45 protein-coding genes, 1 tRNA gene, 2 pseudogenes and 1 riboswitch are annotated in these 50449 nt (G+C 69.5%); of the genes and pseudogenes, 20 read left to right on the top strand and 28 right to left on the bottom strand.

The genetic code is table 11. From position 1 onward, the window contains the following. The 3 genes from RGD00_RS18350 to RGD00_RS18340 all read right to left on the bottom strand — a co-directional run. A partial coding sequence (locus tag RGD00_RS18350) for an ATP-binding cassette domain-containing protein (protein WP_310458730.1) occupies nt 1-2590 on the bottom strand: 2590 nt, incomplete at its 3' end. Nucleotides 2591-2601: 11 nt separating this feature from the next. Next, the gene (locus RGD00_RS18345; protein WP_310458729.1) at nt 2602-3684 is read right to left on the bottom strand and encodes a substrate-binding domain-containing protein; all 1083 of its coding nucleotides are present in this window, start codon (nt 3682-3684) and stop codon (nt 2602-2604) included. Between the two features lie 126 nt (nt 3685-3810). Then, a complete protein-coding gene (locus RGD00_RS18340) occupies nt 3811-5289 on the bottom strand; it encodes an amidase (RefSeq protein ID WP_310458728.1) in 1479 nt (492 codons plus the stop codon). Nucleotides 5290-5583: 294 nt separating this feature from the next. Between RGD00_RS18340 and RGD00_RS18335 the strand changes: the two genes are divergently transcribed. Next, complete coding sequence (locus RGD00_RS18335) at nt 5584-6519, top strand: helix-turn-helix domain-containing protein (RefSeq protein ID WP_310458727.1); 936 nt, start codon at nt 5584-5586, stop codon at nt 6517-6519. A 48-nt stretch (nt 6520-6567) separates the two neighbouring features. Here RGD00_RS18335 and RGD00_RS18330 read toward each other — a convergent pair whose 3' ends face one another. The 10 genes from RGD00_RS18330 to RGD00_RS18285 all read right to left on the bottom strand — a co-directional run bounded on the left by RGD00_RS18330 (nt 6568) and on the right by RGD00_RS18285 (nt 16249). After that, a complete protein-coding gene (locus RGD00_RS18330) occupies nt 6568-7341 on the bottom strand; it encodes an enoyl-CoA hydratase-related protein (RefSeq protein WP_310458726.1) in 774 nt (257 codons plus the stop codon). A gap of 89 nt (nt 7342-7430) precedes the next feature. After that, entirely contained in the window at nt 7431-7823 is a 393-nt protein-coding gene (locus RGD00_RS18325) for a nitrile hydratase accessory protein (RefSeq protein WP_310458725.1), read from the bottom strand. Next, nucleotides 7807-8163, bottom strand: a complete 357-nt coding sequence (locus RGD00_RS18320) for an SH3-like domain-containing protein (RefSeq protein ID WP_310458724.1) — start codon at nt 8161-8163, stop codon at nt 7807-7809. The genes RGD00_RS18325 and RGD00_RS18320 overlap by 17 nt, the downstream gene beginning before the upstream one ends. Continuing rightward, entirely contained in the window at nt 8163-8477 is a 315-nt protein-coding gene (locus tag RGD00_RS18315; protein WP_310458723.1) for an SH3-like domain-containing protein, read from the bottom strand. The genes RGD00_RS18320 and RGD00_RS18315 overlap by 1 nt, the downstream gene beginning before the upstream one ends. 14 nt (nt 8478-8491) lie before the next feature. Beyond that, nucleotides 8492-9097: a nitrile hydratase subunit alpha gene (gene nthA / locus RGD00_RS18310; protein WP_310458722.1), complete on the bottom strand. Its 606-nt coding sequence runs from the start codon at nt 9095-9097 to the stop codon at nt 8492-8494. 65 nt (nt 9098-9162) lie between these two features. Next, nucleotides 9163-9948, bottom strand: a complete 786-nt coding sequence (locus tag RGD00_RS18305; protein ID WP_310458721.1) for a crotonase/enoyl-CoA hydratase family protein — start codon at nt 9946-9948, stop codon at nt 9163-9165. Beyond that, complete coding sequence (locus tag RGD00_RS18300; protein ID WP_310458720.1) at nt 9945-10802, bottom strand: hydroxymethylglutaryl-CoA lyase; 858 nt, start codon at nt 10800-10802, stop codon at nt 9945-9947. The genes RGD00_RS18305 and RGD00_RS18300 overlap by 4 nt, the downstream gene beginning before the upstream one ends. After that, a complete protein-coding gene (locus RGD00_RS18295) occupies nt 10795-12798 on the bottom strand; it encodes an ATP-binding protein (RefSeq protein WP_310458719.1) in 2004 nt (667 codons plus the stop codon). The genes RGD00_RS18300 and RGD00_RS18295 overlap by 8 nt, the downstream gene beginning before the upstream one ends. Nucleotides 12799-12808: 10 nt before the next feature. Then, a complete protein-coding gene (locus tag RGD00_RS18290; protein ID WP_310458718.1) occupies nt 12809-14416 on the bottom strand; it encodes a carboxyl transferase domain-containing protein in 1608 nt (535 codons plus the stop codon). Between the two features lie 153 nt (nt 14417-14569). Further along, the gene (locus RGD00_RS18285; protein WP_310458717.1) at nt 14570-16249 is read right to left on the bottom strand and encodes an AMP-binding protein; all 1680 of its coding nucleotides are present in this window, start codon (nt 16247-16249) and stop codon (nt 14570-14572) included. A 395-nt stretch (nt 16250-16644) separates the two neighbouring features. On the opposite strand from RGD00_RS18285, the gene RGD00_RS18280 reads away from it, so the two are divergent. From RGD00_RS18280 to RGD00_RS18260, 5 genes are read left to right on the top strand one after another with little or no spacing between them, the layout of a single operon-like run. Beyond that, nucleotides 16645-17655, top strand: coding sequence for an ABC transporter substrate-binding protein (locus RGD00_RS18280; protein WP_310458716.1), 1011 nt, complete (start codon nt 16645-16647; stop codon nt 17653-17655). Beyond that, entirely contained in the window at nt 17652-18689 is a 1038-nt protein-coding gene (locus RGD00_RS18275; RefSeq protein WP_425603437.1) for a FecCD family ABC transporter permease, read from the top strand. Before RGD00_RS18280 ends, RGD00_RS18275 begins: the two co-directional genes overlap by 4 nt. Beyond that, a complete protein-coding gene (locus RGD00_RS18270) occupies nt 18686-19456 on the top strand; it encodes an ABC transporter ATP-binding protein (RefSeq protein WP_310458714.1) in 771 nt (256 codons plus the stop codon). The genes RGD00_RS18275 and RGD00_RS18270 overlap by 4 nt, the downstream gene beginning before the upstream one ends. A gap of 11 nt (nt 19457-19467) precedes the next feature. After that, nucleotides 19468-19896, top strand: a complete 429-nt coding sequence (locus RGD00_RS18265) for a pseudoazurin (RefSeq protein WP_310458713.1) — start codon at nt 19468-19470, stop codon at nt 19894-19896. A gap of 3 nt (nt 19897-19899) precedes the next feature. After that, nucleotides 19900-20676 (top strand): class I SAM-dependent methyltransferase, encoded by a 777-nt coding sequence (locus tag RGD00_RS18260; protein ID WP_310458712.1) that lies wholly within the window; start codon nt 19900-19902, stop codon nt 20674-20676. A gap of 61 nt (nt 20677-20737) precedes the next feature. On the opposite strand, the gene RGD00_RS18255 is transcribed toward RGD00_RS18260, so the two are convergent. Together RGD00_RS18255 and RGD00_RS18250 are read right to left on the bottom strand one after the other, a co-directional pair. Next, nucleotides 20738-20812, bottom strand: a tRNA-Thr gene (locus RGD00_RS18255). 60 nt (nt 20813-20872) lie between these two features. Continuing rightward, on the bottom strand, nt 20873-22549 hold the full coding sequence (locus RGD00_RS18250; RefSeq protein WP_310458711.1) for an ABC transporter permease: 1677 nt from the start codon (nt 22547-22549) through the stop codon (nt 20873-20875). A 124-nt stretch (nt 22550-22673) separates the two neighbouring features. Here RGD00_RS18250 and RGD00_RS18245 point away from each other — a divergent pair, with 124 nt between their 5' ends. Next, on the top strand, nt 22674-23549 hold the full coding sequence (locus RGD00_RS18245; RefSeq protein ID WP_310458710.1) for a hypothetical protein: 876 nt from the start codon (nt 22674-22676) through the stop codon (nt 23547-23549). 172 nt (nt 23550-23721) lie between these two features. Here the strand turns inward: RGD00_RS18245 and RGD00_RS18240 are convergent, their stop codons facing one another. Further along, on the bottom strand, nt 23722-23976 hold the full coding sequence (locus RGD00_RS18240) for a DUF2312 domain-containing protein (RefSeq protein ID WP_310458709.1): 255 nt from the start codon (nt 23974-23976) through the stop codon (nt 23722-23724). A 121-nt stretch (nt 23977-24097) separates the two neighbouring features. Between RGD00_RS18240 and RGD00_RS18235 the strand changes: the two genes are divergently transcribed. From RGD00_RS18235 to rimO, 5 genes are all read left to right on the top strand, one after another. Beyond that, the gene (locus tag RGD00_RS18235) at nt 24098-24313 is read left to right on the top strand and encodes a hypothetical protein (protein ID WP_310458708.1); all 216 of its coding nucleotides are present in this window, start codon (nt 24098-24100) and stop codon (nt 24311-24313) included. A gap of 117 nt (nt 24314-24430) precedes the next feature. Beyond that, entirely contained in the window at nt 24431-25033 is a 603-nt protein-coding gene (locus tag RGD00_RS18230; RefSeq protein WP_310458707.1) for a GcrA family cell cycle regulator, read from the top strand. A gap of 201 nt (nt 25034-25234) precedes the next feature. Then, complete coding sequence (locus RGD00_RS18225; RefSeq protein ID WP_310458706.1) at nt 25235-26041, top strand: crotonase/enoyl-CoA hydratase family protein; 807 nt, start codon at nt 25235-25237, stop codon at nt 26039-26041. A gap of 317 nt (nt 26042-26358) precedes the next feature. Next, complete coding sequence (locus tag RGD00_RS18220) at nt 26359-26676, top strand: DnaJ family domain-containing protein (RefSeq protein WP_310458705.1); 318 nt, start codon at nt 26359-26361, stop codon at nt 26674-26676. A 287-nt stretch (nt 26677-26963) separates the two neighbouring features. Then, the gene (gene rimO / locus RGD00_RS18215) at nt 26964-28349 is read left to right on the top strand and encodes a 30S ribosomal protein S12 methylthiotransferase RimO (protein WP_310458704.1); all 1386 of its coding nucleotides are present in this window, start codon (nt 26964-26966) and stop codon (nt 28347-28349) included. Nucleotides 28350-28597: 248 nt separating this feature from the next. Here the strand turns inward: rimO and RGD00_RS18210 are convergent, their stop codons facing one another. Continuing rightward, nucleotides 28598-28930, bottom strand: a complete 333-nt coding sequence (locus RGD00_RS18210) for an arsenate reductase family protein (protein ID WP_310458703.1) — start codon at nt 28928-28930, stop codon at nt 28598-28600. Between the two features lie 110 nt (nt 28931-29040). Here RGD00_RS18210 and RGD00_RS23545 point away from each other — a divergent pair. Further along, a pseudogene (locus tag RGD00_RS23545) lies at nt 29041-29484 on the top strand (REP-associated tyrosine transposase); the annotation flags it as partial. 83 nt (nt 29485-29567) lie between these two features. On the opposite strand, the gene thyX reads toward RGD00_RS23545, so the two are convergent. Next, the gene (thyX, locus tag RGD00_RS18205) at nt 29568-30476 is read right to left on the bottom strand and encodes an FAD-dependent thymidylate synthase (protein ID WP_310458702.1); all 909 of its coding nucleotides are present in this window, start codon (nt 30474-30476) and stop codon (nt 29568-29570) included. Nucleotides 30477-30647: 171 nt separating this feature from the next. Here thyX and RGD00_RS18200 point away from each other — a divergent pair, with 171 nt between their 5' ends. The 3 genes from RGD00_RS18200 to RGD00_RS18190 all read left to right on the top strand — a co-directional run bounded on the left by RGD00_RS18200 (nt 30648) and on the right by RGD00_RS18190 (nt 33728). After that, nucleotides 30648-31640, top strand: coding sequence for a hypothetical protein (locus RGD00_RS18200; RefSeq protein WP_310458701.1), 993 nt, complete (start codon nt 30648-30650; stop codon nt 31638-31640). Nucleotides 31641-31648: 8 nt separating this feature from the next. Next, nucleotides 31649-33022: a hypothetical protein gene (locus RGD00_RS18195; RefSeq protein WP_310458700.1), complete on the top strand. Its 1374-nt coding sequence runs from the start codon at nt 31649-31651 to the stop codon at nt 33020-33022. A gap of 277 nt (nt 33023-33299) precedes the next feature. Continuing rightward, nucleotides 33300-33728: a VOC family protein gene (locus RGD00_RS18190; protein ID WP_310458699.1), complete on the top strand. Its 429-nt coding sequence runs from the start codon at nt 33300-33302 to the stop codon at nt 33726-33728. Here the strand turns inward: RGD00_RS18190 and RGD00_RS18185 are convergent, their stop codons facing one another. The 4 genes from RGD00_RS18185 to RGD00_RS18170 form a co-directional block, all read right to left on the bottom strand. Next, nucleotides 33729-34472: an ABC transporter ATP-binding protein gene (locus RGD00_RS18185; protein WP_310458698.1), complete on the bottom strand. Its 744-nt coding sequence runs from the start codon at nt 34470-34472 to the stop codon at nt 33729-33731. After that, nucleotides 34469-35452, bottom strand: a complete 984-nt coding sequence (locus RGD00_RS18180; RefSeq protein WP_310458697.1) for a FecCD family ABC transporter permease — start codon at nt 35450-35452, stop codon at nt 34469-34471. The genes RGD00_RS18185 and RGD00_RS18180 overlap by 4 nt, the downstream gene beginning before the upstream one ends. Continuing rightward, nucleotides 35449-36195: an ABC transporter substrate-binding protein gene (locus RGD00_RS18175; RefSeq protein ID WP_310458696.1), complete on the bottom strand. Its 747-nt coding sequence runs from the start codon at nt 36193-36195 to the stop codon at nt 35449-35451. The genes RGD00_RS18180 and RGD00_RS18175 overlap by 4 nt, the downstream gene beginning before the upstream one ends. Nucleotides 36196-36265: 70 nt before the next feature. Beyond that, nucleotides 36266-38140 (bottom strand): TonB-dependent receptor plug domain-containing protein, encoded by a 1875-nt coding sequence (locus RGD00_RS18170; RefSeq protein WP_310458695.1) that lies wholly within the window; start codon nt 38138-38140, stop codon nt 36266-36268. 151 nt (nt 38141-38291) lie between these two features. Next, nucleotides 38292-38505: riboswitch (cobalamin riboswitch) on the bottom strand. A gap of 115 nt (nt 38506-38620) precedes the next feature. Between RGD00_RS18170 and RGD00_RS18165 the strand changes: the two genes are divergently transcribed. Then, nucleotides 38621-39109, top strand: a complete 489-nt coding sequence (locus RGD00_RS18165; RefSeq protein WP_310458694.1) for a PaaI family thioesterase — start codon at nt 38621-38623, stop codon at nt 39107-39109. A gap of 180 nt (nt 39110-39289) precedes the next feature. Here RGD00_RS18165 and RGD00_RS18160 read toward each other — a convergent pair whose 3' ends face one another. The 3 genes from RGD00_RS18160 to RGD00_RS18150 all read right to left on the bottom strand — a co-directional run bounded on the left by RGD00_RS18160 (nt 39290) and on the right by RGD00_RS18150 (nt 44044). Continuing rightward, nucleotides 39290-40360: a DUF2235 domain-containing protein gene (locus tag RGD00_RS18160; RefSeq protein ID WP_310458731.1), complete on the bottom strand. Its 1071-nt coding sequence runs from the start codon at nt 40358-40360 to the stop codon at nt 39290-39292. Further along, on the bottom strand, nt 40347-42629 hold the full coding sequence (locus tag RGD00_RS18155) for a xanthine dehydrogenase family protein molybdopterin-binding subunit (protein WP_310458693.1): 2283 nt from the start codon (nt 42627-42629) through the stop codon (nt 40347-40349). Before RGD00_RS18155 ends, RGD00_RS18160 begins: the two co-directional genes overlap by 14 nt. 272 nt (nt 42630-42901) lie before the next feature. After that, nucleotides 42902-44044, bottom strand: coding sequence for a type III PLP-dependent enzyme (locus RGD00_RS18150; protein WP_310458692.1), 1143 nt, complete (start codon nt 44042-44044; stop codon nt 42902-42904). 230 nt (nt 44045-44274) lie between these two features. Here RGD00_RS18150 and RGD00_RS18145 point away from each other — a divergent pair, with 230 nt between their 5' ends. Then, entirely contained in the window at nt 44275-44706 is a 432-nt protein-coding gene (locus RGD00_RS18145) for an Lrp/AsnC family transcriptional regulator (RefSeq protein WP_310458691.1), read from the top strand. 128 nt (nt 44707-44834) lie between these two features. Here the strand turns inward: RGD00_RS18145 and RGD00_RS18140 are convergent, their stop codons facing one another. After that, nucleotides 44835-45230: a hypothetical protein gene (locus RGD00_RS18140; RefSeq protein WP_310458690.1), complete on the bottom strand. Its 396-nt coding sequence runs from the start codon at nt 45228-45230 to the stop codon at nt 44835-44837. Between the two features lie 157 nt (nt 45231-45387). Here RGD00_RS18140 and RGD00_RS18135 point away from each other — a divergent pair, with 157 nt between their 5' ends. After that, nucleotides 45388-48525 carry a valine--tRNA ligase gene (locus RGD00_RS18135; protein WP_310458689.1) on the top strand — a complete coding sequence of 1046 codons (3138 nt, stop codon included), beginning with the start codon at nt 45388-45390 and terminating at the stop codon, nt 48523-48525. Nucleotides 48526-48535: 10 nt separating this feature from the next. Continuing rightward, a complete protein-coding gene (locus tag RGD00_RS18130) occupies nt 48536-49774 on the top strand; it encodes a glycerate kinase type-2 family protein (RefSeq protein ID WP_310458688.1) in 1239 nt (412 codons plus the stop codon). A gap of 54 nt (nt 49775-49828) precedes the next feature. On the opposite strand, the gene RGD00_RS18125 is transcribed toward RGD00_RS18130, so the two are convergent. Together RGD00_RS18125 and RGD00_RS18120 are read right to left on the bottom strand one after the other, a co-directional pair. Beyond that, the gene (locus RGD00_RS18125; RefSeq protein WP_310458687.1) at nt 49829-50029 is read right to left on the bottom strand and encodes a CsbD family protein; all 201 of its coding nucleotides are present in this window, start codon (nt 50027-50029) and stop codon (nt 49829-49831) included. Between the two features lie 69 nt (nt 50030-50098). Then, nucleotides 50099-50449, bottom strand: a pseudogene (locus RGD00_RS18120) (hypothetical protein); the annotation flags it as partial.

The following is a 50449-nucleotide window of genomic DNA, read 5'->3' as shown; positions in this document are numbered from 1 at the left end:
CCGTGCTCAACGGCTTCACCGCGCTCGGCACGCCCATCACAGAGGTCGCAGGATAAATCTGTCCGGGGAAAGGGGAAGTCCGATCAGCAGCCGATTTGTGCAACAGAGCCGTCGCCACCGCCTTTTTCCGCGCGAGCGAGTAGGAAGCCACCGCCACGATGATCATCAGACCCAGCAGGATCGACCGATAGGCGTCGCTGAGGTCGAGGAAGGTCGTGACCGTGTTGATCTGGGTGATGAGAAGCGCCGCCACGAACACCCCGACAAAGGACCCCCGGGCGCCGAAAAGGCTGGCGCCGCCGACGACCACCGCCGCGATCGAGGCGAGCGTGTATTCGTTCCCGCTCAGCGCGTCGCCGATGCCCACCTGCCCGGCCATGACGAAACCGGCGACGGCGGCAAGCACCGAACAGCCGACATAGGCCGCAAGCCGCATCCGGCGTTCGGACACCCCGGCGACCCGCGCCGCTTCGACCCGCGATCCCATGCCGCGCAGCCGGATGCCGAAGATCGAGCGGAACAGCATGACTTCCAGCAGCACCGCGACCAGCACCGCAAGAATGGCGACCACCGGCAGGAAACCGATGCGGACGTTGATCGCGTCGAGGATGTCGAAGTCGATCATCCCGCCCGGGGTCGGCCGCAGCGTCAGCGAAATCGCCTGCAAGGCCATGAAGGTCGCCAGCGTCGCGATCATCGGATGCATGCCGACGGGATCGACCAGCGTCCAGTTGACCGCCCCGACAAGGATCGCCGCCAGAATGACGGCCGCAAGCCCCAACGCCAACTGCCCCCCGGTCGCGCCGGCGGGGTAGAAGAACGACAGGATCACCACCGTCATCCCCATCATCGGCCCCACCGAAAGGTCCAGCCCGCCGATCAGCATGAGAAGCTGTTGGCCATAACCGACCAGCGCCAACGCCGCGACCAGCAGCAGCATGCCGCCCAGATTGCGTTCGGTCAGGTAGAATTCGTTCGACGCGGCGGCGAACAGCCCCAGAAGGACCGACAGCCCGATGGCGACGGCCACCGGCGCCCAATGCCCCGACAGCCGGATGCCGAAGGCCTTCAGCGCGCCCGCCGCCGTATCCTGCCGCCGCCGCGATCCGGTGGAGGTCAGGACCTCGCGGAGGATTGCGGCCTCCGAGACATCCTCGCCCGCCAGTTCGCCGGCCACATTGCCCCGCGACATCACGAGGATGCGGTCGCAGAGCCCGGCCAGTTCGAACGCATCGGAGGATACGATGATGAAAGAGGTGCCCTTTGCCGCCGCATCCCGGATCAGTTGATAGATCGCCACGCGCGCGCCCACATCGACGCCCTGTGTCGGCTCGTCGATCAGGATCACGCCCGGCCCGGCCTCGAGCACGCCGGCGATCAGCACTTTCTGCTGGTTTCCGCCCGACAGCGCGCCGATGCGGGTTTCCTGGCTGGCGGTGCGGATGTCGAGCAGACCGATGGCCCGGTTCGCCGCCGCCTTTTCGGCGCCCGGGTCGATCACGCTCAGCGTCGCGAACCTGTCCAGCGCGCGAAAGCTGAAATTCTCGCGCACCGACAGGTCGGCGAACATGCCGTCCCTGTGGCGCGAGCCGGACAGATAGGCGATCCCCGCCGCGCTTGCGGTCGCGGGGCTGCGGCGGCGCAGGGCCGTGCCGTTCACCGTGAGCCCCCCTTGCGAAGGTTTCAGCCCGGCGATGGCCTGAAGCACCTCCAGCTTGCCATGCCCTTCCATCCCGGCAAGGCCGAGGATCTCGCCCCGCCGCAGCGAAAACGAGATCCCGTCGAAGCCGTCGCCGGAAAGCCCGTCGACCGACAGCGCGACGGCATCCCCCGCGCAGGCGGCTTTCCGGGGGAATTCATGTTCGACCGCGTTGCCGACGATCAGCTCCACGATCTGCTGTTCGCTCAGGCCCGCGGTCTGGCGGGTGCCCTGCGTCTCGCCGTCGCGCAGCACGGTGATCCGGTCCGAGATTTCCTGAACCTCGCGGATGCGGTGCGAGATGTAGACGACGCCCACCCCCTTTGCCGCCAGCGCCCGGATGCGTTCGAACAGGCGTTCCACATCGTCGCGCAGCAGATGTTCGGTCGGCTCGTCGAGGATCAGGATCTTCGGATCCGCGGCGAGGGCCTTGACGATCTCGATGATGAAGCGTTGCTGCGCGTTCATCTGGTCGACGCGGTGGGCCGCGTCGATGGTGTTCCCGGCATCCCAGGCGTCGATCTGCGCCTGTGCCCAGGCCAGCTTGTCGGAAATGCGGGGGCGCCGCGCCTGCGGCACCCCCATGTACATGTTGTCGGCCACCGACAGATCGGGCATCAGCGCCGGTTCCTGCCGGACGATGGCCATGCCCATGGCGCGGATGGCAGAGGTATCGCCCAATGGCGCCCCTGTTCCGGCGATGAAGACCTCGCCCTCTTCGGGGATCAGCGCCCCGCTCGCCACCGACATCAGCGTGGATTTCCCCGCGCCGTTTTCGCCGACGAGGCCGTGCACTTCCCCGGCCCGGACATCGAAGCCGACATTCCGCAGCGCCCAGACACCGGGAAACCGCTTCGATATGGATCTGACATCCAGAACTACGGCCGACATTCTGGCCCCCGTTACTTGAGAAGGTCGATCAGCGCCTGCGCGCTCAACTGGCCGGAAAGATCGGCGTCCGGCGGCAGTTCGGGCACGCATTCCGGCATGATCCCGGCCTCGCTGTCGGCATAGGTGTAGGACACCACACCACCGGGTTCGTTGTTTTCCGTCCCCTGGAAGATCGACATGGCCCGCCGCGCGGCGAACCGCACCAGCGTCGTCGTGCCGTCGAGCGAGAGGTATTTCCAGCCGTTGCCCGCCTCCTGATCCTTCAGGAAAAGGCAGTTCAGTTCGTTGCTGCTGGCAAGCGTGGCCTGCGCCGGGACGGGAAGGCCCGCCTGCTTGAACGCGTTGATCGCCGGTTGCGTGGTGACGCCGTAGTCGGAGGCGATGCCGTCGATCCTGGGATGTTTGGCGATCAGCGCGGCGATGGCCTGCTGGGTATCGACCGGGTTCCAGTTGGTCACGATATACTGGTTTTCCAGCAGCTTCATGCCCGGGTAATTGGCCAGCCGGGTGGAAAAGCCCTCCATGAACCGTTCCGATGAAGCCGCGCCCGGAGGGCCGCCGAGGAAGAACACATTGCCCTCTCCGCCGAGCGATTCCGCCAGCCAGTCGGCCCATTTGCCGCCGACGGCGATCGGATCCTGATAGACGATCGCGTCGTAGTCCTGCCCCACGGTCCCGCTCAATTGCGTGAAATAGGGAACGACGGTCACGCCGGCGCGCTTGGCCGACCGGAAGGCGGGGATCGAGGCGTCGCCGAAATGGGTGAAGGCGACGATGATGTCATAGCCTTGGGCGACGAGGCTGTTGATATGGCTGTTGTACGCCTGTGCGCTGCCGTTGGCGTCCAGATAGGTGATCCGTTCCACATTCGCGCATTTGGACATCTCGTCGCGGAATTCGGCCGCCGCGGTCTTGAACCAGGTGGCGCCGCCGAAACCGTCGACCAGCGCGACCGAGGCCGGCTTGTCGCCGCACATCGCCTTGATGTCGGCATGTTCGGCCATCGTCGCCTGCTGCGCGCTGGCCGCAGAGACCAGCCCGAGCGCCGCCAGCAGGGTCGCCGACAGGGCCGTGTTCCTAAGGATCGTTCGCATGGTCATTCCTCTCTGTTGATTGTTGGTATCTTTTCGCCGCGTATGACGGCCCGTTCGGCCGCAAGCGCATTCCGGCCGCCGGTTCTTTCGTGGTGTCGCGTCATGCCGCCCGGGGGCGGTGTCGTGTCAGCGGGGCGCCCCGGCACCGGCATCGGCATCGGCACGGGCACCGGCACGGGCCCTCTCTGCCCCGTTCGCCCTGACGAGGCCCTTCGGCATCTTGCGGTGCCAGTCGGTCATGGTCTGGTAGGCATGGCCCACACGGACGAGAACATCCTCGCGCAGATGCGGTGCGACGACCTGCATGCTCAGCGGCAGGCCGCGGCTGTCGATCCCGTTGGGCAGCGTTATGGTCGGGCTGCCCGAAAAGTTGAACGGCGCGGTGAAGCGCAGGATGCCGTTCAGCACCGAGGGATCCGCCCCGTATTCCCCCATCTTTTCCAGCGTCGGGATCGGCATCGGCATGGTCGGGATCAGCAGGCAGTCGACCCCGCCCATCATCGTGGCCAGCGATTCGGTGAAGGCGCGGCGCAAATGCGTCGCGCGCGCCACCGCCATCCCCGGGGTACGCCGCCCCTCGTCGATCAGTTGGGCCAGTTCCGGCCCGTATTCCGCCGCCCGGCCGGGATAGCTCGCCGCATGCGCAACCGCCGTCTCGATCGCGCACATCATGATCCATTCGGCCACCAGCGCCTCGTAATCGGGGAACCGCACATCGACGAAACGCGCGCCCAGATCCTCGAAAACGGCGATGGCGGCCTCGAGCGCGGCGGCAACCTCTGGGTCGACGCCGGACAGGGCATAGCTGCGGTCGATGCCGATCCGCAGGTCGCGGATGCTGCGACCGACTTCGGCCATGTAGTCCTGCACGGGCCTGTCGATCGAGGTCGGGTCGTTCGCATCCCATCCGGCGATGGCCTGAAGGATGGCGGCGCAGTCCTGCGCCGAACGCGCCATCGGCCCGACGTGATCCAGCGTATCGGCCAGCGCGAACACGCCGTGCCGGCTGACCCGGCCCCAGGTCGGTTTGATGCCGGTCAGCCCGCAGGTGGCCGACGGAAAACGGATCGACCCGCCGGTATCGGACCCGACGGTGCCGTAGCCCATGCCCGCGGCCGTCGCCACCGCGGATCCGGTCGAGGAGGAACCGACCCAGAGGTCCCGCCCCCAGGGGTTCGGCGGCGCGGGGATGCGGGGGTGGTGGCTGGTATAGGCGCCCTCGGTCATCGTCACCTTGCCGAGGATGACCGACCCCGCCGCCAGCAGCCGCGACACCACCGTGGCATTGTGGTCCGGGGTGTGGCCCGAATGGATCGTCGTGCCCCAGGTCGTCGGCGCGAAGGTCGTGTAGCACAGATCCTTCAGCGACAGCGGAACGCCATGCAGCGGCCCCTTGTGGATCCCCTTGGCGATCTCGACATCGGCCATCGCGGCACGCGCCAGCGCATGTTCGGAACAGACATGCAGATAGCTCATGTAGGTGCCGTCGATCTCGTCGATCCGCGCGAGCGTCGCCTCCGTCACCTCGGACGCCGACACCTCTCTCGACCGGATAAGACGAGCGACTTCCACCAGGCCCGCGTGCAGCAGATCGTTGCTCTTCATGATGTCGTTCCTCTGGTTTTCGATCCGTTGGAAAAGCCTAGCCGCGGTGCGCGAAGCAGGCTTGTCCAACGCAGACAACGCATTTGCATCAGAGCGCCATCGGCCGGGCACGCGCCCGGGGGATCGCCGGAAAAGGCCCCGCAAACGCTGCCCCCGCGGGCGCCGGGCCCGGCCGGGGCACGGCCCTGCCCGGCGGGGGCCGGGCCCTTCTTTCTCTTGACAGAAACGTGACGGCAACCGCTTGATCGTGCCGAGGTCTCCGCAACCGTAGCGCGGAGATGGGGGGAATGCGGGATGAAATCGCACTACACGACCGCCAATCTCGAGCGTGGCGACAAGTACGAATTCTGGCATGAAGTCGTTTGCAAGCAGTTCGTTACGGCGGACAGCGCCAGAAACTGCGAGGGCGGTTTCAACGCCGAACTGACCTGCAACCAGTTCGGGCGGATGCAGGTCAGCCGATTCGATGCGCCGCCCCACCGGTGGCGGCGCGAACGCAAGCACATCCGGGCCGACGATCAGGACATGTACCTGCTTGGCGTGCTGCGCAACGGCGAAGGCAGGCTGGAACAGAACGGCCGGACTGCGATCCAGAAAAACGGCAGCATCGCGCTTTACGACACGGCGCTGCCGTTCACCTATGATCTGTCGGCCTCCATCAACCTGCTGACCCTGCCGCGGACGGTGCTCGATTCCCGCGCCCCGCATGCCCGGCAGCTTCTGGCGCGGAACCTTGACTGCGATCCGGGGCTGGCGACGATGCTGTGCGAGATGATCGATTCGCTGCTCGACCTGAATGTCGAAACGCGGCAGTTCGCCATGGTCCGGGAACGGCTGGCGAATTCCTTGCTGGACATCGTTCTGGCCATCCTCGACCTGAACAGCGCGTCGCTGTCGGCGGACGACGTGGCGAACCCGAGCATGGAAAGAATGCTGACCTATGCCCGGGCCAACCTTGCCGATCCCGACCTGTCGCCGGCGGACATCGCAAGGTTCGGCGCTGTTTCGACGCGCACCATGAACCGCCTTTTCGGCAAGCTCGGGACAACCCCGATGCGGTGGGTCTTGCAGGAACGTGTCCGTCTGGGCGAACGCTATCTGCGCGAGGATTACGCCAAGACCGTGACCGAGGCCGCGTTCATGGTCGGCTTCAACGACATCAGCCATTTCAGCCGCAGCTTCAAGCAGTTGCTCGGCTATTCGCCCGAACAGATCCTGCGCCGGAACTGACGTGCGCCGGGCCGTCCCGGCGGCGGCCGGATCTCAGCGCGCAGGACCTCAGCACCCGGTCCAGCGCGCCCCGCGCCTTTCGGCGAAGGCGCGGGCGCCTTCCTTAGCATCCTCGCTGGCGATCAGCGCGCGCAGGTGCCGGTCGTTTTCCGCCCAACAGGTTTCCGAAACCGCGTCTTGCGCGCAGCGGGCAAGATCGAGGCTCGCGGAAATGGAAAGCGGCGCGTTTTCCGCGATGTCCCGGGCAAGCCGCAGCGCCTCGGGCAGCGGGTCGCCCTCGGTGATGCGGTTGATCAGGCCGAGGGACGCGGCACGTTCGGCATCGAAGGGCGCCCCGGTCAACAGGATCTCGTTCGCGATGGCCCGGGGCAGCAGCTGGCCAAGACGGAACGCACCGCCCGCCCCGGCGACGATCCCGCGCTTGCATTCGGGCAGGCCGAATATCGCACCGCGCACCGCCACCGCCATGTCGCAGGCCAGCATGATCTCGAACCCGCCTGCCAGCGCGGCGCCCTGCACCGCCGCGATCACCGGCTTGCGCCGCACCCGGCTTGCGAAACCGCCAAGGCGGCCGGGGCCGAACAGGATCTGTTCCGCCTCGCCATTCACGAAGGCCTTGAGGTCCATCCCCGCGCAGAAGACGGGGCCCTTCGCGGCAAGAACCGCGATGCGCAGGCTGTCGTCCGCCTCGATACCGTCGAAGGCCGCACGCAACTGCGCGCAGGTTTCCGCGTCGATCGCGTTGCGCTGTTCGGGGCGGTTCAGGGTGACGATGCCGATGCCGCCCGCGCGGTCCACCAGCACTTTGCGGGTTTCGACCATGGATGATGTCCTCGTGCCACGGGATCGGAAACCCGGGCAGCGGGCCTCCGGTTCGGCCCGGCGGCCAGAGCCGCCGGGACCTGCCGGCCTCAGCCGATGAAGATCGGGTCGCGCCGGGCCTCGTGATCATGCGGGACCGGGTTGTCGATCAGGTGCTGGTGACGCGCATCCAGCGCCGCCCCGTCGAAGATGCCCTTTCCCACGATCAGCTTTTCCAGCGTGGCCACCCAGATCTCGTAGTAGTGATGGCCGTCGTCGGTGGCGGGATCATAGATCCCTTTCGCCTCGAAATCCTTGATCTGTCTGGAAAAGGCATCGACCCACTCGCCCCAGGTGAAATGCCCCGCCTCGCTCAGCCTGACGGCGATCGCGAAGGCGCTTGCTTCCCAGGGGGCGTTGAAGACCGGCCCTTCGTCATCCTGCGGGATCCTGCCCAGGGCCCCGATGTCGGGCTGCCGCTCTTTGTCAATTGGCTGGCTCAATGTAATCCTCCCACAGCGAGATGATGATGACGAAGCCCGGGTCCGCATCCGGGCCCCAAAGCTCTTTCGCGGTGAAGCGCACGTTGTACATGTGCTGCGGGTTCTCGCCCTGCTGCAGCGCGTTCGTATCCGGGTAGACATAGCCGCCGCAGGCCTCGATGACCTCGCCGACCCTGCCCCGCACATACCGCGGCAACCGGGTATGCGTCGGGGAATGGATGTTCCTGGCGCGGATCATGTCGCCGGGCTTGAACCGGGGCGCGACATCGACCTCGCGGTCGGCCGGGCCGCCGGTGGCGACCAGTTCGTCCACACCCGAAGCGGGAAACATCGAAAGCATCACGCCGCCTCCCTTTCCTCGATTTCCTTCATCCGGGCGAGGATTTCTTCCTCGGTGACGGACCCGTTGGCGGCGATCCACATGGTCAGCGAATGCAGCCAATGTTCGTAATAATCGCTGCCGAGGTATTCCGCCGGCGGCATCTGTTCCATGCCATAGCGGAACATGTCGACATTGAAATGCCCCCCCGCGAAAGCGAGAATGAACATGCCGAACATCCGGCGTTCCCATTCCGCGTGGAAGACGGGCTCGTTTTCCTCGACCCGGATCGGGCCGAGACCGTGCATGCCACCCATATCTGCAATGGAATTCATGGCTCTCTCCTTCCTCAGGGGGTTTTCGCGAAGCCGACGCCGATCATGCTGTCCCGGGTGACAAGCTCGGCCAGGGCTTCCTCGCTCATGCCCTCGGTTCCTTCGGGGCGTTCGGGCAGGACGAGATAGCGCAGTTCGGCATTCGCATCCCAGACCCGGATTTCCTTGCCGTCGGGAAGCGTCACGCCGAATTCCGCCAGAACGCCGCGCGGGTCGATGACGGCGCGCGAACGGTAGGGGGCCGCCTTGTACCAGTTCGGCGGCAGGCCGAGCGTCGGCCACGGATAGCACGAACACAGGGTGCACACGACCATGTTGTGCACCGTGGGCGTGTTTTCCAGCACGACCATTTCCTCGCCCTGGACACCCGAATAGCCCAGTTCCCTGATGGCTGCGGTGCCGTCCTTCAGCAGGCGTTTCCTGTATTCGGGGTCGGCCCAGGCTTTCGCCACGACCCTTGCGCCATTGCGCGGGCCGATCTTGTTTTCATAGAGATCGACCAGCTTGTCGATGGCCGCGGGATCGACAAGGCCCTTTTCGACCAGCAGCGATTCCACCGCCTTGACGCGAAGCGCGACCCGCGAGCGGTGGTGATTGTGATCCTCGTGTACTGCGCCCATGGCAACCATTCCTCCTGTTGATGTTCCAGATTTTCCGGCCGGAACCGATCCCCGGCCGTATCCCGCTATTCGGCCCAACGGGGTTTGCCTTTCGCCAGAAAGGCGGCGATCCCGTGGGCGGCCTCTTCGCCTTCCCAGGTATCGGCAAGGCGCCGGATCGTGTCGTCGATCACCCCGGCGTCGATCCGCGGGCCGAGCGACCGCGCCAGCGCCTTCGCCGCGCCCACGGCCCCCGGCGCCACCGAAAGATAGGGGGCGACCTCGCGCTCGACCGCGGCGTCGAGGTCGTCGGCCGCGACCGCATGCGCGATGATGCCCAGCCTTTCGGCCTCTGCCGCATCGAAGATCCGGGACGACATGAAGATCCGGCGCGCGTTGCCCTCGCCCATGCGGGCGACCACATAGGGCCCGATGGTCGCCGGTATCAGGCCGAGCCGCGTTTCCGTCAGCCCGAATTTCGTCGCCCGGTCGGCCACGGCGACATCGCAGACGCAGGCGATGCCCACCCCGCCGCCGAAGGCCCCGCCATGGATCCTGCCGATCAGCGGCACCGGCATCTCGTTCAGCGCGTTCAGCATCTCGGCCAGCTTGCGGGCCTCGCGCATGCGGGCGGGCCGGTCGGCCCCGATCTGCGCCTGCATCCATTTCAGATCGCCGCCGGCACAGAACACCTTGCCGGCGCCCGCCAGCACGACAGCGCGGATGCCGGGCCGCGCGCCAAGATCCTGCGCCACCGCGGTCAGTTCGGCGATCATCTGCGCGGACAGCGCATTGCGGTTTTCCGGTGCGTTCAGGGTGACATGGGCGACGCCACGGCCATCCAGAACGATGTCGAGGGTTTCATAGCTCATCCCACACTCCTCAGCCCCCGTGCGAAAACCGCGGCCTTGCCCAGGCGGTCCGGGTCGATGCCGGTCTCGAACCCGCGCGCGTGCAGCAGGCCCACGACCGCCTCGGTCGCGACATTGCCCCTGGCCCCGGGCGCATAGGGGCAGCCGCCGAGCCCGCCGGCGGAACTGTCGAACACCCGCAGGCCGCGGCGCAGGCTGACCTCGATATTGTCCAGCGCGCGGGCATGGGTATCGTGGTAATGCCCCGCCAGCCGCCCCGCCGGAACGGCCGACAGCACGGCGTCGAGCATCCGGCCCACCGTCTCGGGCGTGCCGGCGCCGATCGTGTCGCCCAGGCTGACCTCATAGCAGCCCATCGCGATCAGCCGCGCCGCGACCTCTGCCACCTTGGCGGGGGGTGTCGGGCCGTCATAGGGGCAATCGGTCACGCAGGACACATAGCCCCGGACGGGGATCCCCGCCGCCCCTGCCGCATCCAGAACGGGCGCGAACCGGGCGAGGCTTTCGGCGATGGAACAGTTGATGTTCTTCCGGCTGAACCCTTCGGAGGCCGAGGCGAAGACCGCCACCTCGTCGGCCCGTGCCGCCAGCGCCGCCTCGAACCCCTTCAGGTTCGGGGTCAGCGCGGCATAGGCGACGCCCGGACGGCGATTGATGCCCGCCAGCACCTCGGCGGCGTCGGCCATCTGCGGCACCCATTTCGGGCTGACGAAGCTCGTGACCTCGATCTTGCGCAAACCGCAGTCCGACAGCAGATCGACCAGCCGGATCTTGTCGGCGGTCGGGATCATCCGCTTTTCGTTCTGCAAGCCGTCGCGCGGCCCCATCTCGAAGATCGTGACCTGTTCAGCCATGCGCCGCCTCCAGCGTCAGCAGCAGCGTTCCGTCCTGCACCTGATCCCCCGCGGCGGCGAAAACCTCGGCGACGATGCCGTCGCGCGGGGCCTTCAGCGCATGTTCCATCTTCATCGCTTCCAGCACGAACAGCACGTCGCCCTGCGAAACCGCATCGCCGGGGCGGGCGGCGGCCATGCGCACCAGCCCCGGCATGGGCGCGACGACGGTATCGCCGCTGGCCTGCGCCTCTGCGGCATCGGCCAGCGAATCCGGCAGGGCGAAGGTGAAGCTGCGCCCCGCGGCAAAGACCGAAACCGTCCCGCCGTCCGCGACCAGATCGGCCCGGAACCGGCGGCCGTCGATGGTGATCCGATAGGCGGTGCCCCCCGCGGCCTCGACGGCAAGCGCGACCGTTCGGCCATCGCGGCTGGCCCGGTACCGCCCCATGCCGAGGGTGGCGACCGACAGTTCGAACCGTTCGCCCGCCGCCTCCAGCGTCACGAACTGCCGCGCCTCGGTCCAGTGCCGCCAGCCTGCCAGCAGATCCCACGGATCCTGCCCGGCAGGTTCCCGCAAAAGCCCGAGCCCGCCGAGCGCCGCAAGCGAAAGCACATGGTCCGGCGCGTCGGGCGGCGCGGTCAGCGCGTCGATGTCGCGCGCGATCAGCCCGGTATCGACCTCGCCCCGGGCGAAGCCTTCGTGGCGCGACAGGGCGCAGAGGAATTCGAGGTTGGTCACAGACCCCGCCACATGGCAGTCCTGCAAGGCCGCGTTCAGCATGTTCAGCGCCGCCGCCCGGGTGGGGCCGTGGACGACGACCTTGGCGATCATCGGGTCGTACCAGGGGCTGATCGTGTCGCCCTGCCGCACGCCGCTGTCGATGCGCACGCGGCCGGGGCCGAATTCCGCGCCTTCGGGGAAGGACAGGTACCGCAGCACCCCCGTCGCCGGAAGGAAGCCCTTGGGCACGTCCTCGGCATAGACGCGCGCCTCGAAGGCCCAGCCGTCGATGGCCAGATCCTCCTGCCGGACCGGCAGGGGTTCGCCCGCCGCCACGCGCAGTTGCAATTCGACGAAATCGAGCCCGGTGATCGTCTCGGACACCGGATGTTCCACTTGCAGGCGGGTGTTCATCTCCATGAACCAGAACCCGTCCTCGCGCAGCGGGCCGGATCCGTCGACGATGAATTCCACCGTCCCCGCGCCCGCATAGCCGATGGCCCGGGCCGCCTCGACCGCGGCCCTGCCCATGGCGGCGCGGACATGTTCGGGCATGTCCGGCGCGGGGGCTTCCTCGATGACCTTCTGGTGGCGGCGTTGCAGCGAACAGTCGCGTTCGAACAGGTGGATCACGTTGCCATGGGCATCGCCGAAGACCTGGATCTCGATATGCCGGGGCTGGGTGACGTATTTCTCGATCAGGCAGGCCGGGTCGCCGAAACTGGCCTTGCCCTCGCGCTGCGCCCCTTCCAGCGCCGCCGCGAAATCGGCCGGTTTCTCAACCAGCCGCATCCCCTTGCCGCCGCCGCCCGCGCGGGCCTTGATCAGGATGGGATAGCCGATCCTGTCCGCCTCTGCCGCAAGGAACGCCACGTCCTGCCGTTCGCCGTGATAGCCCGGCACCACCGGCACGCCCGCCTTCACCATCAGGGCCTTGGCCGCGTCCTTGAGCCCCATGGCGCGGATCGCGCTGGCGGGGGGGCCGATGAAGACAAGGCCCGCAGCCTCCACCGCCGCGACGAAATCGGGGTTTTCGGACAGAAAGCCGTAACCGGGGTGGATCGCCTCCGCCCCCGTCGCCAGCGCGGCGGCGATGATCCGGTCGGCCCGAAGATAACTTTCGGCCACGGCGGGCGGGCCGATATGGACGGCCTCGTCGGCCATCGCCACATGTTTCGCATCCGCGTCGGCGTCGGAATAGACGGCGACCGTCTTGATGCCCAGCTTGCGCGCCGTCACCATCACCCGGCAGGCGATCTCGCCACGGTTCGCGATCAGGATCTTTCTGAACATGTCCCTGCTCCTACATCCTGAACACGCCGAAGCGCGTATCCTCGACCGGCGCGTTCAGCGCCGCCGACAGCGACAGGGCCAGCACCTCGCGCGTCTTGCGCGGGTCGATGATGCCGTCATCCCAGAGCCGGGCCGAGGCATAGAGGGGATGGCCCTGCCGTTCGAACATCTCGATCGTGGGGCGCTTGAAGTCGGCCTCTTCCCCGGCGGTCCAGGTGCCCCCTGCCCGTTCGATCCCCTCGCGCCGCACGGTGGCCAGCACGCCCGCGGCCTGTTCGCCCCCCATCACGGAAATGCGGCTGTTCGGCCAGGTCCAGAGGAACCGCGGGCTGTAGGCGCGCCCGCACATGCCGTAGTTGCCGGCGCCGAAGGACCCGCCGACCAGCAGGGTGATCTTGGGCACGCTGGTGGTGGCCACTGCCGTGACCAGCTTGGCGCCATCCTTGGCGATGCCGCCGTTTTCGTATCTGCGCCCGACCATGAAGCCGGTGATGTTCTGCAAGAACACCAGCGGGATCTTGCGCTGGCTGCACAGTTCCACGAAATGCGCGCCCTTCAGCGCCGATTCCGAAAACAGAACCCCGTTGTTGGCGACGATGCCGACGGGCATGCCCATGACATGGGCGAACCCGCAGACCAGCGTCGTGCCGTAGCGGGCCTTGAATTCGTCGAAACGCGATCCGTCGACCACCCGCGCGATCACCTCGCGGATGTCATAGGGGGTGCGCAGGTCGCCCGGCACGATGCCGAGGATTTCCGCCGGGTCGTACAGCGGCGGTTCGGGGGCCTGCCGGTCGAGCTGCGCCGGTTTGGTCAGGTTGAGCCCCGCAACCGCCCGCCGGGCGAGCGCCAGCGCGTGCCGGTCGTCATTGGCCAGATAGTCGGCCACCCCCGACAGGCGCGTATGCACGTCGCCCCCGCCCAGATCCTCGGCGCTGACCACCTCGCCGGTGGCGGCCTTCACCAGCGGCGGGCCGGCAAGGAAGATCGTGCCCTGGTTCTTCACGATGATGGCGACGTCCGACATCGCCGGAACATAGGCCCCGCCCGCGGTGCAGGACCCGAGCACGACCGCGATCTGCGCGATGCCCTTGGCCGACATGTTCGCCTGGTTGTAGAAGATGCGCCCGAAATGGTCGCGGTCGGGGAACACCTCGTCCTGGTTGGGCAGGTTCGCCCCGCCCGAGTCGACCAGATAGATGCAGGGAAGCCGGTTCTGTTCGGCGATCTCCTGCGCGCGCAGGTGTTTCTTCACCGTCATCGGGAAATAGGTGCCGCCCTTGATGGTCGCGTCGTTGCACACGACCATCACCTCGCGCCCCTCGACGCGCCCGATGCCCGCCACCATCCCGGCTGCGGGCGAGGCATCGCCGTACATGCCATGCGCGGCGAACATGCCGATTTCCAGAAAGGGCGAACCGGGGTCGAGCAGGCGCGACACGCGTTCGCGCGGCAAAAGCTTGCCGCGGCCCACATGGCGTTCCCGCGCCGCCTCGCCGCCGCCGGCGATGGCGCGGGCCGCGGCCTGATGGATGCCGTCCATCGCCGCTTCATGCGCCTGGACATTGGCCGCGAAACTCTCTGACCGTGTGGAGATTGCCGAAGTCAGGACCGCCATGGGATTGCCGCTCCGTTGAGATGTTGAAAGCGCCGGCGACAAGGGCTCTCGCCGCCGGACCTGTTCATGATGCCGTCCCCGGGATCCTTGCCCAGCCCCCGGCTGCACGCAACACTTCCGTCGCGGGGGCCGGTTCCGGCGATGGCCGCAGGATCAGGCATGCGCAGCGCCCCTTTCCGCGGCGGCCTCTGCCTCGGCCATCCGGCGCAGTTCGGCGCGGATGATCTTGCCGGTGGTGGTCATCGGCATCTCCTCGACGAAGCGGACGACGCGGGGATATTCATAGGCCGCAAGGCGGGATTTCACATGGTCCGCGATCTGCCCGGCCAGCGCATCCGATGGCGAAAACCCCTGCCGCAGAACGACATAGGCGGCGACCACACAGCCGCGCAGGTCGTCGGGCTTGCCCACGACACCGGCCAGTTGCACCGCCTCGTGGGTCAGCAGGCAATCCTCGATCTCTGCCGGGCCGATGCGATAGCCCGCCGACCCGATCACATCGTCGTCGCGGCCCAGGAAATGCAGCCGGCCATCGTCATCCCGCGTGCCCTGATCGCCGGTCAGAAGCCAGCGCCCGTCCGGGCCGTCGACGAACTTGCGTTCCGTGGCCTCGGGGTTGTTCCAGTAGCCGAGGAACATGACCGGATCCGGCGCCCGCACGGCGATGGCGCCTTCGGACCCGGACGGCCGGACCGCCCCGGTGCAGGGATCGACGACTTCGACGACATGGCCCGGCACGGCGCGGCCCATCGAGCCGGGCAGCGGCGGTTCCAGCGCCGAACAGCAGGACACGACCATGTTGCATTCGGTCTGGCCGTAGAATTCGTTGATCGTGGTGCCGAACACCTCCTGCCCCCAGGCGATGAGTTCCTTGCCCAGGGTCTCGCCCCCGCTGGCGACCGAGCGCAGTTTCAGCCCGTATCCGGCGGCATCGGGCACCTGCCGCATCATCTTGAGCGCGGTGGGCGGCAGAAAGACGTTGCGCACGCGATGCGCCTTCATCAGTTCGAACGCGGTTTCGGCGCGGAACTTGGGCAGGCGGCAGGCGACGACCGGAATGCCGTGATGCAGCGCCGGCATCAGCACATCCAGCAGCCCGCCGATCCAGGCCCAGTCCGCGGGCGTCCAGAAACGGTCATCGGGATGGGGCAGGAAGTTGTGGCTGATCTCCACCCCCGGAAGATGCCCCGGAAGGACGCGATGCGCGTGCAGCGCCCCCTTGGGATTGCCGGTCGTGCCCGAGGTGTAGATGAGGATCGCGGGATCCTCGGCCCGGGTCGGGACGGGCGTGTAGTCCCGGCCCTGCCCGTCGCAGAGATCGCGGAACGACACCGCGCCGTGCCCGGCCCCGTCGATGCAGAGGACGGTTTCCAGATCCGGCAGCCGGTCGCGGATCTGCGCCAGCTTGGCCGCGCCTTCGGCGTTGGTGATCACGGCCTTCGCGCCGGAATCGCCCAGCCGGTGCAACAGCGCCTCGGCGCCGAAAAGCGTGAACAGCGGGATCGAGACGCAGCCCATCTTGAAAACCGCCACATGCGCCACCGCCGTCTCGAACCCCTGCGGCAAAAGCACCCCCACGCGGTCGCCCACAGGCCCCCGGCGCCCGATGCCGAGGGACTGGAGCGCATTGGCCAGCTGGTTGGACCGTCTCTTCAGGTCGAGGAACGTGTGGTTCCGGCCGCGGTTCTGCGGATCGACCTCGATGATGGCAAGGCGGTCGGGGTCCCGGTCGGCCCATTTGTCGCAAACATCCACGCCGATGTTGTAATCCTCGGGGATCCGCCATGCGAAGCTGCGCCGGATCTCTGCATAACTCGCCTTCGCCTCGATCATTCCGTTCCTCCTCCGGCAGGAAAGCATCCCGTCTGCGCGCCGGCGCGGTGGCGGAATGCGGTTTCCTCGGACCACTATAACCCCGTTCGCCGGCCATCCGCTTGCGCATCGCGGCCTATGCGTTTGATCCAGAGCGCCACCCGCCCGGCCCGGACGGGGCTTGACGCAACCCCGCCCTGCCCTGCTCTCGGCGGCAATCCGGCGTCCCGCCCCCGCCGCGGCGCAGGCCCGGCAGCCGGGAAACCGCTGCGAATGGCTGAAATCCCGCCGGCAGGAATGGCACTCTCGATCAAACGTCCGGGCCGGGGCGTACAAGCACCCGGCCGCGCGAAACGGCTATGATCGCACCAAGCCGGGCGGACCGGCTCGGACAACGACGTGCGGGAGGAAACATCATGCACAGGCTGCCGGCGGCGATTGCCATCACCCTCACCCTTGCCCCGGCGGCATTCGCGGGAACCGAATACCCCCTGACCCTGACCAGCTGCGGCCACGCGATCACCATCCCCGAGGCCCCCGACAGCGTGGTCAGCATCGGGCAGGGCACCACCGAGATCCTGTATATGCTGGGTCTGGGCGACAGGGTGGCCGGCACCGCGCTCTGGATCAACCCGGTCCTGCCGGAACTTGCCGGGGTGGACGCGAAGGTCGCGCGGCTGGCCGACAACGCCCCCAGTTTCGAAAGCGTGCTGGCCCGGCGGCCCGGGCTGGTGGTGACGGCCTATGAATGGATGATCGGCCCGCAGGGCGTGGTCGGCACGCGCGAGATGTTCGACGACGCGCAGATCCCCAGCTGGATCATGCCCACCGACTGCATCGGCAAGGACAATACCCAAAGCATGGACGGCGCGCGCACGGTCATGTTCGACACCGCGCTGATTTATCAGGGGATCGCGGATCTGGCGATGATCTTCGACGTCTCAGACCGCGGCGAGGATCTGATCGCCGGACTGAAGGCGCGCGAGGCGGCGGCGGTCGAAAAGGCCCGGGCGCTGGACCTGCCCGAGAACGTGTCGGGCGTGTTCTGGTATTCGTCGGCCGATATCGGGATCGACCCCTATGTCGCGGGCATGAACGCGGTGCCGGGCTGGATGCTGTCGACACTGGGGGTGCGGAACGTCATCGCCTCGCAAGAAGAATGGCCGACCGTGGGCTGGGAAACCATCGCCAAGGCCGACCCCACCTTCATCGTCACGGCAGAGATGAACCGCCGCCGCTTTCCCGCCGACGACATCGCGGTGAAGCGCGAATTCCTGACTTCCGACCCCGTGACCAGCGAACTGGAGGCGGTGAAGCAGGGCCGCATCGTGGCCATGCAGGCGCATGCGATGGACCCCTCGGTCCGGTCGATCTTTGCGCTCGAGATGCTGGCAGAGGCGCTGGCCGGGTTCGACCTGTCGAAATGACACGGCGCCCCGCGACCCGGAGCATGGGCTGGATCTGGCTGGCCCCCGCCGTGCTGGCCGCGGCGCTGCTGTTCGGCACGGCGGTGGGCGAGACGCGGATCCCGCTATCCACCGTCATCGAGGTGCTGGCGGTCAAGGCGGGGCTGGCCGACCGCGCCGTCGACGTGATCGACGCCAGCGTGATCTGGCACTATCGCCTGTCGCGGACCGTCGTGGCCGCCTGCGGCGGGGCGAGCCTTGCGCTGTCGGGGCTGATCCTGCAGGCGCTTTTGCGCAATCCGCTGGCCGAGCCCTATCTGCTGGGCATCTCGGCCGGCGCCTCGACCGGGGCGGTCATCATCGCGGTCGCGGGCATCGGCGGCGGGTTGGTCAGCATGTCCGCCGGGGCCTTCGCGGGCGCGCTGACCGCCTTTGCGCTGGTCACGGGGCTGGCCTATGTCGCGGGCGGCGGAACCGGGCTGCGCGGGGCGGGGGTCATCATTCTGGCGGGCATCGCCGGGTCGCAGATGTTCAACGCGCTGACCGCGCTGATCATCGCGCAATCGGCCAGCGCCGAACAGGCGCGGGGCATCATGTTCTGGCTTCTGGGCAATCTTTCGGGCGTGCGCTGGCCGGATACATGGCTGGCGCTGCCGATCGCGGGCCTGGGGCTGGGGGTGACGCTGTGGTATGCGCGCGCGCTCGACGCCTTCACCTTCGGCGCGGAGGCCGCCGCATCGCTCGGCATCGACCTGCGGCGCACACAGGCGGTGCTGATCGGCACGGCCGCGCTGATCACGGCGGTGATGGTGTCCATCGCCGGGGCCATCGGCTTTGTCGGGCTGGTCGTGCCCCATGCGATGCGCTTTCTGGTCGGCACCCGCCATGCCCGCCTGGTGCCTGCCACGGCGCTGGCGGGGGCGGTGTTCCTGGTGGTGTCCGATGTGGCCTCGCGCATCGTCATTCCCGGGCAGGTCCTGCCCATCGGCGTGATCACCGCGCTGGTCGGCGCGCCGGCCTTCGCCATCGTGATGATCCGGGGGCGGCAGCGATGACGCCGCTGCTGGAGGTCATGGGCGTCAGCCGCACCGTGCAGGGGCGCGATATCGTTTCCGATGTCAGCCTGCGCCTGCACCCGGGCGAGATGCTGGGCCTGATCGGGCCGAACGGTTCGGGCAAATCGACGCTGCTCAACCTCATGGCGGGGCTGATGCGGCCCTGCCGGGGCCGGGTCTGCCTGCACGGCCAGCCGATGGACCGCCTGCGCCGCCGGCAGATCGCCCAGCATCTGGCGCTGGTCGCGCAATCCGCCGAGACCGGCGACCGCATCACCGTGCGCGAGGCGGTGGAACTGGGCCGCACCCCGTGGCTCGGCCCGCTGCGGCCGTGGCGCGCCGAGGACGACACGGCCGTCGCGGCGGCGCTCGACGCCGTGGACATGGCGCATATGGCGGCGCGCGACTGGTCCTCGCTGTCGGGGGGCGAACGCCAGCGGGTCCATATCGCGCGGGCGCATGCCCAGACCCCCCGGATCCTGCTGCTGGACGAGCCGACCAACCATCTGGACATTCACCACCAGATCGGCATCCTCGACCTGATCGCCGGGCTTTGCGTGACCACCGTCATCGCGCTGCACGACCTGCACCACGCGCTGCGCTGCGACCGGGTTCTGGTCATGCAGGCGGGCCGCTGCGTGGCGCTCGGCCCCCCCGCCGAGGTGCTGACCCCCGCCCTGATTCGCAGGATCTTTGCCGTCGAGGCCGAACTTGTCCCCCATCTGGGCGGGGGCCGCCCGGTCTTCGCCTTCCAACGCCTTTCGTGAGAGGACATCCCATGCCGCTGCGTGCCGCCCTTGTTGCCAGTCTCCTGCCCCTAGCGGCCATGGCCGAGGTGCATGAGGTCAGGATGCTCAACCGCAACGGCACCGGCCCGATGCCGTTCGAGCCGGAATATCTGGTGATCCGGCCCGGCGATACGGTCCGGTTCCTCGCCACCGATCCCGGCCACAACGCCGCCACCATCGCCGGCATGATCCCCCAAGGGGGCCAGAAGTTCATCGGCAAGATCAACGAGGAAATCGAGGTCACGCTGGATGCGGAAGGCATCTGGGGCATCAAATGCTCGCCCCATTACACCATGGGCATGGCGATGCTGATCCAGGTCGGCGACCGGCCCGCGACCGGGGCCGACCTGCCCGACGACCTGCCCGAGGCCGCGCGCCGGCGGATGCTGGACATCCTCGCCCGGCGGGATGCGAACTGACCGATGCTGAACCGCTCGATCAAGGACGACATCCGCGACTATTGGGCCATCCGGGCGGAAACCTACGACCGGAGCCCCGGCCATGGCCTGATGGCCGCGCCCGAGGCCGCCGCCTGGCGCGCGCTGATCCGGCGCCATCTCGGCCCGGGCGAGGGCCGCCACGCCATGGATCTGGGCTGCGGCACCGGCACCATGTCGCTTCTGATGCGGCAGGCGGGATTCAGGGCCACGGGGCTGGACTTCGCGGAACCGATGCTCGCCCGCGCCTGCCGCAAGGCGCAGGGGGCCGGCGCCCCCATCCGCTTCGTCATCGGCGACGCCGAAAACACGCTGGAACCCGATGGCCGCTACGATGCCGTCATCGCGCGCAACCTTCTGTGGACCCTGCCCGACCCCCACGCCGCCCTGCACGAATGGCTGCGGATCCTGAAACCCGGCGGGCGGCTTCTGGTCATCGACGGGGATTTTGCCCGCGAAAGCCTGATCGGGCGCCTCCTGCCTTTGCTGGACCGGCTGTTCGGCAGGATGCAGGACAGCCACAGCCTGGTGACTGCGGCGCAGTGGCGCGAACACGGGCGGATCATGGCGCAACTGCCCTTCGGCGGCGGCCTGCGCGCGCCGGATGTCGCCGGTCTTTTCGACGATGCGGGCTTTACCGGCCTGCGGCACGAGAACCTTCGCACGCTGCACAGCCGCCGCTGGCCTTTCTGGTCCCGCGCACGCCTTGCCGCCCTCGGCCAGCACCGCTTTGCCGTATCGGGGATGAAGCCGGGGCTGTAAGCGGACGCGCGGGCCACGCGGGCCGGAACCGCGCACCTGCACCGGCGCCATGGGGGTGGACTGGTGCCGGCAGAGGGACTTGAACCCCCGACCCCCTGCTTACAAGGCAGACGCTCTACCGCTGAGCTATGCCGGCGCTGCGTTCTGATAGCGGGCGGGGGGCGGCAGGGTCAAGGGGCGGGTCAAGGGGCGCGCCTCAGCCCCGGCCGCGCGCCGACAGGCCGCGCATCAGCAGCAGCACCGCCGCCACCCCCACCGCCGTGACCAGCAGCGCCGGGGGGGCGGCATCGCCCAGGGCCTCGGTGCTGGCCTTTTCGTAGACCCGCGTGGACAGCGTGTCGAAACCGAAGGGCCGCAGCAGCAGCGTCGCCGGCAGTTCCTTGACGCAATCGACGAACACCACCAGCAGCGCCATCCCGACCGAGCCCCGCATCAGCGGCAGATGCACCGCCCGCAAGGCCCCGCCCGCGCTGCGGCCGAGCGACCGGGCGGCCATCGGCAGGCCCGGCGCGATGCGGCCGAAGGCGGTGTCCACCGCCCCCTGCCCCACGGCGAAGAACCGCACCACATAGGCCAGCACCAGCAGCGCCGCCGATCCGGTCAGGATCAGCCCGGGATCGTGCCCGGTCAGCGCCAGCACCGCATCCGCCACCCGGTGGTCCAGCGCCGCCATCGGGATCAGCAATCCCACCGCCAGCACCGCCCCCGGCGCGGCATAGCCGAGCGTCGTCAGCGGCAGCAGAAGCCGCGGCACCTGCCGCCCCGACAGCCGCACCCCATAGACCAGCACCAGCGCCAGCCCCACCGCGCCGAAGGCCGCGAACCCGCCCACCATCAGCGTGTTGGTGAAGGCCCGCACCAGCCCCGGCGCGAACCATGCCGCGGGCCGCCCCGCGGCGTGGTGCAGGATCACCGCCACCGGCAGCACGAACCCCGCCAGGACCGGCACCGCGCACAGCCCCGCCGCCAGCCAGCCCCGCGCCCCGCGCAGGGCCTGCGGCGTCACCGGCCGCGACTGCCGCACCGCGCGGTGGAACCGCAGCCGCCGCCGGCCCACCCGCTCGACCGAGGCCAGCGCGAAGATCACCGCAAGGCTCACCAGCGCCAGTTGCGCCGCGCCCCCGGCATTGCCGCCCGACAGCCAGACCGAAAAGATGCCGGTGGTCAGCGTCTGCACGCCGAAGAAGGTGACGGCGCCGAATTCGTTCACCGTCTCCATCAGCGCCAGCGCGACGCCCGCCGCCACCGCAGGCCGCGCCAGCGGCAGGCCGAGCCGCCAGAACATCCCCCAAGGCCCGGCGCCGAGGGCGCGCGCGACCTCGTAGACATTGGCCGACTGCTCGCGGAAGGCCGCACGGGCCAGCAGGTAGACATAGGGATAAAGCGCCGCCGACAGCACCGCCGCCGCCGCCCCGCGCGACCGCACCGGCGGAAACCAGTAGTCGCGCGCCGACTGCCAGCCCATGAGCCCGCGCAGCGCCGTCTGCACCGGCCCCGCGTAATCCAGCAGATCCACCAGCGCATAGGCCCCGATATAGGCCGGCAGCGCCAGGGGCAGCAGCAGCGCCATGTCCAGCACGCGCGATCCCGGAAAACGGTACATCGTGACCAGCCACGCCGCCCCGGTGCCCACCGCCGCCGTCAGCACCGCCACCCCCGCCATCAGCACGCCGGTATTGGCCAGATAGCGCGGCAGCGTCGTCGCCGCCATATGGGGCCAGATGTTCTCGGCCGGGTTGAAGGCCATCCAGACCACGGCGGCCACCGGCATCAGCACCAGCGCCGCGATCGCCGCCGCGGCGACGGACCAGCCATCCACCCGCGGCAGGCGGAGGGCGCGGGGGGAAAGGTGACTCTTTTGCTCGGCGGCCATCGGCGCGGGCTTACAGGAAAGCGGTTTCCCTGTCCAGAAATCCGGCTATGATCCGCGCGCAGGCGGGCCGGGCCGCGCAACCGGGCCGGGGCCGGGCAAGAACAAGCCGTTGAAGGGCAGGCGGATGCAGCTGATTTTCCACCTCGGGGCGCATTGCACCGATGACGAGGCGCTGGTGAAGTGCCTTCTGACGAACCGCGACCGGCTGGCGCCGGCCGGCATCAGCATCCCCGACCCCGGGATCTACCGCTCGCTTCTGCGCGACGCGCTGGTGGCGCTGGAAGGCCAGCCCGCCACGCCCGAAGGCGCGGCGGCGCTGCTGGACGGCATCCTGCCGGACGAACACGCGCGCCGCGCCGTGATGGGATGGGACGCCTTCCTGGGCTTTCCCCGCTTCGCCCTGCGGCGCAACCAGTTCTACCCGGCGGGGCCCGACCGGGCGCGCGCGCTGGCGGGGCTGTTTCCCGGCCATCAGGTGGAATTCGCGCTGGCGCTGCGCAACCCGGCCACCTTCCTGCCGGCGCTGTTCGAACGCCAGAAGACCCGCAGCCATGCCGAGTTCCTCGAGGGCTGCGACCCCGCGGCGCTGGCTTGGTCGGACCTGGTGGACCGCATCCGCGCCGCCTGCCCGCAGAGCCCGCTGACCGTCTGGGCCGACGAGGACACGCCGCTGATCTGGCCGGAACTGCTGCGCGTGCTGACCCGACACCCGGCGGGGCTGGACCTCGAGGATACCGACATCATCCTGCGCACGATCATGTCGCCCGAGGGGCTGGCCCGGATGCACGACTACCTCGCCCACCACCCGCCGCAGACGGAACTGCAACGCCGCCGGATCGTGTCGGCCTTCCTCGACAAGTTCGCCCTGCCCGACCGGATCGAGGTGGAACTGGACATGCCCGGCTGGACCGACGAACTGGTCGAGCGCCTCACGCTCGCCTACGAGGCCGATATGGAACGGATCGCGGATACCCCCGGCGTCACCTTCATCGCCAGCTGACCTCCGCATGCCCGGCCCTTCCGCCGGCGCCGGGGGCCAGCCCCCGGACCCCCGGGATATTTGGGGACAGAAAGTGAAGAAGGGCTGTACACTTGGCCGCCTTTCTTCACTTTCTGTCTGAAAATATCCCGCGGGGCGCCGGCGGGTGCGCCGGGGGAACGCCCCCGGACGCTCAGTTCATCCCGAGCGCGGCCTTGTACATCTCCAGCACCGCCTCTTCCTCGGCGATGTCGTCGGGCTTGCGCTTGCGCAGCGCGATGACCTTGCGCATCACCTTGGTGTCGTAGCCGCGGCCCTTGGCCTCGGCCATCAGTTCCTTCTGCTGCTCGGCCACGTCCTTCTTTTCCGCCTCGAGCTGCTCGAAGCGTTCGATGAACTGGCGCAGTTCGTCGGCGGTGACGCCGTAGGTGTCGATAGGATCGCTCATGTGCCTCTCCGGGTCTGCGGCCCCATCCCTAGCGGGGCGGCGGGCGGGGTTCAAGCGGGGGCCGGGTTGCGCGCGGGCGCCGGGCAGGCTAGGGCAACGGGGCGGCAAGACGGGGGATCGCATGGGCGGGCTGATCTGGGTGGGCACGGCGGCGACGGCCGCGGGCATCGGCGGGCTGTTCTGGTGCATCTGGCAGGTGACGCGGGCAAAGCGCGCGGGGCTCGACGATGCGGCGCTCAGGGCGCGGCTGCAACGGATCGTGGTGCTGAACCTCGCCGCGCTCGGCGTCTCGGCGCTCGGGCTGGCGCTGGTGATCGCGGGCATCGTTCTGGGCTGATCCGCCGCATCTGCGGCGCGGCCCTTGCGCCACCGGACCCGAGCCTGTATCTGGTTCGCGCAAGATACCGCCCCGCCCGGCATCCCGCCGCCGCCGGGACCAGACCGGAGGTCATGCATGTCCTGGACAGACGAGCGCGTCGAGACGCTCAAGAAGATGTGGGCCGATGGCCAGAGCGCGAGCCAGATCGCCAAGGAACTGGGCGGCGTGACGCGCAACGCGGTGATCGGCAAGGTCCACCGCCTGGGCCTGTCGAACCGCGTCGGCGGCACCGGCCGGCCCGAGGACGAGGAACCCGCGGCAGAGGCGCCGGTGGCAGAGGCCCCTGCCCCCGCACCCGCCGCCGCCGAGGCGGCGGAGGAAGCCGCCCGCCCCGAACCGGTGCGCGCCGCGGCCGCCGCCCCTGCCCCGCAGGCCCCCGCCGCGGCCCCCGCCGCGCGCAAGGCGCTGGTCCCCGCCGGCACGCCCCTGCCGCCGCAGCCCGCGCAGAACGAGATCAGCCCCGAGGCGCTGGCCTCGGTCCGCGAGGTGGAAAAGCGCGCCCGCAAGCTGACACTGATGGAACTGACCGAACGCACCTGCAAATGGCCGATCGGCGACCCGGCGACCGAGGATTTCTGGTTCTGCGGCCTGCCGACCCAGCCCGGAAAACCCTATTGCGACGCCCATGTCGGCGTGGCCTTCCAGCCGATGAGCGCCCGGCGCGACCGCCGCCGCTGAGACTGCGGCGGCGTTGCCGGAAGGCCGCCGTCCCTGAGGATGCAGCCGGGCGCGGCCTCTCATCGCCGCGGCGGCGAGGGTTCCCGCCCTCTGCACTCGCCCCGGGGTCCCTCGTCCCTGACGTTGCGCCCGGCGGCCGCACGGCCCCTTGTCAGCGCGCCCGGGCCCCGACACTCTGGTGCGGCAAAGGGGGGGCCAGCCATGACCGACAGCGACCGCATCCGCATCACCCGCGCCGAGGGCGTGGTGGAAATCGCCCTGAACCGCCCCGACAAGCGCAACGCCTGGGACATGGCGATGTTCGACGCCCTGACCCGCGCGGGCGAGGCGCTGGCGGGCGAAGAGGGTCTCGTCGCGGTGATCCTGCACGGGGCGGGCGGGCATTTCTCCGCCGGGCTCGACATGGCGATGTTCGCCGCGATGGGGGCCGACATGGCGGCGCTCAGGGCCGAGATCCTCGGCCCCCCTGCCGAAACCCCGCCCCGCGCCAACCGTTTCCAGCGCCCCTGCACCGTCTGGGCCGAGGTCCCCGCCCCGGTCATCGCCGCGGTCGAGGGCGTGGCCTTCGGCGCGGGGCTGCAACTCGCGCTCGGCGCCGATCTGCGGATCCTCGCGCCGGACGCCCGGCTGTCGGTGATGGAGGCGCGGTGGGGCCTGATCCCCGACATGGGGATCAGCCAGACCCTGCCGCCGCTGATGCCCGCCGACCGGGCGCTGGACCTGATCCTGTCCGCGCGCGAGGTCGGCGCGGAAGAGGCGCTGGCCATCGGTCTGGCCACCAGCATCGCCCCCCACCCGCTGGTCGCCGCCCGGGCGATGGCGGCGGCGCTGGCAGAGGTCTCGCCCGGGGTGCGCGCGGGGGCCAAGCGGCTGGTGCGCGCAGGCTGGCAGGGGAACCCCGCGGCACTGCGGCTGGAGGCAGAGATCCAGGCCGCCCTCATCGGCAGCCCCGACCAGATGGAGGCCGTCGCCGCCCGCCTGTCCCGGCGCCCGCCCCGGTTCGGCTGACGGCCCGCGGGCCGGATGGCCGAACATGGCCGCATGCGCGCCGGATCGCCGGTCTGCGGCACGATGCCGCCCTTGCCGGCCGGAAAATAGATCATACGATTCCCGAAACGGTCCTGTATCCTCGCGGAAGAACGCGGGGCGATGCCAATATCTTCGCGCGGGCCCCATTCCCGCGGTTTGCCGGCCGCGCGGGCGATCGTCGGCGCGCAGACCGCCGTCGGCCCGCATGGCCCTGAGGGATTGGCGATATTCCGGCCCGTTTTCGATGGACTCGAACGCGGGTTCCTCGCTGCACGGCACAACGCGGGAGAAAGCGCATGAAGTTTTCCAGGATGGCCGAAAGGCAGATCCGCAAGGCGCAGGCCGAGGGGCAGTTCGACAACCTCAAGGGGGCGGGGAAACCGCTGGACATGTCCGGTGACGGCAGCGCGGATGCCGTCGGTTTCCGCATCATGGCCGAGGCCGGGGCCCTGCCGCGCGAAATCGAGCTGCGCAAGGCCGTGGAGGAACAGACCCGCATCCTGCACGCCGCCCCCGATGAGGAAACGCGCCGGCGCGAGATGAAGAAACTTGCCGATCTTCAGCTGCGGCTCGACATCGAACAGGAAGCGCGCCGGCGCTTCTATGGCGACTGAGGGCCCGGCAGAGCGGACGAGGATACCGGGGCAAGCCCCGGCCTGCGCCCCCCCGGCCCCGGCGACCGGCCGGGTGACAAGCCCCACCCGCCGCATGGGTATTTCGGAAAAGGTGAAGCCGCGAGGCGCACCCTTCCCCGCAAGGGTCCGCCCCTCACTTTCTGTCCGATAAATATCCCCGCCGGAGGCTCCCGCACTCTCCCCCGGGCCCGGCCTCGGGCGGGGGCACGCCCGCCCCCTTACACGGCCCCTTTTCGCGCAGCCCGCGCAGCGTTATATGCGCCGGAATGAGCCAGAACCCGCCCAGCCTCCGCCCCGATCTCGCGCCCGCCCCGCGCATCGCCGACACACGCCGCCCCGGCCAGCCGACCATCGGCATGGTCAGCCTCGGCTGCCCCAAGGCGCTGGTGGACAGCGAAAGGATCCTGACGCGGTTGCGCGCCGAGGGCTATGCCATCAGCCCCGACTACAAGGGCGCGGATGCGGTGATCGTGAACACCTGCGGTTTCCTCGACAGCGCCAAGGCCGAAAGCCTCGACGCCATCGGCGAGGCGCTGCGCGAAAACGGCAAGGTGCTGGTGACGGGGTGCCTCGGCGCGGAACCCGACTATATCACCGGCGCGCATCCCAAGGTCATGGCCGTCACCGGCCCGCATCAGTACGAGGCGGTTCTGGATGCCGTCCACCGCGCCGTGCCGCCCTCGCCCGACCCGTTCGTCGACCTGCTGCCGCCGACCGGGGTCAAGCTGACCCCGCGCCACTACAGCTATCTGAAGATCTCTGAAGGCTGCAACCATGCCTGCAAGTTCTGCATCATCCCCGACATGCGGGGGCGTCTGGTCAGCCGCCCCGTCCACGCCGTGCTGCGCGAGGCCGAAAAGCTGGTGCAGGCGGGGGTGAAGGAACTGCTGGTGATCAGCCAGGATACCTCGGCCTACGGGCTCGACCGCCGCCACGACCGCCACCCCTGGAAAGGGGCAGAGCTGCGCAGCCACATCACCGATCTGGCGCGCGAACTGGGGCGGTTGGGGGCCTGGGTGCGGCTGCACTATGTCTATCCCTATCCGCATGTGCGCGACCTGATCCCGCTGATGGCCGAAGGGGGGGTGTTGCCCTATCTCGACATCCCCTTCCAGCACGCCCATCCCGACACGCTCAGACGCATGGCCCGCCCCGCGGCGGCGGCAAAGACGCTGGACGAAATCGCCGCCTGGCGCGCCATCTGCCCCGATCTCGTGCTGCGCTCCACCTTCATCGTGGGCTACCCGGGCGAGACTGAGGCAGAATTCCAGACCCTGCTCGACTGGCTGGACGAGGCGCAGCTGGACCGGGTGGGCTGCTTTCAGTACGAAAACGTCGCCGGGGCGCGGTCGAACGCCCTGCCCGATCACGTGGCGCCCGAGGTCAAGCAGGACCGGTGGGACCGCTTCATGGAAAAGGCGCAGGCGATTTCGGCGGCCAAGCTGGCGGCGAAGGTCGGCCGCACCATCCCGGTGATCGTGGACGAGGTGGATGCCGATGGCGCCACCTGCCGCACCCAGGCCGACGCGCCGGAAATCGACGGCAACCTCTTCATCGACGCGGGATTCGAGGGGCTCGCCCCCGGCGACATCGTGGAGGTCGAGGTGGAAGAGGCCGGGGAATATGATCTTTGGGGCCGGCTGCGGGGCTGAGGCCAGGCCGGGGCCGACCCTCTGGGGCAAAATCCCGTCTCTACACTGAGCCGCGAACACCGGCCGCTCTCCCGCCCGCCGCGCCGAAGGCGCGGCCCGGCCCAACCGGGCGTGGTGGGAAAGGGCCCCGCAGGGGCGCTTTTCCATCGCGGACGGGCGGGAGCATCCCCGGGTCGGATCGGCATTCACCCCCTCCGCCGGGTCAGGCTTCCCGTGATCTCCGCTTTCCACCGCCCCGCCCAAAGGGATCAGAGATAGCGCGCCTGCACCTCGTCGGACCAGCCGATGGTCCAGCCCTGCGGGCCCCGGATCACCGGGCGCTTCATCACCGTGGGCTGTGCCGCGATCTGCGCCTCGGGCTCGGACGCCTTGAGGAAATCGGAAAAGCTGCGGTAGGTCGGCGAGGTCCTGTTGATCGCAGCACCACCGAATTCGGTGACGATGGTGGCGATTTCGGCCTCCGACAGCGGGTCCTTGCGGATGTCGCGGAAGGTGACGGCATGCCCCGCGCCCTCCAGCGCCTTGATGGCCTTGCGGCAGGTGTCGCAGGTGGGAATGCCGTAGAGCATGAGCGTATCCATCGGGCGGCGCCTTTCCATTGGGGACGGCACGGTGGTAGCCGGTGGGGTCGGCGGGGGCAAGGGCGGCGGCGTAAGGGTTTCGTTAACCCGACTCACCCTAGCCTGTCCCCATGTCACGCTATACCCACCCCCGCATCCCCGGTGCGACCGTATTCCTCTCGGTCCATCTCGCCACGCCCGGATCCGACCTGCTGATCCGCGGGATCGACGCGCTGCGCGATGCCGTGCGGCGCACCCGGGCCGACCGCCCCTTCGCCATCGACGCCTGGGTGGTGCTGCCCGACCGGATGCACTGCATCTGGACCCTGCCGCCGGACGACGCCGATGTCCCCGCCCGCATGGGCGCGATCAAGGGCCGCTTCTCCCGCGCCATCCGCCGCGCCGGGCGCGCCGGACGGGCCGAGGCAGGCGCCGGCCCGGGGGAGGACGCGCTTCCCGTCTGGCAGAAACGGTTCCTGGAACACCACATCCGCGGCCCCGCCGATTACCGCAACCACCTGTGGCACTGCTGGCTTTCCCCCGTGCGGCAGGGGCTGGTGGACCGGGTGGAGGATTGGCCCTGGTCGTCGTTCCACCGCGACGACCGCAGGCCGGGGCCTGCCCCGGCATCCGCGCCGCCGCCGGGACAAGCCCCGGCCTACGCCCCCCAGACCGCCTCGAACTCGCGCCACTCGCCCTTGCTCATGCCGCTTTGCTCATATCCCACCGCCTCGCCGGCAAGCCGCCGTTTCAGCACCGCCACTCCCTTGGCCGACAGCGCGGTGCCGCCCATGCGGTAATCCTCGAACGCCGCATGGGCCAGCGGCACCCAGTCGGCCACCACCCTCGCGATCGCCTCGGCATAGACGCGGATCTCGTATTGCGCATGGGCATCGGCGCGCAGGCGCAGGAAATGGAACAGGTTGTGCAGGTCGGTCTTCCAGTACCATTGCGTATAGATGTTCATCGGCAGGTTCATCCGCGCCAGTTCCCGCGCCAGGCCCTGCTGGTCCTCCTGGCTCAGCATCTCTTCGTAATGGTCGTACATCTGCGCCGCGTCCGATTTCAGCATCGCCAGCACGCGCGCGGCCTCCGCCCCTTCCAGCACCGCGCCGCGGCCCTGGTTGTTGACCTTGGACTGCGCCGCCAGCTGCGCCGGCTCGGGGATGTAGAACTCGCGGTCCAGGATCGAATAGCGCGCGGAATATTCGTTCACATTGGCGGTCCGGTGGCGGATCCACTGCCGCGCCACGAACACCGGCAGCTTCACATGCAGCTTGACCTCGCACATCTCGAACGGGGTCGAATGCCAGTGCCGCATCAGATAGCGGATCAGCCCCTCGTCGTTCGACACATGTTTCGTCCCCGCGCCATAGCTGACCCGCGCCGCCTGCACGATGGCGGCGTCGTCGCCCATATAGTCGATCACCCGCACGAAGCCGTGGTCCAGCACCTCATGCGCGCGGTAGAGATGCGCCTCCATCCCCTCGCTGACCGCGCGCAGCGTCTGGCGGGGGGTGGCGCGGGCGGCCTCGATCTCGGCACGGTGTTCGGGCGAAAGCGGCATCGGGGCCTCCTTGATGCTGGGTCTGCAAGGGTTATAGCGCCCCCGCCCGCGGGTTGAAGCGATGTTTTTGCGCCACGCGCAGGCCCGCCGCTTCGCCTCGCCGCAGGCCGCGATTGACAGGCGCACCCCCCTGCGTCACGCTTGCGAAAAATCAGAACGGGCAGTCACATCATGTTCAGGACCATTGTGCCGCTGTTGGCGGTTGCGGTGTTGGCCGCGTGCAGCGGCAATCCGATCGGCAATGGCGGCGGCGATCCGACCGACCCGACCGACCCGCCGGAACCCACCGCCCGCGACGCGATAGAGCGGTACGAGCCGCAGGACGGCAGGGGCAGCGGCCATGCCGCCGGCATGAGCTATGATGCGGCCACCAACACCTTCACCGTCGCCAACCTGGGCTTTGACGGCAACAACGCCTATACGGAAAGCGAGGCGCTCAAGGGCGTCCTCGGCCCCTATCGCGTCTACGAAAGCAGCATGGCCTATGCCGACAGCGTGACCGGTCAGCCCATCGACCAGTTCATGCACCGCGCGCTTCTGGGCGCCTCCGACAGCGGCGATACCGAATTCGCCATCGTCCGCACCGGCGCCTATCGCGGCTACGGCTTCGGCGGCTTTGTCTACAAGCGCAACGGCGGCGTGGTGCTGCCGGCCTCGGGGCAGGCGGCCTATTCCGGCCAATACGCGGGCATCCGCGATTTCGACGGCCGCTCGGGCCTCGAATACACCACCGGCGACATGGACATGGCGATCGACTTCCGCGGGTTCAGCGGCGACGAAAGCGGCGCGGCGGTGCAGGGGTTCGTGCGCAACCGCACGATCCGCGACATCGACGGCAACGACATCACGCAACAGGTGCTCAACGCGATGACGGCGGAGTCCGGCAGGATCCAAACGGAGCTGCCGATCCTGGCCTTTGCGGTCGGTCCCGGGGTGATGAACGCGAACGGCGAGATCCGCGGCACGCTCGACAGCAGCATCATGACGACGGACGGGGTGGAGACTTTCGAGACCGGCAATTACTACGCCATCCTCTCGGGCGACGACGCGCAAGAGGTCGTGGGCGTGATCGTCGTCACCGGGGACGATCCGCGGCGCGATGGCGTGACCGCGCGCGAAACCGGGGGCTTCATCCTCTACCGGCCCCTGCCGCCGGCGCCCTGAGGCCGGCCGTGCGCCTGCCCCGGATCCTCGCGCTGGCGGCCCTGCTGCTGGCGGCCCCGGCGGGGGCGGAACCCCTGCGGCTCGACGCGCAGGCGATGCGCGATCTCGGCTTCGTCACGCTGGCGGCGGGGGATGCGCCGCGGGCGATGGATTATGCGCAGGTGCTGCTGACGCGCGATCCGCGCGATCCGGTGGCGCTGATCCTTGCCGCACGGGCGGCGCGGGACATGGGCGATTACCGGCGGGCAGAGGCGCTGGCCCGCCGGGCCTGGGCGGCGGCGGATGACGGCGGCGAAGGGCCGGCGCGCGCGCAGCTGCGCTATGGCGCGGCGATGGCGATGGCGCAGGCGCTGGCCTCCGACGGGCGGCGGATGGCGGCACAGGTCTGGCTGCGCCGCGCGGCCCAGACCGCGCCCGACGCCCGCGCCCGGGCGGTGGCCGAACGCGACTTCCGCTATGTGCGCACGCGCAATCCGCTGTCGTTGCAGTTCAGCCTGTCGCTCACCCCTTCGTCCAACGTCAACAACGGCAGCCGCCACGACACGGTGGAAATCTTCGGCCTGCCCTTCGCGCTGTCGGGCGATGCGCAGGCGCTGTCGGGGCTGGAGGCGGGCCTGGGTCTTTCGGCCCGCTGGCGGCTGGCGCAGGACGGGCGGGCGGAAACGCATCTGCGGCTGGCCGCGGCGCAGCGGCTGGTGCGCCTGTCCGACAAGGCCCGCGCCCAGGCCCCCGCCGCGCGCGGGCGCGACTATGCCTATGCGGTGCTGGAAACCGGCATCTCGCACCGCCGCCGCCTCGGGGATGCGCCGGCGGTGTTCAGCCTCGACGCCGCGATGGGGCACAACCGCTATGGCGGGCGGGCGCTGTCGGATTACCTGCGGCTCGATCTGGGGCTGGAACGGGTCCTGACCCGCGGGCTGAGCGTCGAGGCCGTTCTCGGCGGGCAGCGCCAGTGGCGCCGTGACACGCCCGGCCGCGACACCGATGTGCTGAGCCTCGATCTGGGGCTGGTCCGGCGGCTGGCGAACGGCGACGCGCTGCGCCTGTCGGCAGGCGTGCGGGACACACGGGCCCTTTCGCGCGACATCGCGCATGATGCGGTGGCCGTGGGGCTGGAATGGCGCCGCGCGGCGCCGGTCATGGGCGTGCGGGTGGCGGCGAGCCTGTCGGCGGAGACGCGCCGCTTCGGCCCCACCCTGCTCGCCCCCCTCGGCCGCGACGACCGGCGGCTGGAGGCGGGGCTGTCGCTGACCTTCGAGCGGCTCGACTACATGGGCTTCGCCCCCACGCTCGACCTGCGGGCACAGCGCATGCGCTCGCCCGTGGCGCTGCACGACGGGCAGAGCCTGGGGGTGGCGTTCGGGATCCGGTCGGTGTTCTGACGGGGCGCTGTACCCAGCCGACGGCACGGGTGGACAGGACGGCGCCGGGGGCCAGCCCCCGGACCCCCGGGATATTTTCAGACAGAAAATGAAGAGTGTCTGGTAAGACACTGACCCTCTTCATTTTCTGTCCTTAAATATCCCCGCCGGAGGCCACCGCCCTTTTCCCCCGCACCACCGGTTGGCGAAGGGCCGCCCGGGGGTCCGGGGGCAGAGCCCCCGGCGCTGGCCAAGGGCGGCGCGCGCGCCTATCCTGCCCGCAACAGGAGGACACCCGATGACGATCCGCTATCTGCACACCATGGTCCGCGTGCTGGACCTCGAGAAATCCATGGCCTTCTACGCGCTTCTGGGCCTGCAAGAGACCCGCCGGATGGACAGCGAACAGGGCCGCTTCACGCTGGTGTTCATGGCGCCCCCGGGGCAGGAGGACTGCCCGGTGGAGCTGACCTGGAACTGGGACGGCGATCCCGGCCTGCCCTCGGACAGCCGGCATTTCGGCCATCTGGCCTATGAGGTCGACGACATCCACGCCACCTGCCGCCATCTGATGGACAACGGCGTGACCATCAACCGCCCGCCGCGCGACGGGCGCATGGCCTTCGTGCGCAGCCCCGACAACGTGTCGGTGGAACTGTTGCAGCGGGGCGCGGCGCTGACGCCGGCCGAACCCTGGGTCAGCATGCCCAATACCGGGCACTGGTGATCAGCGCACCACCGCCAGCGGCTGGAACACCGGGCCGTCCGGTGTGTCGGTGTGGAAGGCGCGGATGTTGAACACCTCGGCCAGCCTGTCGGGCGTCAGCACCGCGGCGGGCGGGCCGTCCGCCGCCACCCTGCCCCGCGACAGCATCACCAGCCGCGTGCAATGCCGCGCCGCAAGCCCGAGGTCATGGACCGAGGCCATGACCCCCCGCCCCTCTGCCGCCAGCGCCGCAAAGACCTCCATCGCGCGGATCTGGTTTTCGGGGTCGAGCCCGGCGGCGGGTTCGTCGGCGAGGATCAGCGGCGTCTCCTGCGCCAGCGCGCGGGCCATCAGCACGCGGGCAAGCTCGCCCCCCGACAGCGCATTGGCGGCGCGATTGCGGTAGGCGTCGAGCCCCATGCGCGCCAGCGCCCGGTCCACCGCCGCGCGGTCGTCCGCCGCGGCGCTGCGGTGCGGGGCGCGGCCCAGGGCCACCAGCGCCTCGACGCTGATCGCCCAGGCCACTTCGCGCGATTGCGGCAGGAAGGCGCAGGCGCGGGCGCGGGCGGGCGCAGGCAGCGCCGCCAGCGACGCATGCCCGCGATGCGGCAGAAGGCCGAGCGCCGCGCGCATCAGCGTCGTCTTGCCCGCGCCGTTGGGGCCGATCAGCCCCACGAATTCGCCAGGGCCGAGGGTCAGCGTCACGCCCTCGACCACCGGGCATGGGCCGCGCAGGACGGTGAGGTCTTGCAACTCCAGCCTCATTCCCGCCCCCGCATCTGCCAGATCAGCCGCAGGAAGAAAGGCGCGCCCACGATCGCCGTCAACACGCCGAGCTTCAGGTCGCGTTCCGGCGCGATCAGCCTTGTGGCGAGGTCCGCCGCCAGCAGCATCGCCGCCCCGCCAAGCGCCGAGGCGATCATCAGCCGCCCCGGCCGCGCCCCCACCGCTGGGCGCAGAAGATGCGGCACGACAAGGCCGACGAAGCCCACCGCGCCCGCCACCGCCGTCGCCGCGCCCACCACGGCGGCGGTGCCGACCAGCAGACGCAACCGCAGCGACACCAGCGACACGCCCATCGACTGCGCCGCATCCTCGCCCAGGGTCAGCGCATCCAGCGCCCGCCCGGTGGTCAGCAGCAAGGCCGCCCCCCCGATCAGGAAGGGCGCGGCAAGCGCCACATGATCCATCGAACGGTCGGCCAGCGAGCCCATCATCCAGAACACGATTTCCGCCGCCGCGTAAGGATTGGGCGACAGGTTCAGCACCAGCGAGGTCAGCGCCCCCGCCAGCGCCGAAATCGCGATCCCCGCAAGGATCAGCGTGAACGAGCCCCCCCGCGGCCCCGCCAGCATCAGCGCCAGCGCCACCGCCACCCCCGCCCCCGTCAGCGCCGCCAGCGGCAGCGCCAGCGCAAAGGCAGCCGCCGCCCCGGTCTGGAGCGAGATCACCGCCCCGAGGCTCGCCGCCGGCGACACGCCGATCAGCCCCGGTTCGGCCAGCGGGTTGCGCAGGAACCCCTGCATCGCCGCCCCGGCGAGCCCGAGCCCCGCCCCTACCAGCAGCCCCAGAACCGCCCGCGGCAGGCGGATTTCGCGCATCACCAGCACCGCCGCCTCGCCCCGCCCCGCCAGCAGCGCGCCGAGGCTGTCGGCCAGCGACAGCCCCGCCGGGCCGGTCAGCAGCGAGGCCGCGAACAACACCGCGACCAGCAGGCCAAGCGGCGGGGCAAGGCGCAGGGTCATCGCCCCTCCATCGCGCGGCGCGCGGCAGCCATGCCGGCCACGGCCGCCAGCATCGCGGGCGTGCCGCAGGACCAACCCGCATCGGCCAGCGGCACCTGCGCCGCCCGCGCGCGCAGCGCGGCCAGCGCGGGATGGACCAGCAGTTCCTCGGACCGCGAGGCGCCGGGCCAGGGGCGGGCGGTCACGATCACCTGCGGATCCTCCATCACCAACCGTTCCAGGGCCAGCACGCCGCCCCCCGCCACCCCCGCCCGCGCGGCGATATTGGCATAGCCGGTATGGCGCATGATCTCGTCCGCCAGCGTGCCGGTGCCGGTGGTATAGCCGTTAGGGTGGTATTGCGCCGCCGTCACCGGGGGCAGATCCACCCGCAGCGCGGCGAGGGCTGCCTCGAACGCGGCCACCTGCGCCTCTGCCTCTGCCGTGCGGCCCAGGGCCGCGCCGACGGTGCGCATCTGCGCCGCCACATCCTCCAGCCGGTCCACGGGCGGCAGCAGCAGCACCGGCACGCCGAGCCGCTGCAGGATCTCGACCGAGCCGCGGTTGGTGTAGATCCCGCCCAGCACCAGATCGGGGCGCATCAGATAGACCTCTTCGGCGCCGGCGTGGTTGAGCGGATAGGCCGCCGCGCGGTCGGCCATCATCGACATGCGCGGATCGGCAGAGAGGTAGGAGACCGACACCAGCTGCCCCGGCGCCGCCAGCGCCATGGCCAGCTGATCGGTGCACAGGTTGATCGACACCACCCGCAGGGGCGGCGTTCCGGCCCCCGCAATTGCGGGGACCAGCAGGCAAAGCGCCAGCGCGAGCGCCCTAGAAACGCGCGCTGAGGCCGACATAGACCGCCCGGTCCGAGGTGCCATAGCCATTCACCAGCTGATATTGTTCGTCGAACAGGTTTTCCACCCGCAGATAGGCCTCTGCCCGGTCGGAAATCGCATATCCCAGACGGGCGTCCACCAGCGTGTAATCCTTCATCCCCCGCCGCCCGGCGGCATGTTGCAGCGACACGCCCGCCGTCAGCCGGTCGGTCAGCACCGCATCCAGACCCAGGCCCAGTTCGTGCTGCGGCACCCGCGCCCAGGCCGAAGAGGCGTTGGTCTTGCTGTCGATATAGGCATAGCTCGCCGTCAGGCGCAGCCGGTTGGACAGATCGAACGCGCCCTCAAGCTCCACCCCGCTGCGGCGCGAGGTGCCGGGCACCTGGACATAGCAGCCCGGCCAGCCGGAGGCGACCGCGGCCGGACAGGCGGTGCTGGCGAAATCGTAGTCGATGAGATCCTCGACCTCGAGCAGGAAGGCCGTGGCGCGCAGGGTGGTGCGGTCGTCCGGGCGGTATTCGACGCCGAAGTCGAGGGTGCGGCTGGTTTCGGGCTGGTTCGCGACCGACCCATAGGCGCTGTAGAGTTCATAGTTCGAAGGCGCGCGATAGCCCGTGCCCGCCTGCGCGCGGATGGTCAGCCGGTCGGTCGGCCGCCAGGCCAGCGCGATCCGCCCCGTCGTCGCACCGCCGAACAGGGAATGGTCGTCGTGGCGCAGCGTCGTGGCGATGTCGAGCGTCGGCGCCACGGCCCAGTCGATTTCGGCAAAGACGCCGGTGGTGGTGGTGCGGGCAGAGGGTGCGCCATAGGTGCCCGCCGCGTCGTAATCCTCGCGGTTCCAGTCGGCGCCGAAGGCCAGCGTCGCCGCCTGCCCCAGATCGGTCACGCCCTGCCAGGCCAGCGTGCGCCGCGTGCCGGTATAGGTGGTGTCCGAGGTGCCCCAGGCGTTGCCGTCCATGATCCGCCGCTCGATCCGGTAGGTGCTGGCCGACAGTTCATGCGCCACCGGGCCGGTGTCGAATTCGGCGAATACGCGCAGGCCGCCCGAACGGGTCTTGTTGATCTCGTCATAGGGCGGCAGGCCGTCACCCAGGGGAAAACCCTCGTCATAGGCGCCGGTGCTGCGGTCCAGGAACGCCGACAGGCCGATGCGCGCGCCGCCCTCGAGGTTCAGCGCGCCGTTGAACGACACCCGGCTCTGGCGGAAGCCATCGGCCTCGGTGTTGCCCGCGGCCTCGTCGGCGGCGGAAAACCCGTCCGAGACGAACCGGCCGAGCGTGAGCGCCGCCTCGCCCCGGTCGGACTTGTGGGTCAGCCCCCAGATCGCCGAGGCGGTGCCGAAACTGCCGGCCTCGACCGCGAGGGACTGATGCGTGCCCTCCTCGGTCGCGCGCGCGGTGGTGATCGAGATCACCCCGCCGATGGCGCGCGAGCCGTAGAGCGCCGATTGCGACCCGCGCAGCACCTCGACCCGGGACAGGCCGGTGGCCATCGTGCCGCCGAAATCGAACGCCACCTGCGTGCCCGACGGGTCGGTCACGTCGATCCCGTCGACATAGACGCCGACATAGTTCTGCGTGGCCCCGCGCAGGGTGAAGCCCATCTGCGTGCCCGCCGGGCCCCGGCTGCGCAGGCTGAAGCCCGGCAACCGGTCGAGCACGGTGGCCAGCCGCGCGCTGCCGGCCTCGGCCAGCGCCTCGTCGTCGATCACGCTGACCGAGGCGCCGGTGCGGTCGGCCGCGGTGGGGATGCGGTTGGCGGTCAGGACGATCTCGTCCAGCACGGTGGTCTCGGGTTCCGCCCGCAGGGGGGCGGCGCCGGCGACAAAGATGGTGGCAAGTGCGGTAAGGGATGCGAATCTGGTCATGTCCCGGGCCCTCCGATGGCCGTCTGGGCGCCAGGGCGCGGGCCCCGGCGGCGAACGCTGTCGAATGTCCTTGGAAGGGCTGGCCTTCCGCCGACGGTGCTTGCGTCACCACGGGCGGTTGATCCGCCTCCGCCCGCGCCCCTCGCACGGCGGGAAGGTGATCACCTCGGCAGGTCTCCTGGCTCGCGGGTCGCTGCTCGGGCCGGCCTTCCCGGGGAAACCCCCAGTGGCACATATGGCCGTCGCTCGCCGCCTACAGTTGCGGGGGCAGCCGCGGATTGGGCCCATGGGGCTGCACCGCGTTCCCTTTTCATCCGCCGCCCGGACAGGCCCGCACGGCGAAAACCGAAGTGATGCCCTGATAGACCGCGTGGCGCGCATGTCAAGGGCCGATGGGCCGGGCGGCATGCCGCAAGGGAACGGCTCGACACGCCGCACGGGCGGTGCATGCTGGGATGGCGGCGGCACGGAGGGCAAGGGATGACCGGCACGGCATGGATCGCACAACGGCCCGAGGACATGGCGGGGCGCGCGGATCTGGCGGCGATGGCGGGGATCGAGGCGTTGCAGGCGATGCTGCGGGGCGAGATCGCGGCGCCGCCCATCTGCGCCACGATGGATTTCACGATGACCGCGGCGGAACCGGGCCGCGTGCTGTTCCGGGGCCGCGCGGGTTTCGCGCATCTCAACCCGATGGGCACGGTGCACGGCGGCTGGTACGGCGCGATCCTCGACAGCGCGATGGGCTGCGCGGTGATGTCGGTGCTGGCGCGCGGACAGGGCTATACGACGCTGGAATACAAGGTGAACCTGACCCGCGCCCTGCCCCCGGGGACAGAGGCGGAGGCAACGGGCACCGTCGCCCATGCCGGGCGCAGCACCGCCGTCGCCACCGCCGAACTGCGCGGGGTGGCGGACGGCAGGCTTTACGCCAGCGCCAGCACGACCTGCATCATCCTGCCGGGCTGAGGCCCCGGGCGCACCCGGCCCGGCGGTCGGCGCCGGGGCGCTGCCCCGGACCCCGGGATATTTTCAGACAGAAAATGAACAGGGCCGGGGAAGAGCCTGTCCAGCTCATTTTCTGTCCCCAAATATCCCCGCCGGAGGCTCCTGCGCTTTCCCCCCGCACTGCCGCCGGGCGGAGGGCCCCTAGCGCGGCGCGAGGGGCGCGGGCGGGGCGGGGGTGGGGGCCGCGGGGGGTACCGGCAGGGCGGTGGGGTGGATGCGTTCGGAACGGTCGCGCCCCACCACCCGGGGCTTGCGCAGCAGAAAGATCTTGCCCCAGTCGCGCCAGGTGCCGACCATCGGCGCATGCGGATCGCAGGGAAAGCGCGCGTGCCAGCCCGTGGGCAGCGGCAGGCCGCAGGCCTCTGCCTTTTCCAGCATCCAGACCAGCGGGATGTTCGACAGCGGCCGCGCCGCCCGGAACCCGCCCAGTTGCCCGCCGATGTCGCCATGCGCGCCGCGGAACCAGACCTGTTCCACGCTGCCGTCCCATTCCGGCGGGCAGTGCCACAGCACGGGTTCGAACACCACCCGCGTCTCGTGCAGCGCCAGCGCCTGAAAGCCGAAGCGGATCGTCGGCCCCAGCTGGTGGTTGTGAAAGCGGTGCGCGACCTCGGTGAAGCGCCAGACCACCGGCAGCCGCAGGCCGAGCGCCTTGACCGTATCCCAGACCCCCACCATCTGGACCACCACCCCGGGCCGGCAATGGGCCTCGACGAAGGCGCGGGCGGCGGGGGTGTCGGGGCCGGTCTGGTAGTGGCGGTAGGCCAGGCGCACGTTGCGTTCCGTCGCGGCATCGCGCCGCAGCAGCCCCACCCGGTCGATCATTCCGGCAAGCGAGCGCACCGCATAGGCCCCGCGCGAATAGCCGAAAAGATAGATCCGGTCGCCGGGCCGGTAGCGCGAGGCGAGAAAGCCGTAGGCGCGCCGGATCTGCCGGTCGAGCCCCCGGCCCTGCGCCACGTCGCCCGCATGCCGCCAGCCCTGCCATTGCAGCCCCGGTTCGTAATAAAGCGACAGATGCGCGCGCGCCCGCGCCTCCGACAGCAGGCGGAAGGTGAGGCCGGCGTTCGTCTCCTCCCCCGGTTCCAGCGAGGACATGGTGCCGTCGAGGATCACGACATGATCGGTCCCCGCCCGCGAGGGCGGGGGCTCGGGCGTGGCAAGCTCGACCCGGGGCCGGCTGAACCAGCCGAGGATGTCACGCAGACGGATCGTGGCCGGCCTCCTTCAGCCAGGCCCAGACACGCGCGGGCGTGAAGGGCATGTCGACCCGCGCCACGCCCGCGGGCGCCAGCGCGTCGCGCACCGCATTGGCCACCGCCGGCAGCGCGCCCACCGTCCCCGCCTCGCCGCAACCCTTCATGCCGAGCGGGTTGGTGCGCGTCGGCACCGGCACCGAGGCGAGGCGGAAGCGCGGGAAATCGGCGGCGCGCGGCATGGCGTAATCCATGAAGGTCGCGGTCAGCAACTGGCCGTGGGCGTCATGCACCACATGTTCGCACAGCGCCTGCCCCGCCCCCTGCGCGATGCCGCCATGGATCTGCCCCGCCACCAGTTGCGGGTCCAGAAGGTTGCCCAGATCGTCGGCCACCGCATAGGCCACCAGTTCCACCTGCCCGGTTTCCGGGTCCACCTCGACCTCTGCCAGATGCGCGCCGTTGGGATAGGACCGGCCGGCCAGCTTCGCCTCTGCCGCGTGGCGCAGAAGGTCGGTGCGCCCGCGCGCGCGGGCGAGGTCCGCCGCCTCGAGCAGCGTCAGCGTGCGGTTCGACCCGGGCGCGCGGAAAGCGCCCTCGGCAAAGGCGGGTTCGGCCCCCAGTTCGCCGGCGAGGAAAGGGGTGAAGGCCGCGACCATCGCCGTGACGGCGGCCAGTGTCGCATTGGTCTGCGTCGTCACCGAACGCGAGCCCCCGGTGCCGCCGCCTTTCGCGATCCGGTCGCTGTCGCCCTGCACCACGCGGATCGCCGCCATCGGAATGCCGGTCTGTTCCGACAGGAAGCGGGCATAGACGGTCTCGTGCCCCTGCCCGTTCGACTGCGTGCCGACCAGCAGGTCCACCGTGCCATCGGCATTGAACACCACCGTCGCGCCCTCGGTCGGATCGCCCAGGATCGCCTCGACGTAATAGGCCAGCCCCATGCCCCGCAGCCGCCCCCGCCCGGCAGAGGCCGCGCGCCGGGCGGGAAAGCCCGCCACATCGGCTTCGGCCCGCAACCGCGCCAGAACGCGGGGAAAATCGCCCACGTCATAGGTTTCGCCCGAGGGCGTGCGATAGGGGAAGGTACGGATGAAATTCGCCTCGCGCAGCGCGAAGGGATCGGTGCCCATCTGCCGCGCGGCCTCGTCCATCGCGCGTTCCAGGGTATAGATCGCCTCGGGCCGCCCCGCGCCGCGATAGGCATCGACCTGGGTGGTATTGGTGTAATAGCCGCGCGCGACCGCATGGGCGGCGGGGATGTCATAGACCCCGGTCAGCACCTTGGACGAAATGTCGGCCTGGATGATCTGGCCGTTCTGCGAATTGTAGGCGCCGAGGTTGCAGGCGATATCCACCCGGTAGGCGGTGATGCGGCGGGCGGCGTCGAAGGCCAGCACCGCCTCGGACACCAGATCGCGGCCCCCGTTGTCGGACAGCATCGATTCGGTGCGATCCGCCATCCAGCGAACGGGGCGGCGCAGAAGGCGCGCGATATGGGCGAGGACGGGGTATTCGGGATAGTTCGTGGCCTTCATGCCGAAGCCGCCGCCCACGTCGGGCGTGGTGACGCGCAGGTCGGCGGGATCCATCCCCAGATGCGCGGCCACGCGGGTGCGGATGTTCCAGACCCCCTGCCCGTTCACGCACAGATGGATGCGCCCGTCTTCCCAGTCGGCAAAGGCGGCGCGGGGCTCCATCGCGTTGGCGATGATGCGGTTGTCCTCGACCCGCAGGCGCACGACATGGGCGGCGGCGGCGATGGCGGCATCGACCGCGGCCGCATCGCCCAGTTCCCAGCGGAAGGCGCAGTTGTCGGGCGCGGCGGCGGGATGCAGCGGTTCGCCCCCCGGGGCGAGCGCCAGATGGACGGGGCGCTCGGCCAGATCCGGCTCGATCAGTTCGGCCGCGTCGCGCGCGGCGTCCGGCGTATCGGCGACGACGACCGCCAGCGCCTCGCCCACGAACCGCACCCGCCCGGTGGCCAGCAAGGGCCGCAGCGGCGCCGCGCCCCGGCTGCCGTCGCGGTTGCGGGTGGTGGTGGCCTTCATGTCGAGGTCCACCCCCGCGGCCAGCAGATCCCCGGCCGCCAGCACCAGATGCACCCCCGGCGCCGCGCGCGCGGCGGTGAGGTCGAGGGCGCGGATGTCGGCATGGGCGACCTGCGACCGCAGGAAATGCACATGCAGCGCGCCGGGCGGGGCGATGTCGTCGACATAGCGCCCCCGCCCGGTCAGAAGCCGGATATCCTCGACCCGCCCGCCCTGCGCCTTGCCGTAGCCCATGTCGCCTCCCGCTGCATCGCGGGGCCAGACTAGTGCGCAGGGCGGGCTTGTCCAGAGATGGGGCGCATTCGACCGGTTTTCCGGCGGTTGCGCAGGTGGAGAGGGCAGCGGCGGGGGTTTCACACCCCCGCACCCCCGTGGGATATTTAGGGACAGAAAGTGAAGAAAGGCGCGGACAAGTGGCTGACCTTTTCACTTTCTGTCGTCAAATATCCCGGGGGTCCGGGGGCTGGCCCCCGGCGCTGTCGGTATCATACGCAGGCCGGCTGCGGTCAGTGCAGGCTCAGCACGGTCTCGATCGCCACGTCGCCGAAGCCGTTGAAGCGCGTGTTGGTCGCCACCGAATAGGCGCCGAGGCCGTGGAACAGCACATAGTCGTCCTCGGCGATGTCGCCGGGCAGCGGCAGTTCGCCCGGCAGGCGGTCGACGCTGTCGCAGGTGGGGCCGAAGACGATGCGGGGCCGCGGCGCGCCGGTGCGGCGGGCGCCCTCGGGGGTGATCACCTCCACCCGGTCGATGATGCCGATCACCGGCAGTTCGTCGAGGTTGCCGTAGGTGCCGTCGTTGAGGAACACATGCGCATCGTCCCGCACCGCCTTGACGCGGGCGGCGAGGCTGAAGGATTCCGCCACCAGCGCGCGGCCCGGTTCGCACACCAGCGCCGGGCGCGCGTCGCCGAAGGCCTCGGCCGTCACGCGGCCGATCAGGGCGAAGGTCGCCTCGATCTGCGGCACGACATCGGACAGCCGGTGCGAGGGAAAGCCCCCGCCGACGTTCAGCCGCGCGATGCGCACGCCCGCGTCGCGCGCGATCTGCGCGGCGGTGCGGATATAGGCCTCCCATGCCGCCGGGTCGGTGCATTGCGTGCCGGGGTGGAAGGTGATCGAGGGGACGAAGCCCGCCGCCGCCACCCGTGCCAGCAGTTCGGTGGCCAGTTCCACCGTCGCCCCGAACTTGGCGCCGAAGTTGTAGGCCGCGCCCTGCACCGGCAGCTTGAAGCGCACGGTGATCTCGGTCCCCGCGGCGGGCACGAGGTCGATCAGCTTCGACAGTTCGCTGTGCGAATCGACCGAGTAGGAGCAGACGCCATGCGCCACCGCCACGGCGATTTCGGACCGCGCGCGCACCGGGTTGTTGTAGTGCAGCGCCGCCTCGGGGCAGAGCCGGCGGATCATGCGGATCTCGGCCGGCGAGGCCACGTCGAACCCGTGCACGCCCGCGGCGGCCAGATTCTCGATCACCACTTCCTCGGGGTTCGACTTCACCGCATAGGTGACGAGCCCCGGAAAGCCGTCGATGAAACGGCGCGCGGCCGCCTGCAGCACACCGGGCGAGAAGAAAAGCACCGGGTTTTCAGGCTGTTGATGCGCGAGGAATTCGGCAGGGTGAGCCCAGATCGTCTTCGAGAGTCCCATCGGCCAGGTCCTTTCATTCAGCCAACAGAACGCAAGGTCCTTGCCCCGGCGGAACGGGTTGGGAGACGCTCGCGCGTTTCATCCAACCAGGCCAGGTGCGTATGAGCCGCCCTTTTCCTGTAGTGATTAGGATGCCGCATATGGATGACAACTTCACCGAGCGGAAGTGTAGAAATGCCGCGAACTGTCGTTATAATGACGAAAGGGTCGGTCAAACTGACAGGTGTGCAATGGACGACACGGATCGGGCGATCATTGCGCTTCTGGGCGAGGATGCGCGCATGCCGGTGGCGACGCTGGCGCGGCGGCTGAAGGTCGCGCGGTCCACCATCCAGGCGCGGCTGGAACGGCTGGAAACCTCTGGCGCGATCACGGGATATACGGTGAAACTGGGCGCGGCGGCGCGCGGCGGGCGGATCCGGGCGAGCGTGCTGCTGACGGTGGAACCGCGCGCGCAGGCAAATATCCTGAGCCGGCTGAAGTCGATACCGGAGGTCGAGGTGGCGCATTCGACCTCGGGCCGGTTCGACCTGCTGGTGCAGATCGCGGCGCCGACGACGACGCAGCTCGACGACGTGCTGGACCGGATCGGGGCGATGACCGGGGTCAAGTCGTCGGAATCGCTCATCCACCTGTCCACCCGGATCGACCGGGCGGTGTGAGGGGTGCGCCGCCGGGGGGACGGGTTCGGGTCCTCAGCTTCCCTTCGATACCATCTCCGCCGCCTGCATTCGTGCCAAGGCAAGCGTTTCTGCCGCGATTGCGCCGTCGAAGGCGCCCAAGTGTTCGATCAGAAGAGGCGGAAGTACAGACTCCAGTACCTCATACTGATCTTCGGTGAACCGACACCACCGCTCCATAAACCGCGCATCCCAGTGGTGCGGTTCGAATATCGGTAGAGATCGGCAAGGATTGTCGCCCCCGTCGGACTGCCCGCATCACGCTCATGGCAGGCGACCCCCAGTATGAGCCCCGGCAGGTAGTAACGGAAATCCGGCGGCATCATCGAACTGATGAGGCTGTAGTCCACAACGTCGTTGATCTGTTCGGCAACCTGGTGCCAGGTCGATGGCGTCAGGTCGTGTTGCGGGCCGTCATCCCCGGCGAACAGCAGTCCGGTGCCGGAGGCGGTTGCGCCTGCGGTCGGGAATACCTCTGCAAGCCGGATGGCGAGATCGTCTTTCATCCCGTTCGATCCTTCTGGGGCCGCCGGGCAATATGGCTAGGGGCTGAACGTCCGTAAAGTCCCGCAAACCGCCCCACGCCCGCCCGCGTTCCCACCTCTCCCTTCCCCTTGCGCCGCTGGCGCGCTACATAACCGCGACGCCACAAGGATCAGTGCCATGCCCATGGAAAAGACGTTCAACCCCGCCGGGGCCGAAGCCCGCATCGCCGAAGCCTGGGAACGGGCGAACGCCTTTGCCGCAGGCAGGAATGCGAAACCGGGCGCCGACAGCTTTTCCATCGTGATCCCGCCGCCGAACGTCACCGGCAGCCTGCACATGGGGCATGCCTTCAACAACACGCTTCAGGACATCCTGACGCGCTGGCACCGGATGCGGGGCTTCGACACGCTCTGGCAGCCGGGCACCGACCATGCGGGGATCGCCACGCAGATGGTGGTGGAACGCGAACTGGCCAGGGACGGCAAGCGGCGCAGCGATTTCACCCGGCCCGAGTTCACCGCGCTGGTCTGGGATCAGAAGCGGAAGTCGCGCGGCAACATCCGCCGGCAGCTGGAACGCCTCGGCGCCTCCTGCGACTGGTCGCGCGAGGCCTTCACCATGTCGGGCGCCCCCGGCGCGCCCAAGGGCGAAGAGGGCAATTTCCACGACGCCGTGATCCGGGTCTTTGTCGAGCTTTACCGCAAGGGACATATCTACCGCGGCAAGCGGCTGGTGAACTGGGATCCGCAGTTCGAGACCGCGATTTCCGACCTCGAGGTGGAAAGCACCGAGGTCGACGGCCACATGTGGCATTTCAAATACCCGCTGGCGGGCGGGGCGACCTATGAATACATCGAAAAGGATGCCGACGGGAACGTGACGCTGCGCGAGACGCGCGACTATATCTCGATCGCGACCACCCGGCCGGAAACGATGCTGGGCGACGGCGCGGTGGCGGTGCACCCGGATGACGAACGCTACAAACCCATCGTCGGCCTGCTGTGCGAAATTCCGGTGGGCCCCAAGGAACACCGCCGCCTGATCCCGATCATCACCGACGAATATCCCGACCCGGCCTTCGGGTCCGGCGCGGTCAAGATCACCGGGGCGCATGACTTCAACGACTATGGCGTGGCCAAACGCGGCGGCATTCCCTGCTACCGGCTGATGGACACGCGGGCGCGGATGCGCACCGACGGCCTGCCCTATGCAGAGGCCGCGGCGGTGGCGCAGGCGGTGGCGCGGGGCAAACAGGTGTTGTCCGAGCTTGAGGTGGACGCGCTGAACCTCGTCCCCGACCATCTGCGCGGGCTCGACCGTTACGAGGCGCGCAAGCGCGTGGTGGCGGAAATCGAGGCCGAGGGGCTGGCGGTGACGACCCGCGCGGATGACCCCCGCCTTGGCAAGGCCGCGCTGAAACCGGGGGCCGAGGGCGCGGACGCCCCGGTGCCGCTGGTCGAGGCGAAAAAGATCATGCAGCCCTTCGGCGACCGGTCCAAGGTCGTGATCGAGCCGATGCTGACCGACCAGTGGTTCGTGGATGCCGAAAAGATCGTGCAGCCCGCCATCGACGCGGTGCGCGAGGGCCGCACGAAGATCCTGCCGGAACAGCACGAGAAGGTCTATTTCCACTGGCTGGAAAACATCGAGCCCTGGTGCATCAGCCGCCAGCTGTGGTGGGGCCACCAGATCCCGGTGTGGTACGGGCTCGACCTCTGGGTGACGGATTTCACCGACGATGAAGGCGACGGCGCGCTGGACGAGGTGGAACTGGCCCGCCTGCTGGCCGATGGCGGGCTGGTCCATACCGGCGAGAAGTTCCATTGCGCCGCCGATTTCGCGGGGGTGGTGGATGCCTTCCACGACGATCTGGCCGGCCTGCCCGCGCCGCTGCACGCCGCCCGCGTGGTCGAGGTCGCGGACCGTCAGGCCGCCATCGACATGTTCGCCGCGGCGCTGGCGGATTACGCCGTCAACCAGGATCCGACGCATCTGGTCTATCCCGTCTGGCGCGACCCGGATGTGCTGGATACGTGGTTTTCCTCGGGCCTCTGGCCGCTCGGCACACTCGGCTGGCCCGAGGATACGCCGGAACTGCGCCGCTATTTCCCGACCGACGTTCTGGTGACGGGTTTCGACATCATCTTCTTCTGGGTCGCCCGGATGATGATGATGCAGCTGGCGGTGGTGGATCAGGTGCCGTTCCACACCGTCTATGTCCACGCCCTCGTCCGCGACGAGAAGGGCAAGAAGATGTCGAAATCGCTCGGCAACGTGCTGGACCCGCTGGACCTGATCGACGAATTCGGCGCGGATGCCGTGCGCTTCACCCTGACGGCGATGGCGGCGATGGGGCGCGACCTCAAGCTGTCGAAGGACCGGATCGCGGGCTATCGCAACTTCGGCACGAAACTGTGGAACGCGACCCGGTTCGCCGAAATGAACGGGGTCTGGGAAGGCCACGCCACCCGCGCCGCGCATCCCGCCGTGCAGGCGACCGTCAACCGCTGGATCATCGGCGAAACGGGGCGCGTGCGCGAAGAGGTGGACGCGGCCCTCACCGCCTTCCGCTTCAACGATGCGGCGAATGCGCTTTACGCCTTCGTCTGGGGCAAGGTCTGCGACTGGTATGTCGAATTCGCCAAGCCCCTGCTGGCCGATCCCGCGACGGCGGATGAAACGCGCGCGACCATGGGCTGGGTGCTGGACCAGTGTTTCACCCTGCTGCATCCGATCATGCCCTTTGTGACCGAGGATCTGTGGGCGCTGACCGGGGCGCGGGCCAAGATGCTGGTGCATGGCGACTGGCCCGGTTACGGCACCGAACTGGTGGACCCGGACGCCGAACGCGAAATGCGGTGGGTCATCGCGCTGATCGAGGAAGTGCGGTCCGCCCGCGCGCAGATGGGGGTGCCTGCGGGGCTGCATCTGCCGATCGTTCTGACGGCGCTGGACGACCGGGGCCGGGAGGCATGGGCGCGCAATGAACCGCTCATCAAGCGGCTGGCCCGGTTGGGCGACCTGACCGAAGGCGCGGCCCCCAAGGGCGCCGTCACCATCGCCGTCGAGGGCGGGGCCTTCGCGCTGCCGCTGGCCGGCGTGATCGACGTGGCGGCGGAAAAGGCGCGGCTGGAAAAGACGCTGGCGAAGCTGGAAAAGGACCTGGGCGGGTTGAAGGGTCGGCTGTCGAACCCGAAATTCGTCGACAGCGCGCCCGCGGATGTGGTCGAGGAAACCCGCGAACAGCTGGACCGGGCCGAGACCGACGCCGCCAAGCTGCGCACCGCGCTGGCGCGGCTGGCCGAGGCGGGCTGAGGGCCGCGGGGTGCAGGCCGACCCGCACCCCACCCCCGAACGCACCGCGGCGCGGGCGATCTTTGCCGCCGGGCTGGCGGCGGCGGACCCCGGCGGGGCGGTGACGGCGGCGCTGGCGGATGTGCCTGCGCCTGCGGGGCGGCGGCTGATCGTGGCCATCGGCAAGGCCGGTGTGACCATGGCGGCGGCTGCGCGGGCCACCCTTGGCCCCTGCGAGGCGCTGGTGGTGACGGATGACGCCAATGCCCGCCCCCTGCCCGGGGCGGAGGTGCTGGCCGCGGGCCACCCGCTGCCCGATGCGCGCGGGGCGGCTGCGGCGCAACGGGTGCTGGCGGCTGCCGCGATGCTCGGCGAGGGCGACCAGTTGCTGGCGCTGGTGTCGGGCGGGGGGTCGGCGCTGCTGCCCGCGCCGGTGGCAGGGGTGTCGCTGGCGGACAAGATCGCGGTCAACCGGCTGCTGCTTGCCTCTGGCGCCGATATTGCGGAAATGAACCTGATCCGTCAGGCGCTGTCGCGGATCAAGGGCGGCGGGCTGGCGCGGGCGGCGGCCCCGGCGCAGGTGGTGGCGCTGATCCTGTCGGATGTGATGGGGGATGACCCGCAGCTGGTCGCCTCCGGCCCCACGGCGGCGCCGGTGGGCGATGCGGCGGCGGCGCGCGCGGCGCTGGCGGCACGGGGGCTCTGGCCGCAGTTACCCCCGGCGGTGCGGGCGCATCTGGAAACCGCGCCCCCGCCCCCTGCCCCGCCCGTGACGGAAAACCGCATCATCGGGTCCAACGCGCTGTCGGTGGCGGCGATGGCGCGGGCGGCGGCCGCCTATGGCCTGCCGGTGCATACCGCCACGCTGACGGGCGATGTGCAGGATGCCGCGGCGCGGATCGCCGCCACGGGGCCCGGGCCGGGGATCTGGCTTTGGGGGGGCGAGACGACCGTGCGGCTGTCCCGGCAGGGCGAGGGCGGGCGCAATCAGGAACTGGCGTTGCGCGTGGCGCTGGCAGGGGGTGCAGGGCGGTGGGCCTTCCTGTCGGCGGGCACCGACGGGCGCGACGGACCTACGGATGCGGCGGGCGGACTGGTCGATGCGGGCACCCTGCCCCGCATCCGCGCCGCAGGCCACGACCCCGCAGGGCTGGCCGCAGATCACGACAGCCGCATCGCGCTGGCCGCCGCGGGGGATCTGCTGATCACCGGCGGCACCGGCACCAATGTTGCCGATCTGCAAGTGCTGGTGCGCGGCCCGCTGACGTGATGCGCGCGGGCCGGCGCATGCTGCGCCGGCCCTTCCGTTTCCGCGATGGCGGCCTCAGCTGCGGCGGCGCAGGAATTCGTCGATTTCCTTTTCCGCCTGATCGCGGGTCCAGCCGTATCTTTCCTGCAATTTCCCCGTCAGCTGGTCCTGCTTGCCGGAAATGCGGGTCAGGTCGTCATCGGTGAGTTTCCCCCACCGTTCCTTGACCGATCCTTTCAGCTGGTCCCATTTGCCTTCGATGATATCGAGATTCATTGTCGATTTCCTTTGCGTAAAATTCCGGGGTTATTCCCCGGGCGATCATGCCGCCCGGAATGGGCCAGATTACCGCGTGGTGCCGGGCTCTTCATATTCCGGCATCGCCTCCAGCGCGGCCTTGTCGGCATTCACATAGGCGCGCAGCGTGCCGCTTTCATTGCGGTAGAAAAACACCTCGTCGCCGCTCAGCGCGATACGGTGCTGACCCATCCCGAGGAAACCGCCGATATCCGCGATCACGCGTTCGACGACATTCTCGGAATCGACGGCAACACCGACGACTTCACCGATATCGGTGCCGTCGGGGGGCTCTGTTGCACAAATCGGCTGCTGATCGGACTTCCCCTTTCCCCGGACAGATTTATCCTGCGACCTCTGTGATGGGCGTGCCGAGCGCGGTGAAGCCGTTGAGCACGG

The sequence above is a fragment of the Ruixingdingia sedimenti genome (assembly GCF_031432425.1).
Taxonomy (GTDB): domain Bacteria; phylum Pseudomonadota; class Alphaproteobacteria; order Rhodobacterales; family Rhodobacteraceae; genus Ruixingdingia; species Ruixingdingia sedimenti.
This window is presented reverse-complemented; position numbering and strand designations above follow the sequence as displayed.

What these genes read in the sequence shown, in the direction of transcription:
- RGD00_RS18330 (WP_310458726.1), bottom strand. Translation starts at nt 7,341, where the DNA reads ATGGTCGAAACCCGCAAAGTGCTGGTGGACCGCGCGGGCGGCATCGGC.
- RGD00_RS18345 (WP_310458729.1), bottom strand. Translation starts at nt 3,684, where the DNA reads ATGCGAACGATCCTTAGGAACACGGCCCTGTCGGCGACCCTGCTGGCG.
- RGD00_RS18165 (WP_310458694.1), top strand. Translation starts at nt 38,621, where the DNA reads ATGACCGGCACGGCATGGATCGCACAACGGCCCGAGGACATGGCGGGG.
- RGD00_RS18250 (WP_310458711.1), bottom strand. Translation starts at nt 22,549, where the DNA reads ATGGCCGCCGAGCAAAAGAGTCACCTTTCCCCCCGCGCCCTCCGCCTG.
- RGD00_RS18140 (WP_310458690.1), bottom strand. Translation starts at nt 45,230, where the DNA reads ATGAAAGACGATCTCGCCATCCGGCTTGCAGAGGTATTCCCGACCGCA.
- RGD00_RS18200 (WP_310458701.1), top strand. Translation starts at nt 30,648, where the DNA reads ATGTTCAGGACCATTGTGCCGCTGTTGGCGGTTGCGGTGTTGGCCGCG.
- nthA (WP_310458722.1), bottom strand. Translation starts at nt 9,097, where the DNA reads ATGGGCGCAGTACACGAGGATCACAATCACCACCGCTCGCGGGTCGCG.
- RGD00_RS18240 (WP_310458709.1), bottom strand. Translation starts at nt 23,976, where the DNA reads ATGAGCGATCCTATCGACACCTACGGCGTCACCGCCGACGAACTGCGC.
- RGD00_RS18305 (WP_310458721.1), bottom strand. Translation starts at nt 9,948, where the DNA reads ATGAGCTATGAAACCCTCGACATCGTTCTGGATGGCCGTGGCGTCGCC.
- RGD00_RS18245 (WP_310458710.1), top strand. Translation starts at nt 22,674, where the DNA reads ATGCAGCTGATTTTCCACCTCGGGGCGCATTGCACCGATGACGAGGCG.
- RGD00_RS18170 (WP_310458695.1), bottom strand. Translation starts at nt 38,140, where the DNA reads ATGACCAGATTCGCATCCCTTACCGCACTTGCCACCATCTTTGTCGCC.
- RGD00_RS18315 (WP_310458723.1), bottom strand. Translation starts at nt 8,477, where the DNA reads ATGAATTCCATTGCAGATATGGGTGGCATGCACGGTCTCGGCCCGATC.
- RGD00_RS18225 (WP_310458706.1), top strand. Translation starts at nt 25,235, where the DNA reads ATGACCGACAGCGACCGCATCCGCATCACCCGCGCCGAGGGCGTGGTG.
- RGD00_RS18285 (WP_310458717.1), bottom strand. Translation starts at nt 16,249, where the DNA reads ATGATCGAGGCGAAGGCGAGTTATGCAGAGATCCGGCGCAGCTTCGCA.
- RGD00_RS18145 (WP_310458691.1), top strand. Translation starts at nt 44,275, where the DNA reads ATGGACGACACGGATCGGGCGATCATTGCGCTTCTGGGCGAGGATGCG.
- RGD00_RS18220 (WP_310458705.1), top strand. Translation starts at nt 26,359, where the DNA reads ATGAAGTTTTCCAGGATGGCCGAAAGGCAGATCCGCAAGGCGCAGGCC.
- RGD00_RS18150 (WP_310458692.1), bottom strand. Translation starts at nt 44,044, where the DNA reads ATGGGACTCTCGAAGACGATCTGGGCTCACCCTGCCGAATTCCTCGCG.
- rimO (WP_310458704.1), top strand. Translation starts at nt 26,964, where the DNA reads ATGAGCCAGAACCCGCCCAGCCTCCGCCCCGATCTCGCGCCCGCCCCG.
- RGD00_RS18235 (WP_310458708.1), top strand. Translation starts at nt 24,098, where the DNA reads ATGGGCGGGCTGATCTGGGTGGGCACGGCGGCGACGGCCGCGGGCATC.
- RGD00_RS18320 (WP_310458724.1), bottom strand. Translation starts at nt 8,163, where the DNA reads ATGCTTTCGATGTTTCCCGCTTCGGGTGTGGACGAACTGGTCGCCACC.
- RGD00_RS18300 (WP_310458720.1), bottom strand. Translation starts at nt 10,802, where the DNA reads ATGGCTGAACAGGTCACGATCTTCGAGATGGGGCCGCGCGACGGCTTG.
- RGD00_RS18180 (WP_310458697.1), bottom strand. Translation starts at nt 35,452, where the DNA reads ATGACCCTGCGCCTTGCCCCGCCGCTTGGCCTGCTGGTCGCGGTGTTG.
- thyX (WP_310458702.1), bottom strand. Translation starts at nt 30,476, where the DNA reads ATGCCGCTTTCGCCCGAACACCGTGCCGAGATCGAGGCCGCCCGCGCC.
- RGD00_RS18230 (WP_310458707.1), top strand. Translation starts at nt 24,431, where the DNA reads ATGTCCTGGACAGACGAGCGCGTCGAGACGCTCAAGAAGATGTGGGCC.
- RGD00_RS18265 (WP_310458713.1), top strand. Translation starts at nt 19,468, where the DNA reads ATGCCGCTGCGTGCCGCCCTTGTTGCCAGTCTCCTGCCCCTAGCGGCC.
- RGD00_RS18190 (WP_310458699.1), top strand. Translation starts at nt 33,300, where the DNA reads ATGACGATCCGCTATCTGCACACCATGGTCCGCGTGCTGGACCTCGAG.
- RGD00_RS18185 (WP_310458698.1), bottom strand. Translation starts at nt 34,472, where the DNA reads ATGAGGCTGGAGTTGCAAGACCTCACCGTCCTGCGCGGCCCATGCCCG.
- RGD00_RS18125 (WP_310458687.1), bottom strand. Translation starts at nt 50,029, where the DNA reads ATGAATCTCGATATCATCGAAGGCAAATGGGACCAGCTGAAAGGATCG.
- RGD00_RS18210 (WP_310458703.1), bottom strand. Translation starts at nt 28,930, where the DNA reads ATGGATACGCTCATGCTCTACGGCATTCCCACCTGCGACACCTGCCGC.
- RGD00_RS18155 (WP_310458693.1), bottom strand. Translation starts at nt 42,629, where the DNA reads ATGGGCTACGGCAAGGCGCAGGGCGGGCGGGTCGAGGATATCCGGCTT.
- RGD00_RS18335 (WP_310458727.1), top strand. Translation starts at nt 5,584, where the DNA reads ATGAAATCGCACTACACGACCGCCAATCTCGAGCGTGGCGACAAGTAC.
- RGD00_RS18340 (WP_310458728.1), bottom strand. Translation starts at nt 5,289, where the DNA reads ATGAAGAGCAACGATCTGCTGCACGCGGGCCTGGTGGAAGTCGCTCGT.
- RGD00_RS18290 (WP_310458718.1), bottom strand. Translation starts at nt 14,416, where the DNA reads ATGGCGGTCCTGACTTCGGCAATCTCCACACGGTCAGAGAGTTTCGCG.
- RGD00_RS18270 (WP_310458714.1), top strand. Translation starts at nt 18,686, where the DNA reads ATGACGCCGCTGCTGGAGGTCATGGGCGTCAGCCGCACCGTGCAGGGG.
- RGD00_RS18295 (WP_310458719.1), bottom strand. Translation starts at nt 12,798, where the DNA reads ATGTTCAGAAAGATCCTGATCGCGAACCGTGGCGAGATCGCCTGCCGG.
- RGD00_RS18135 (WP_310458689.1), top strand. Translation starts at nt 45,388, where the DNA reads ATGCCCATGGAAAAGACGTTCAACCCCGCCGGGGCCGAAGCCCGCATC.
- RGD00_RS18260 (WP_310458712.1), top strand. Translation starts at nt 19,900, where the DNA reads ATGCTGAACCGCTCGATCAAGGACGACATCCGCGACTATTGGGCCATC.
- RGD00_RS18280 (WP_310458716.1), top strand. Translation starts at nt 16,645, where the DNA reads ATGCACAGGCTGCCGGCGGCGATTGCCATCACCCTCACCCTTGCCCCG.
- RGD00_RS18275 (WP_425603437.1), top strand. Translation starts at nt 17,652, where the DNA reads ATGACACGGCGCCCCGCGACCCGGAGCATGGGCTGGATCTGGCTGGCC.